This is a genomic window from Streptomyces sp. NPDC048383 (genome assembly GCF_040651775.1).
Taxonomy (GTDB): domain Bacteria; phylum Actinomycetota; class Actinomycetes; order Streptomycetales; family Streptomycetaceae; genus Streptomyces.
Map to the genome: position 1 here is coordinate 1 of NZ_JBEZKS010000062.1, position 51,163 is coordinate 51,163.

Here is a 51,163-nt window from a genome sequence, read left to right on the forward strand (position 1 = left end):
CCCCGGCCGCCAGGCCGGGGGGCTCACGCGTGGGGCGGGGCGCTACGCGTTCTTCTCGCGCCGGCGGCGGACGTACGTGGTGGTGGTGACCGAGATGAGGGTGAGGAGGGCCAGGGCGGCGGCTGCCAGGCCCGGGGTGAGGCCCTTCGGGGTGAAGGTGCAGGAGACCTTCGAGGTGCCGGGGGCGATGTCCAGGGCGACCAGGCCGTGGAAGGGGCGGATCGGGGCCGAGCACTGCCAGCCCGGGACGTTCGTCATGGCCAGGACGGCGGTGCCCGAGGCACCGCGGGGGAGGGTCGCCTCGATGGTGTGGCCGCCCGTGTCGACGGAGGTGGCGCCGGTGGCCGTCAGGTCGCGGATCCGGGCGTCCAGGGCGGTCCGGTCGAGGCAGCCGATGGGGTGCGCGCCGGCCGTGGCGTCGGCGGTCCGGGTGTCGACGGTGACCTCGACGGCGCCCGAGGCGGGTACGGGGCCCAGCGGGAGGACCCCGCTCATGCGGTCCTCCAGGGGGCGGCGGGCGGAACCGTGCGCCAGGCTGCCGTAGAGCTCGGGGGAGTACCAGAAGGCCGCGGAGCCGGGAGCGCACTGCGCGGTGTACGTCTGCGCGGTGGGGGTGCCGCCGCGGCGGACCTCGGGGACGCGGTACACCGTGGCGCCCAGGACGTTCTCCTGGTGGGCCCAGACGCTGTCCGCGGGGTTCGGGGAGGCGTACGGGGTCGAGCGGAGGGTGACCAGGGGCGGCGCCGCGAAGGTGGTGGCCGTCCAGGAGTCGGGGGCGGTGCCCGGGCGGACCCGGGCGCCGATCGAGAAGATCGCGTCGAGCACCGGGTTGTCGGCGCCGAAGAAGGTCCGGCCGTCGTTCTTCCAGCCGTAGCCCAGCGGTTCCAGGGCCTGGTACGTGGCCGCCGGGAGGTAGCTGCTGTAGTACTGCGGCCCCTCCGCCCGAAGGGCGAGCGCGTCGTTGTACGAGGTCTGCGGCGCGCCCGAATCCGTCCGGTGGGCGGGCCATCCGTCCACGCCTCGGACGGCCTCGAAGTGGTTCGCGATGGACTGGCTGGAGGTCGCGGCCGGTTTCGCCCAGCGTTCGCGGGCGCGCCGGGCGTCCGCGTTGGCCGCGGCGGCCGTGGACTCGGCGAAGACGACGGCGACCATCAGGGCGGCGGCCACCGGGACCAGGAACCGGCGCTTCTCGCCGAGCCCGAGCCTGGACCCGAGCCCGTGCCCGTGTCCCGGCCCAGGCCCCTGTCCGTGTCCCTGCCCGAGCCCCAGCAGGACCAGGGCCAGCAGCGAGAGAGAGCCGCCGCCGAGGACCGCGGGCCACGTCCAGCCGCCGAAGTCGTCGGTGCGCCGGAGCACGAAGGCGGCCACGACCAGCAGCGCGGCGGCGAGCGCCAGGTGCAGCGGGCGGGGCCGGTTGGCCAACGACAGCCAGGCCAGCACCACGACCATGCCGCTGAAGACGAACGCCTCGCGGTACGGGTTGCCGTTGGGCACGGCCAGCCCGTGCCAGACGTACTGCGTCGGCGGGAACTGGAAGGAGACGACGACGAGCAGGGTCGCGGCCGCCCACACCAGCCGGGTCCGCTTCGCGATGGCGGTGTTGAAGAGGAAGGCGCCGGCCAGGATCAGGCCGAGCGAGGCGACGTAGAGCCGGGGCCGGCCGCCCCACAGGTGCGTCGCCGGCAGCATCCCCGCCAGGAAGATCTCGATCCGCACCGGGTCGAAGGCGGCCGCCTTCGTGGGCTGCGCCGCCCCGCTGGAAAGGAACGACGGCAGCAGCAGGGGCAGCGTCAGCAGGATGCCCGTCACCGTCGCCGTGGCGGCCCGGGCCAGGGCCCGCAACCGCTGGGCGCCCGTCAGGTCGAGGGTGATCAGGCGGACGGCGAGCAGCACGCAGGCGGCCATCGTCGCCATCATCGCGGTGTAGAAGTTGCCGAACCAGGCGAGCGAGACCAGCAGCGCCACCCCCGGCCACCGGCGCCCCTCCAGGCACCACTCGACGGCGATCCCGAGCAGCGGCAGGGCCACCAGGCCCCACAGCCACATCGGGATGTACGAGGCGTCGCTCAGCGCCCAGCCGCACAGCCCGTACGTCGCCCCGAGCACGCCCCGCTGCCACCACGGGCCGCTCTGGAGCTTGCCGAGGTACACCGTCATCAGGGCGGCGGCGGTGCCCATGGTGATCGGGGTGATCGCGAAGACGGCCAGGTCCACGTGCTCGCGCGGGACGAGCACGGCCGGCCAGGAGAACGGGTTGCCGAGGTAGGTGTAGTAGTCGGACAGGAACTGTTGACCGAAGCCCCCGCGCCAGGTGAACAGCACGTCCCCGGCGGCCTGGCCGTGGACCAGGTCCCATAGCGCGCGGTGGAACGGGACGTACTGGTTGGCCTGGTCGTTGAGGGCCCGGCCGGTGTTGCCGAAGGGGAAGGTGCCGCGGGCCACCCAGGCCGCGCAGAAGGCGCCCGCGGTGACCAGGAACGCGAGGAGCGGACCGTACAGGCCGGTCGGGCGGGTGCGTCGGCGCGTGGCGGGGCCCCGGCCGTCGTCGGGGGGCGGGCTGCCGGCCGTCTTCGGCTCCGAGGTGACCGTCCCCAATGTCCTGCTCCTGGCGCTCGTACGTTTTTGGACTGACCTGCTGGGATTCGCTGGAAGTGTAGTTGGCCCGCCCTACCACGTCGGCTCGAACTCCGCGCGGCCGGGCCGCCTCGGAGGGCGTACGCCCGTGCGGCACCTGACCTGTGGAGGTGCGGAGGTCGGGGCGGCTGGGCTCATGTTTTGACCGGAGTGGATGCGGTGGGTACGCTCAGACCTTGTGCCTGGGGTGTGCCTGGGCTCCTGTGCGTGTCCACCAACCGCATGTGAGCCCGCATCGGCCACCGCGATCCATGCGTTTCCGTGCTTGCGCGGAGGTCCGCCGGATCCGACACACCCGACCGCGTGGGTCGGAGATGTTCCAGGTTAGTTTCACTACACGGCACACAGAAACCGGAGAAGTAGTGCCTACGATCCAGCAGCTGGTCCGTAAGGGCCGGCAGGACAAGGTCGAGAAGACAAAGACCCCCGCGCTTGAGGCTTCGCCCCAGCGTCGCGGCGTCTGCACGCGTGTGTTCACGACCACCCCGAAGAAGCCGAACTCGGCGCTCCGTAAGGTCGCGCGCGTGCGTCTGACCTCCGGCATCGAGGTCACCGCTTACATTCCGGGTGAGGGACACAACCTGCAGGAGCACTCGATCGTGCTCGTGCGTGGTGGCCGTGTGAAGGACCTGCCGGGTGTTCGTTACAAGATCATCCGCGGTGCGCTTGACACCCAGGCTGTCAAGAACCGCAAGCAGGCCCGCAGCCGCTACGGCGCCAAGAAGGAGAAGTAAGAATGCCTCGTAAGGGCCCCGCCCCGAAGCGCCCGGTCATCATCGACCCGGTCTACGCATCTCCTCTGGTGACGTCGCTCATCAACAAGATCCTCCTGAACGGCAAGCGCTCCACCGCCGAGCGCATCGTTTACGGCGCCATGGAAGGCCTCCGCGAGAAGACCGGCGCTGACCCGGTCATCACGCTGAAGCGCGCGCTGGAGAACGTCAAGCCGTCGCTCGAGGTCAAGTCCCGCCGTGTCGGTGGCGCGACCTACCAGGTTCCGATCGAGGTCAAGCCCGGTCGCGCGGCCACCCTCTCGCTGCGCTGGATCGTGGGTTACTCCCGCGCCCGTCGTGAGAAGACCATGACCGAGCGCCTCATGAACGAGCTCCTCGACGCCTCGAACGGCCTCGGTGCGGCCGTCAAGAAGCGTGAGGACACGCACAAGATGGCCGAGTCCAACAAGGCCTTCGCGCACTACCGCTGGTAGTCCCACCCCACATCGAGACCGAGAGAAGACCGAAGCCTTATGGCTACCACTTCGCTTGACCTGGCCAAGGTCCGCAACATCGGGATCATGGCCCACATCGACGCGGGCAAGACGACCACCACCGAGCGCATCCTGTTCTACACCGGTGTGTCTTACAAGATCGGTGAGGTCCACGACGGCGCCGCCACGATGGACTGGATGGAGCAGGAGCAGGAGCGTGGTATCACCATCACGTCTGCCGCCACCACCTGTCACTGGCCGCTCGAAGACGTCGACCACACCATCAACATCATCGACACCCCGGGTCACGTGGACTTCACCGTCGAGGTGGAGCGTTCGCTCCGCGTCCTCGACGGCGCCGTCACCGTGTTCGACGGTGTCGCCGGTGTTGAGCCGCAGTCCGAGACCGTTTGGCGTCAGGCGGACCGCTACGGCGTCCCGCGCATCTGCTTCGTCAACAAGCTGGACCGCACCGGCGCCGAGTTCCACCGCTGCGTCGACATGATCAAGGACCGCCTCGGTGCGGTTCCGATCGTCATGCAGCTCCCCATCGGTGCCGAGGCCGACTTCCAGGGTGTCGTCGACCTCGTCACGATGAAGGCGTTCGTCTGGTCCGCCGAGGCGACCAAGGGCGAGATGTACGACATCGTCGACATCCCGGCCACGCACACCGAGGCTGCTGAAGAGTGGCGCGGCAAGCTGGTCGAGACCGTCGCCGAGAACGACGACGAGATCATGGAGCTGTTCCTGGAGGGCAACGAGCCCTCCGTCGAGCAGCTGCACGCCGCCGTGCGTCGCATCATCCTCGGCTCCGGCAAGGGCAAGGGCGAGCCCACGATCACCGCGGTGTTCTGTGGTACGGCGTTCAAGAACAAGGGTGTTCAGCCCCTGCTCGACGCCGTCGTCCGCTACCTCCCGTCGCCGCTGGACATCGAGGCCATCGAAGGCCACGACGTCCGTGACGCCGAGGTCGTCGTGAAGCGCAAGCCCTCGGACGAGGAGCCCCTCGCGGCGCTCGCGTTCAAGATCATGCGTGACCCGCACCTCGGCAAGCTCACCTTCGTCCGGGTTTACTCGGGCCGCCTGGAGGCCGGCACCGCGGTGCTGAACTCCGTCAAGGGCAAGAAGGAGCGCATCGGCAAGATCTACCGCATGCACGCGAACAAGCGTGAGGAGATCGCGTCGGTGGGCGCCGGTGACATCGTCGCCGTCATGGGCCTGAAGCAGACCACCACCGGTGAGACGCTGTGTGACGACAAGGCGCCCGTGATCCTGGAGTCCATGGACTTCCCGGCTCCGGTCATCCAGGTCGCCATCGAGCCCAAGTCCAAGGGCGACCAGGAGAAGCTGGGTGTCGCCATCCAGTCCCTGGCGGAGGAGGACCCCTCCTTCCACGTCCACTCGGACGAGGAGACCGGCCAGACCATCCTCGGCGGTATGGGCGAGCTGCACCTCGAGGTGCTGGTCGACCGCATGAAGCGCGAGTTCAAGGTCGAGGCCAACGTCGGCAAGCCGCAGGTGGCCTACCGCGAGACGATCCGCAAGACCGTCGAGCGTCACGACTACACCCACAAGAAGCAGACCGGTGGTACCGGTCAGTTCGCCAAGGTGCAGATCGCGATCGAGCCCATCCTCGAGGCCGACGGTCCGGCGTACGAGTTCGTCAACAAGGTCACCGGTGGCCGCATCCCGAGGGAGTACATTCCCTCGGTCGACGCCGGTGCGCAGGAAGCCATGCAGTTCGGCATCCTGGCCGGCTACGAGATGACCGGCGTTCGCGTCATTCTTCTCGACGGTGGCTACCACGAGGTGGACTCCTCGGAGCTCGCCTTCAAGATCGCCGGTTCGCAGGCCTTCAAGGAAGCCGCTCGCAAGGCGTCTCCCGTCCTGCTCGAGCCGATGATGTCCGTTGAGGTCACCACGCCCGAGGAGTCCATGGGCGACGTCATCGGTGACATCAACTCCCGCCGTGGCCAGATCCAGGCCATGGAGGAGCGTCACGGCGCTCGTCTCGTGAAGGGCCTCGTGCCGCTTTCGGAGATGTTCGGCTACGTCGGAGACCTCCGCAGCAAGACCTCGGGTCGCGCCAGCTACTCGATGCAGTTCGACTCCTACGCCGAGGTTCCCCGGAACGTCGCTGAGGAGATCATCGCGAAGGCCAAGGGCGAGTAACTCTTCCGAGTACACGCTTTAGGCTTGTCACCGGAGCCTCTGGGGCAACAGGAGCAACCCTCCCGCTGCCCCGGGGGAACCGGCTATCCAGCAAAGATCACCTGGCGCCGACCATTCAAGGCGTACAGAACCACTCTCAGGAGGACCCCCGTGGCGAAGGCGAAGTTCGAGCGGACTAAGCCGCACGTCAACATCGGCACCATCGGTCACATTGACCACGGTAAGACGACCCTCACGGCCGCCATTACCAAGGTGCTGCACGACAAGTACCCGGACCTGAACGCGGCTTCGGCCTTCGATCAGATCGACAAGGCTCCTGAGGAGCGTCAGCGCGGTATCACCATCTCGATCGCGCACGTCGAGTACCAGACCGAGGCGCGTCACTACGCCCACGTCGACTGCCCGGGTCACGCGGACTACATCAAGAACATGATCACCGGTGCCGCGCAGATGGACGGTGCCATCCTCGTGGTCGCCGCCACCGACGGCCCGATGCCGCAGACCAAGGAGCACGTGCTCCTGGCCCGCCAGGTCGGCGTCCCGTACATCGTCGTCGCCCTGAACAAGGCCGACATGGTGGACGACGAGGAGATCCTGGAGCTCGTCGAGCTCGAGGTCCGTGAGCTGCTCTCCGAGTACGACTTCCCGGGCGACGACCTTCCGGTCGTCCAGGTCTCCGCGCTGAAGGCGCTCGAGGGCGACAAGGAGTGGGGCGACAAGCTCCTCGGCCTGATGGACGCCGTCGACGAGGCGATCCCGACCCCGCCGCGTGACACCGAGAAGCCCTTCCTCATGCCCGTCGAGGACGTCTTCACGATCACCGGTCGTGGCACCGTCGTCACCGGTCGTATCGAGCGTGGTGTCCTGAAGGTCAACGAGACCGTTGACATCATCGGCATCAAGCAGGAGAAGACCACCACCACGGTCACCGGCATCGAGATGTTCCGCAAGCTGCTCGACGAGGGCCAGGCGGGCGAGAACGTCGGTCTGCTCCTCCGTGGCATCAAGCGCGAGGACGTCGAGCGCGGCCAGGTCATCATCAAGCCCGGTTCGGTCACGCCGCACACCGAGTTCGAGGCCGCCGCGTACATCCTGTCGAAGGACGAGGGTGGCCGTCACACCCCGTTCTTCAACAACTACCGCCCGCAGTTCTACTTCCGTACCACGGACGTGACGGGCGTTGTGACCCTCCCCGAGGGCACCGAGATGGTCATGCCCGGTGACAACACCGACATGACGGTCAACCTCATCCAGCCCGTCGCGATGGAAGAGGGCCTGAAGTTCGCCATCCGTGAGGGTGGTCGTACCGTGGGCGCCGGCCAGGTCACCAAGATCACGAAGTAATTTCGTGCTCTGACCCGGTCGTCCGCGCGAGCGGACACCATGCATGACGGAAGGGCCCCTTCCCACCGCTCCGGCGGCGGGGAGGGGCCCTTCCGCATGTCCGGCGGCCCCGGGGGGAGCGGACGGGCGCCGGAAGGGCTGTCGGTGGCGTATGAGACGCTCGCACCGCAGATACAGGGGGCGCCTTCGGGCGCGGTGGAACGGTTCACGGGGTGGGGCAGGGATGGCACAGCAGGACGACGGACCGCGCATATCCGACGAGGAGTGGCAGCGGTTCGGCGAGCAGGCGGGGCAGCGGAGTTCGGACGTGCCGAAGGAACCGTCCGCGCGGGCGCGGATGGTGACCGAGCGGCTGCGGCGCGAGGACGAGGAACGGCGGAAGGCGGCGGGCCGCTTCGGGCGCGGGCGGAACGCGACCGCGACGGAGCCGCCGGGCTGGCGCACCGGGCCGACCTGGCAGGAGCGGGAGCGCCTGGGGAGGGGCAAGCGGCGACTGAAGGGCGCGGCGGCGATCCTGTTCGTGGCCGGCCTGGCGCTGATCGCCCTGCGGCCGGAGCTGCTGATCGACCGGGTCACGGGAAAGGCCGATGCGCGCCAAGAGGCGGAGCGCGTCGGCCCGTTGGCGGCGGAGTCCGGCCGCCCGACCGGGGCGCCGGAGGTCGAGCACCCCGACAGGCCGACCGTGAAGGATCCGTTCCGCGGCTCGCCGGCCCTCCAGTGGGCGGACGGCGCCGCCGCCATCGAGGTGCCGCCGGCCCGGGCCCTCAACGGCGTGGACCAGGACCGGATCGCGGACGGGCTCGCCAAGGCGAAGCAGTTCCTGGTGGCCGCCAACCTGGACCCGGCCGTACTGCGCGGCGAGCGCCCGGCGGCCGCGCTGGCGCTGCTCGATCCGAAGGACGGCGACACGCACCGGCGGATGCGGACGGCGTACGAGCGGCCGACCGAGGAGACGGACCCGCTGGAGCTGTTCACCCGGTACGACCCCGCGGAGCTGCGACCGGTCGGCGACGTGGTCAAGGTGCGCGGGCGGATGTGGCTGGAGGCGGGTCCCGAGCCCGGCCAGGCCGAGATCAAGGTGGACTACTCCTTCGTCCACCCCTTCGTGAAGGTCCGGGGGAACCCGGAGGACGTGGCCCGGACCATCGTGCGGCGCGAGATGACGTTCCAGGTCGTGGACCCGAAGGCGTGGGAGTCGACGCCGGGGACGTTGTGGATCCGCACGAACCTTCGGGACGTCGCCAACACGGCCTGTGACCGGTACGACGGCTATCTGCACCCGTCCTTCTTCTCGGACGGCGAGGCAAGCGGACCGGAACCCTCCGGCGCGGCGGTCGATCCGTACGACCGCAGCGGCGGCATCGACACCGGCCGCCAGGAGGAGTGCGGGACGCTTTCCCGCTCCTGACCAGGCAGGGACCCCGTCGGGCAAACGCGCGCCGTAGTTTGACGTGTCCGCGCGGCGGGGTATTCTCTTCCGCCCGATTGGCCAGGTACGTGTCCCGTATGGCAGACTACTCAAGTTGCTCGGTTGAGTGCCGATGCTGCGCGCCTCCCGCCGGGAGGACCGGAAGCGAGTCCCACAGTACTCGTCGTCCTTAATCTGCCTTTCGGGGCAGCAATGGGGACGGACGTACGGGAATCTTCTGGGAAGTGTCAGCAAGGTGCTTACCAGGCACTCGGTGGGTGTCTCTCCCCCGATGCGCGGTCAGGGACCGCATCCCCTTGGACGAGGGAATTTCCGTATGGGAATTTTCTGTAGAGGGTGTGCGACACGCCCGACCGCGTGGGTCGGAGGAAAGACTGCGGGAGTCATCCCGCGGCCAACCGGGAGCCAGAGCGTTCCACATACAGACAGGACTACGGAGTAGCCATGGCGGGACAGAAGATCCGCATCCGGCTCAAGGCCTACGACCACGAGGTCATCGACTCCTCGGCGAAGAAGATCGTCGAGACGGTGACCCGCACTGGTGCGTCGGTCGCAGGCCCGGTGCCGCTGCCCACTGAGAAGAACGTGTACTGCGTCATCAAGTCGCCGCACAAGTACAAGGACTCGCGCGAGCATTTCGAGATGCGCACGCACAAGCGCCTGATCGACATCCTCGACCCGACTCCCAAGACCGTTGACTCGCTGATGCGCCTGGACCTTCCGGCCGGCGTTGACATCGAGATCAAGCTCTGAGAGGCGTCGAGAAGATGGCAAAGCAGATCAAGGGCGTCCTGGGCGAGAAGCTCGGCATGACCCAGGTCTGGGACGAGAACAACCGTGTCGTCCCGGTCACCGTGGTCAAGGCCGGACCCTGCGTCGTTACCCAGGTCCGTACGAACGACATCGACGGCTACGAGTCGGTCCAGATCGCCTTCGGCGAGATCGACCCGCGCAAGGTGAACAAGCCCCTCAAGGGCCACTTCGCCAAGGCCGACGTCACCCCCCGCCGCCACCTGGTGGAGCTCCGCACCTCCGACGCCAGCGAGTACACGCTCGGCCAGGAGATCACTGCTGAGGTGTTCGAGTCCGGCGTCAAGGTTGACGTCACGGGCAACAGCAAGGGCAAGGGCTTCGCCGGTGTCATGAAGCGTCACAACTTCAAGGGCCTCGGTGCCGGTCACGGCGTCCAGCGCAAGCACCGCTCCCCCGGTTCGATCGGTGGCTGCGCCACCCCTGGGCGTGTCTTCAAGGGCATGCGCATGGCCGGTCGTATGGGTAACGAGCGCGTCACCACCCAGAACCTGACCATCCACGCGGTTGACGCGGAGAAGGGTCTGCTCCTCATCAAGGGTGCGGTCCCCGGTCCGAACGGCGGCCTCGTCCTGGTCCGTACCGCGGCCAAGGGGGCTTGAGGTAATGAGCACCATTGACATCCTTTCGCCGGCAGGCGACAAGGCCGGTACCGTCGAGCTCCCCGCGGAGATCTTCGACGCCAAGACCAGCGTTCCGCTGATCCACCAGGTCGTTGTCGCTCAGCTGGCTGCTGCCCGTCAGGGCACGCACAAGACCAAGCGTCGTGGCGAAGTCCGTGGTGGTGGCCGCAAGCCGTACCGCCAGAAGGGCACCGGCCGCGCTCGCCAGGGTTCCACCCGCGCTCCGCAGTTCGTCGGCGGTGGCGTCGTCCACGGCCCGCAGCCGCGTGACTACTCCCAGCGGACCCCGAAGAAGATGAAGGCCGCCGCTCTCCGCGGTGCCCTCTCGGACCGTGCGCGTCACTCCCGCATCCACGTCATCACCGGCGTGGTCGAGGGTGCCGCCTCCACGAAGGCCGCCAAGACGCTGTTCGGCAAGATCTCGGAGCGCAAGAACCTGCTCCTGGTCGTCGACCGCGCCGACGAGGCCGCGTGGCTGTCCGCCCGCAACCTGCCCCAGGTTCACATCCTGGAGCCGGGCCAGCTGAACACGTACGACGTGATCGTCTCTGACGACGTGGTCTTCACCAAGGCCGCTTTCGAGTCCTTCGTGTCTGGCCCCAAGGCCGACGAGACCGAAGGGAGCGACGCCTGATGTCTGAGGCGACCGTTACCAGCAAGACCTTCACTGACCCGCGCGACCTGCTGATCAAGCCGGTTGTCTCGGAGAAGAGCTACGCGCTGCTGGACGAGAACAAGTACACGTTCATCGTCGCGCCCGGCGCCAACAAGACCCAGATCAAGCAGGCCGTCGAGGCGGTCTTCTCGGTCAAGGTCACCGGGGTCAACACGATCAACCGTCAGGGTAAGCGCAAGCGCACCAAGACCGGTTTCGGCAAGCGTGCGAACACCAAGCGCGCCATCGTGACCCTCGCTGAGGGCGACCGAATCGACATCTTCGGCGGCCAGGCCTCCTAACGGAGGTCTAGTCGTCCGGAATCGGACGAGGACTGAGAAATGGGTATCCGCAAGTACAAGCCGACGACCCCGGGCCGTCGTGGCTCCAGCGTCGCCGACTTTGTCGAGATCACGCGGTCCACGCCGGAGAAGTCGCTGGTTCGCCCTCTGCACAGCAAGGGCGGCCGTAACAACACCGGTCGGATCACTGTTCGCCACCAGGGTGGCGGTCACAAGCGCGCCTACCGCGTGATCGACTTCCGTCGTCACGACAAGGACGGCGTGCCGGCGAAGGTCGCGCACATCGAGTACGACCCCAACCGCACGGCGCGCATCGCGCTGCTGCACTACGCCGACGGCGAGAAGCGCTACATCATCGCGCCGAAGAGCCTGAAGCAGGGCGACCGGATTGAGAACGGCCCCACGGCCGACATCAAGCCCGGCAACAACCTGGCACTCCGCAACATCCCGGTCGGTACCACGATCCACGCGATCGAGCTCCGTCCCGGTGGCGGCGCCAAGTTCGCCCGCTCCGCCGGTGCCTCGGTGCAGCTGCTGGCGAAGGAGGGCGTCATGGCCCACCTCCGCATGCCGTCCGGCGAGATCCGTCTCGTCGACGCGCGCTGCCGCGCCACGGTCGGCGAGGTCGGCAACGCCGAGCAGTCGAACATCAACTGGGGCAAGGCCGGCCGCATGCGCTGGAAGGGCGTTCGCCCCTCCGTCCGCGGTGTCGCGATGAACCCGGTCGACCACCCGCACGGTGGTGGTGAGGGTAAGACCAGCGGTGGTCGCCACCCGGTCTCCCCGTGGGGTCAGAAGGAGGGTCGTACTCGCTCGCCGAAGAAGGCTTCGAGCAAGTACATCGTCCGCCGCCGCAAGACGAACAAGAAGCGCTAGGAGCGGGTTTAGATGCCGCGCAGTCTCAAGAAGGGGCCCTTCGTCGACGACCACCTCGTAAAGAAGGTGGACGTCCAGAACGAAGCCGGCACCAAGAACGTCATCAAGACCTGGTCCCGTCGCTCGATGATCATCCCCAGCATGCTGGGTCACACCATCGCGGTGCACAACGGCAAGACCCACGTCCCGGTGTTCGTCACCGAGTCGATGGTCGGCCACAAGCTCGGCGAGTTCTCGCCGACTCGCACCTTCCGCGGCCACGTCAAGGACGACCGGAAGTCGAAGCGCCGCTAAAGGCGGGGTGGTTACGACTATGACTTACACCGAAGGGACAACCATGGAAGCCAGGGCCCAGGCGCGGTACATCCGCGTCACGCCCATGAAGGCCCGCCGAGTGGTGGACCTTATCCGTGGCATGGATGCCACGGAGGCTCAGGCGGTCCTGCGTTTCGCCCCGCAGGCCGCGAGCGTGCCGGTTGGCAAGGTGCTGGACAGCGCCATTGCCAACGCCGCACACAACTACAACCACCCGGACGCCTCTTCGCTGGTCATCAGCGAGGCGTACGTGGACGAGGGCCCGACCCTGAAGCGGTTCCGTCCGCGTGCCCAGGGCCGTGCCTACCGGATCCGCAAGCGGACCAGCCACATCACCGTGGTCGTCAGCAGCAAGGAAGGTTCCCGGTAATGGGCCAGAAGGTAAACCCGCACGGGTTCCGGCTCGGCATCACCACCGACTTCAAGTCGCGTTGGTACGCCGACAAGCTGTACAAGGACTACGTCAAGGAAGACGTCGCCATCCGCAGGATGATGACGTCCGGCATGGAGCGCGCCGGCATCTCGAAGGTTGAGATCGAGCGCACCCGTGACCGCGTGCGTGTGGACATCCACACCGCTCGTCCGGGCATCGTCATCGGTCGCCGTGGCGCCGAGGCCGACCGCATCCGCGGTGACCTCGAGAAGCTCACGGGCAAGCAGGTCCAGCTGAACATCCTCGAGGTCAAGAACCCCGAGCTCGATGCCCAGCTGGTCGCCCAGGCCGTTGCCGAGCAGCTCTCCTCCCGCGTCTCCTTCCGTCGCGCCATGCGTAAGAGCATGCAGGGCACGATGAAGGCCGGCGCCAAGGGCATCAAGATCCAGTGTGGCGGTCGCCTCGGCGGCGCCGAGATGTCCCGCTCCGAGTTCTACCGCGAGGGTCGTGTGCCGCTGCACACGCTGCGCGCCAACGTGGACTACGGCTTCTTCGAGGCCAAGACCACCTTCGGCCGTATCGGTGTGAAGGTCTGGATCTACAAGGGCGACGTCAAGAACATCGCCGAGGTTCGCGCCGAGAACGCTGCGGCCCGTGCGGGTAACCGCCCGGCCCGTGGTGCTCAGGGCGCTGGCGACCGTCCCGCCGGCCGTGGTGGCCGTGGTGGCGAGCGCGGCGGCCGTGGTGGCCGCAAGCCGCAGCAGGCTGCTGGTGCCGAGGCCCCCAAGGCCGACGCTCCCGCCGCCGCTCCGGCCGAGAGCACCGGAACGGAGGCCTGACCGACATGCTGATCCCTCGTAGGGTCAAGCACCGCAAGCAGCACCACCCGAAGCGCCGCGGTATGGCCAAGGGCGGTACTGAGGTCTCGTTCGGCGAGTACGGCATCCAGGCGCTGACCCCGGCGTACGTGACGAACCGCCAGATCGAGGCGGCTCGTATCGCGATGACCCGCCACATCAAGCGTGGCGGCAAGGTCTGGATCAACATTTACCCGGACCGCCCGCTCACCAAGAAGCCTGCCGAGACCCGCATGGGTTCCGGTAAGGGTTCTCCCGAGTGGTGGATCGCGAACGTGCACCCGGGCCGGGTCATGTTCGAGCTGTCCTACCCGAACGAGAAGATTGCTCGTGAGGCGCTCACCCGCGCTGCTCACAAGCTTCCGATGAAGTGCCGGATTGTTCGGCGCGAGGCAGGTGAGTCGTGATGGCGACGGGAACCAAGGCGTCCGAGCTGCGCGAGCTCGGCAACGAGGAGCTCGTTGGCAAGCTGCGCGAGGCCAAGGAGGAGCTGTTCAAGCTCCGCTTCCAGGCGGCCACGGGTCAGCTGGAGAACAACGGCCGGCTCAAGTCCGTCCGTAAGGACATCGCTCGCATCTACACCCTGATGCACGAGCGTGAGCTCGGTATCGAGACGGTGGAGAGCGCCTGATGAGCGAGAAGAACGTGACTGAGACCCCCGAGCAGCGCGGTTTCCGCAAGACCCGTGAGGGTCTGGTCGTCAGCGACAAGATGGACAAGACCGTCGTCGTCGCTGTCGAGGACCGCGTCAAGCACGCGCTGTACGGCAAGGTCATCCGCCGTACGAACAAGCTCAAGGCTCACGACGAGCAGAACGCTGCCGGCGTCGGCGACCGCGTCCTCATCATGGAGACGCGTCCGCTGTCGGCGAGCAAGCGCTGGCGCATCGTCGAGATCCTCGAGAAGGCCAAGTAATCAGTCCGGGGGGTTTCCCCCGGATTCGTTCCGCCAGGCTCGGTGGGGGCGAGCGCTCTTCGGAGCGTGAAGCCCCCGCCGGGAACCGGCAGACAAACAGGAGATACACGTGATCCAGCAGGAGTCGCGACTGCGTGTCGCCGACAACACTGGTGCCAAGGAGATCCTTTGCATCCGTGTTCTCGGTGGTTCCGGTCGCCGCTACGCGGGCGTCGGTGACGTCATCGTCGCCACCGTCAAGGACGCGATCCCCGGCGGCAACGTGAAGAAGGGTGACGTCGTCAAGGCTGTCATCGTTCGCACCGTCAAGGAGCGCCGCCGCCAGGACGGCTCGTACATCCGCTTCGACGAGAACGCCGCTGTCATTCTGAAGAACGACGGCGACCCTCGCGGCACCCGTATCTTCGGCCCGGTGGGCCGTGAGCTGCGCGAGAAGAAGTTCATGAAGATCATCTCGCTCGCGCCGGAGGTGCTGTAAGCATGAAGATCAAGAAGGGCGACCTGGTTCAGGTCATCACCGGCAAGGACAAGGGCAAGCAGGGCAAGGTCATCGTCGCCTTCCCCGCTGACAACCGCGTCCTGGTCGAGGGTGTCAACCGGGTCAAGAAGCACACCAAGGCCGCGCAGAACCAGGCCGGCGGCATCGTCATCACCGAGGCCCCGGTCCACGTGAGCAACGTTCAGCTGGTTGTGGAGAAGGACGGCAAGAAGGTCGTCACCCGCGTCGGCTACCGCTTCGACGACGAGGGCAACAAGATCCGCGTTGCCAAGCGGACGGGTGAGGACATCTGATGGCTACCACTCCGCGTCTCAAGACGAAGTACCGCGAGGACATCGCGGGCAAGCTGCGTGAGGAGTTCTCCTACGAGAACGTCATGCAGATTCCCGGCCTCGTGAAGATCGTGGTCAACATGGGTGTGGGCGACGCCGCCCGCGACTCCAAGCTGATCGACGGCGCCATCAAGGACCTGACGACGATCACCGGTCAGAAGCCGGCCGTCACGAAGGCCCGGAAGTCCATCGCGCAGTTCAAGCTGCGTGAGGGTCAGCCGATCGGCTGCCACGTCACCCTCCGTGGTGACCGCATGTGGGAGTTCCTGGACCGTACGCTGTCGCTCGCGCTGCCGCGTATCCGTGACTTCCGTGGTCTGTCGCCGAAGCAGTTCGACGGCCGTGGCAACTACACCTTCGGTCTCACGGAGCAGGTCATGTTCCACGAGATCGACCAGGACAAGATCGACCGTACCCGGGGTATGGACATCACCGTGGTCACCACGGCGACCAACGACGCTGAGGGCCGCGCGCTCCTTCGTCACCTCGGCTTCCCCTTCAAGGAGGCGTAAGCGAGATGGCGAAGAAGGCTCTCATCGCGAAGGCTGCCCGCAAGCCCAAGTTCGGTGTGCGTGCGTACACCCGCTGCCAGCGCTGCGGTCGCCCCCACTCCGTGTACCGCAAGTTCGGCCTGTGCCGCGTGTGCCTTCGTGAGATGGCTCACCGTGGCGAGCTGCCGGGCGTGACCAAGAGCTCCTGGTAACTCCCTCTCGTCCGTAAGGACTTGAGAAGTACCAGGCACTCTCGGTAAGCATCTGGACGGCGGATGCCCACCCGCGCATGCCTTAGGCTTGTGTGGTTGGGCGTCCGCCGCCCATAACGACTTACTACGCCGTAGGTCCCCGCGCCGCACCCGTCCCGCCTCTGAGTGGGGAGAGGGATGGCGCATACAGGAAACCCCGGCGAGAGAGGCCGAAGGCCACTTCATGACCATGACTGACCCGATCGCAGACATGCTCACTCGTCTGCGTAACGCTAACTCGGCGTACCACGACACCGTCGTGATGCCGCACAGCAAGATCAAGTCGCACATCGCAGAGATCCTCAAGCAGGAGGGTTTCATCACCGGCTGGAAGGTCGAGGACGCCGAGGTCGGCAAGAACCTCGTCCTCGAGCTGAAGTTCGGGCCGAACCGCGAGCGCTCCATTGCGGGCATCAAGCGGATCTCGAAGCCCGGTCTGCGCGTGTACGCGAAGTCCACCAACCTGCCGAAGGTGCTCGGCGGCCTGGGCGTGGCGATCATCTCCACGTCCCACGGTCTCCTCACCGGCCAGCAGGCAGGCAAGAAGGGCGTAGGTGGGGAAGTCCTCGCCTACGTCTGGTAGTCGGGAACGGAGGAAAAGCAATGTCGCGAATCGGCAAGCTCCCCATCCAGGTTCCCGCCGGTGTGGACGTCACCATCGACGGCCAGACGGTCGGCGTGAAGGGCCCCAAGGGCACCCTCACGCACACCGTCAAGGCGCCGATCGAGATCGTCAAGGGTGAGGACGGCGTCCTGAACGTCACCCGCCCCAACGACGAGCGTCAGAACAAGGCCCTGCACGGCCTGTCCCGCACGCTGGTGGCGAACATGATCACCGGTGTGACCACGGGATACGTCAAGGCTCTCGAGATCAGCGGTGTCGGTTACCGCGTCGCCGCGAAGGGCTCCAACCTGGAGTTCCAGCTTGGGTACAGCCACCCGATCCTGATCGAGGCGCCCGAGGGCATCTCCTTCAAGGTCGAGTCGCCCACCAAGTTCTCGGTCGAGGGCATCGACAAGCAGAAGGTCGGCGAGGTCGCCGCCAACATCCGCAAGCTGCGGAAGCCCGACCCGTACAAGGCCAAGGGTGTCAAGTACGCCGGCGAAGTCATCCGCCGCAAGGTCGGAAAGGCTGGTAAGTAGCCATGGCATACGGTGTGAAGATCGCCAAGGGCGACGCGTACAAGCGCGCTGCCAAGGCTCGCCGCCACATCCGCATTCGCAAGAACGTGTCGGGTACGGCGGAGCGTCCGCGCCTCGTCGTGACGCGTTCCAACCGCAACATCGTTGCTCAGGTCATCGACGACCTCCAGGGTCACACCCTGGCGTCCGCGTCGACCCTGGACACCTCGATCCGCGGTGGCGAAGGCGACAAGAGCGCCCAGGCCCAGGCCGTCGGCGCGCTCGTGGCCGAGCGTGCGAAGGCTGCCGGCGTGGAGACCGTTGTCTTCGACCGCGGTGGCAACCGATACGCCGGGCGCATTGCCGCTCTGGCTGACGCCGCCCGCGAAGCCGGGCTGAAGTTCTAAGCCCCGGTTCCGGGACTCACGGACGTAACAGAGAGAGGTAATCCAATGGCTGGACCCCAGCGCCGCGGAAGCGGTGCCGGTGGCGGCGAGCGGCGGGACCGGAAGGGTCGCGACGGTGGCCCTGCCGCCGAGAAGACCGCTTACGTTGAGCGCGTTGTCGCGATCAACCGCGTCGCCAAGGTTGTCAAGGGTGGTCGCCGCTTCAGCTTCACCGCGCTGGTCGTGGTGGGCGACGGTGACGGCACTGTAGGTGTCGGTTACGGCAAGGCCAAGGAAGTTCCCGCGGCCATCGCCAAGGGTGTCGAGGAAGCCAAGAAGTCCTTCTTCAAGGTTCCGCGCATCCAGGGCACCATTCCTCACCCGATCACGGGCGAGCGTGCCGCGGGCGTCGTGCTCCTGAAGCCGGCTTCCCCCGGTACCGGTGTTATCGCCGGTGGCCCGGTGCGCGCCGTTCTGGAGTGCGCCGGCGTTCACGACATCCTGTCGAAGTCGCTCGGCTCTTCGAACGCGATCAACATCGTGCACGCGACCGTGGCGGCCCTCAAGGGCCTGCAGCGTCCCGAGGAGATCGCGGCTCGCCGTGGTCTGCCCCTCGAGGACGTCGCCCCCGCGGCTCTGCTTCGTGCACGTGCCGGGGCGGGTGCGTAATGGCTCGCCTCAAGATCACGCAGACGAAGTCGTACATCGGCAGCAAGCAGAACCACCGCGACACTCTGCGTTCGCTCGGGCTCAAGCGCCTGAACGACGTGGTCGTCAAGGAGGACCGCCCCGAGTTCCGCGGAATGGTGCAGACCGTCCGCCACCTCGTGACGGTTGAGGAGGTTGACTAACATGGCTGAGAACAGCCCGCTGAAGGCCCACAACCTCCGTCCCGCCCCCGGCGCCAAGACCGCGAAGACCCGTGTCGGTCGTGGTGAGGCGTCGAAGGGTAAGACGGCCGGTCGTGGTACGAAGGGCCAGAAGGCCCGTTACCAGATCCCGCAGCGCTTCGAGGGTGGGCAGATGCCCCTCCACATGCGTCTGCCGAAGCTCAAGGGCTTCAAGAACCCGTTCCGCACCGAGTTCCAGGTCGTGAACCTGGACAAGCTCGGCGCTCTCTACCCCGAGGGTGGAGAAGTCACGGTGGCCGACCTGGTCGCCAAGGGCGCGGTTCGCAAGAACAGCCTCGTCAAGGTCCTGGGCCAGGGCGAGCTCTCCGTGGCGCTGCAGGTTTCGGTTGACGCCGTCTCCGCCTCCGCCAAGGAGAAGATCGCCGCTGCCGGCGGCACCGTCACCGAGCTCGTCTAAGACAAAACTCAGTGACAAATAGCTAGAAACCCGACCGGGGATGCCTCACATATGGGGCATCCCCGGTTGGTCGTTCCACGGGGGGTGTAGTCGCCGGTAAGGTGGCCTGCACCTTTGCTTGTACGTATTCGTCGATCCCTCAGACCGTCACCTCTGACGCAGTAGCGCGGGGGTCGCAGGAGGCACCGTGCTCACCGCGTTCGCCCGGGCGTTCAAGACGCCCGACCTGCGCAAGAAGCTGCTCTTCACGCTCGGCATCATCGTGCTGTATCGGCTCGGGTCCCACATCCCGGTACCCGGCGTGAGCTACAAGAACGTTCAGATCTGTCTGGACCAGATGGGGAATGGCAGCAACAGCCTCTTCGGTCTGGTCAACATGTTCAGCGGCGGTGCGCTGCTGCAGATCACGATCTTCGCGCTCGGCATCATGCCCTACATCACGGCGAGCATCATCCTGCAGCTGCTGACCGTGGTCATCCCGAAGCTGGAGACCCTCAAGAAAGAGGGCCAGTCCGGCACGGCGAAGATCACTCAGTACACGCGCTATTTGACGGTCGCGCTCGCGATCCTGCAGGGCACCGGTCTCGTCGCCACCGCGCGGACCGGAGCGCTGTTCGGGAACTGCTCGGTCGCCTCGCAGATCGTCCCCGACCGGTCGATCTTCACCACCGTCGTCATGGTGATCACCATGACCGCCGGTACCTGTGTCGTCATGTGGCTCGGTGAGCTCATCACCGACCGCGGCATCGGCAACGGAATGTCGATCCTGATGTTCATCTCGATCGCCGCCGGCTTCGTCGGCTCCCTCTGGACGATCAAGCTCCAGGGCAAGATCGCCGGAGGCTGGGTCGAGTTCGGCGTGGTCATGCTCGTCGGTCTCGCGATGGTCGGCCTCGTCGTCTTCGTGGAACAGGCACAGCGCCGGATTCCGGTCCAGTACGCGAAGCGCATGATCGGCCGCCGTGCCTACGGCGGTACCTCGACCTACATCCCGCTCAAGGTGAACCAGGCGGGCATCATCCCCGTCATCTTCGCCTCGTCGCTGCTGTACATCCCGGCCCTGGTGGTGCAGTTCAGCGGCTCGACCGCCGGCTGGGCCAACTGGATCCAGAAGCACTTCGTCAAGGGCGACCACCCGTACTACATCGCCGTCTACTTCCTCCTGATCGTCTTCTTCGCGTTCTTCTACGTGGCGATCTCGTTCAACCCCGAGGAAGTTGCCGACAACATGAAGAAGTATGGTGGCTTCATCCCGGGCATCCGCGCCGGCCGGCCGACCGCCGAGTACCTGAGCTACGTACTCAACCGGATCACCTGGCCCGGCTCGCTGTACCTGGGTCTCATCGCTCTTGTGCCGACAATGGCGTTGGCGGGCTTCGGGGCGAACCAGAACTTCCCGTTCGGCGGGACGAGCATCCTGATCATCGTGGGTGTGGGTCTGGAAACCGTGAAGCAGATCGAGAGCCAGCTCCAGCAGCGCAATTACGAAGGGTTCCTCCGCTGATGCGAATCGTCCTCGTCGGACCGCCCGGTGCGGGCAAGGGAACGCAGGCTGCGTACCTCGCCAAGAACCTGAACATCCCGCACATCTCCACGGGCGACCTGTTCCGGGCCAACATCAGCCAGGGCACGGACCTGGGCCTGCGCGCGAAGGCGTTCATGGACGCCGGCGACCTCGTCCCCGACGAGATCACCATCGGCATGGCCAAGGACCGCATGGAGCAGCCGGACGCCGTGAACGGTTTCCTGCTCGACGGGTTCCCGCGCAACGTCTCGCAGGCCGAGGCCCTCGACGCGATGCTCGTGTCCGGAAGCATGGAGCTGGACGCCGTCCTCGACCTGGAGGTCGAGGAGGACGAGGTCGTCAAGCGCATCGCCGGCCGTCGCGTGTGCCGCAAGGACTCCGCGCACGTCTTCCACGTCACGTACGCCGCGCCGAAGACCGAGGGTGTCTGCGACACCTGCGGTGGCGAGCTGTACCAGCGCGACGACGACTCCGAGGCCACGGTCCGCAACCGGCTGGAGGTCTACCACACGCAGACCGAGCCGATCATCGACTACTACAAGGCCCAGGGCCTGCTGGTGACCATCCCGGCCCTCGGTGAGGTCGCGGACGTCACCAAGCGCGCGATGGATGCCCTGCAGAAGTAGTCCCGCTGTAAATGCGTGCGCGTACGGCCGCGGTGTCCTTGGGGCATCGCGGCCGTACTGTTGAGAAGACCCGGTTTCGAAGGTGGAAGGCCCGTTTCATGGTTCAGATCAAGACCCCCGAGCAGATCGCGAAGATGCGCGAGGCAGGGTTGGTCGTCGCCGCGATCCACGCGGCGACCCGTGAGGCCGCGGTGCCCGGCTCCACGACCCGGGATCTGGACATGGTGGCGCGCAAGGTCATCGCGGACGCCGGCGCCAAGTCGAACTTCCTCGGCTACGGCGGTTTCCCCGCGACGATCTGCACGTCGGTGAACGAGGTCGTCGTCCACGGCATTCCGGACGACAAGACGGTCCTCAAGGACGGCGACATCATCTCCATCGACGCCGGCGCCATCATCGACGGTTGGCACGGCGACGCGGCGTACACGGCCTTCGTGGGCGACGGTCACGCCCCGGAGCTGGTCGAGCTGTCCCGGGTCACCGAGGAGTCGATGTGGGCGGGCATCGCGGCGATGAAGCTCGGCAACCGCCTGGTCGACATCTCGAAGGCGATCGAGACGTACATCAAGCGCCAGCCGCGTCCCACGACGGGTGAGCACAGCCTCGGCAAGTTCGGGATCATCGAGGACTACGGCGGCCACGGCATCGGGTCCGAGATGCACATGGACCCGCACCTGCTGAACTACGTCTCGCGCAAGCGGGGCAAGGGCATCAAGCTCGTCCCCGGCCTGTGCCTGGCGATCGAGCCGATGGTCTCGCTGGGCACCGCCCAGACGGAGGTACTGGCGGACGACTGGACGGTCATCACGACGGACGGGACCTGGTCCTCGCACTGGGAGCACTCCATCGCGCTGACCGAGGCCGGGCCCATCGTCCTGACCAGCCCGGACTGCGGGAAGGCGAAGTTGGCGGAGTACGGCGTCACGACGGCGCCGGACCCGCTCGGTTAATGATCTAGACTCTGGGGCACACTTTCCGGATTCGTCTTTCTCGGTGCCCTGACGTAGACTGACTCGTCGGCTCTCGTGCACTTCCATGTCTGCATGGCGCATGAGGTCGATCAAGGTAGCCGATTCGAAAGGCGAAGCGTGGCCAAGAAGCAAGGTGCCATCGAAATCGAGGGCACCGTGATCGAGTCCCTCCCGAACGCGATGTTCCGGGTGGAACTCCAGAACGGTCACAAGGTCCTCGCGCACATCAGCGGCAAGATGCGCATGCACTACATCCGCATCCTCCCTGATGACCGGGTCGTCGTGGAGCTCTCCCCGTACGACCTGACGCGTGGCCGGATCGTCTACCGATACAAGTAGATCTTGTCTTCACTCCCGACCGGGCATTCGTCCGGCGCGGGTGGTGGCACTGACCCGGAGAACCTCACCCAATGAAGGTCAAGCCGAGCGTCAAGAAGATCTGCGACAAGTGCAAGGTGATCCGCCGTCACGGTCGGGTCATGGTCATCTGCGACAACCTGCGCCACAAGCAGCGCCAGGGCTGACGCACGCCGACCGACCTGCCTTCCGCAGTTCTTCGCGCGACGTAAGAAAACGTACATACGCAGAATCCGCCCAGCTCCGACAGGAGCCGGCGGCACCTCCGGCGGGGGCCGGGGACCCGGACGTACCACCACCCATCAGGTGTGGTCGGCGGTCGGGGTCGATTCTGCTGAAGACCCCCGAACACACAGGAGCCATTGAATGGCACGCGTTTCCGGTGTTGACATCCCGCGCGAAAAGCGCGTGGAGATCGCACTCACCTACGTCTTCGGTGTCGGTCGCACCCGGTCCAAGGAAATCCTTGCGGCCACCGGTGTGAACCCGAACACCCGCGTTCGTGACCTGGCCGAAGAAGACCTGGTCAAGATCCGCGAGTACGTGGACGCCAACCTCCGCACCGAGGGTGACCTCCGCCGCGAGATCCAGGCCGACATCCGCCGCAAGGTCGAGATCCAGTGCTACCAGGGTATTCGCCACCGTCGTGGCCTCCCGGTGCACGGTCAGCGCACCAGCACGAACGCCCGTACCCGCAAGGGTCCGCGTCGCGCGATCGCCGGTAAGAAGAAGCCGGGCAAGAAGTAGTCCTGTTCAGCGGTCTTGCGCTGTAGGACCGACCACCTCCCGTAGGAGATTTAGATGCCCCCCAAGGGTCGTCAGGGCGCTGCCAAGAAGGTGCGCCGCAAGGAAAAGAAGAACGTCGCTCATGGGCACGCCCACATCAAGAGCACGTTCAACAACACGATCGTCTCGATCACGGACCCCGCGGGCAACGTGATCTCCTGGGCCTCCGCCGGCCACGTCGGCTTCAAGGGCTCGCGCAAGTCCACCCCCTTCGCCGCGCAGATGGCCGCCGAGTCGGCCGCCCGCCGCGCGCAGGAGCACGGCATGCGCAAGGTCGACGTCTTCGTCAAGGGTCCCGGCTCCGGCCGTGAGACCGCGATCCGCTCCCTCCAGGCCACCGGCCTCGAGGTCGGCTCGATCCAGGACGTCACCCCCACCCCGCACAACGGCTGCCGTCCGCCGAAGCGCCGCCGCGTCTGACGCGACGGACGCACCTGTGCGTCTTTGAGTGTTCGGGCGGTACGAACCCCTTCGGGGGGACGTGCCGCCCGTACCCTTGCGGTACGTAGTGCCCGTCGGACGTCAAATAGTGGGCGTCCACGAATGAAGGAACACAGACATGCTGATCGCTCAGCGTCCCTCGCTGACCGAAGAGGTCGTCGACGAGTACCGCTCGCGGTTCGTGATCGAGCCGCTGGAGCCGGGCTTCGGCTACACCCTCGGTAACTCCCTGCGCCGCACCCTGCTCTCCTCGATCCCGGGTGCCGCCGTCACGAGCATCCGCGTGGACGGCGTGCTGCACGAGTTCACCACCGTGCCGGGTGTCAAGGAAGACGTCACCGACATCATCCTCAACATCAAGCAGCTGGTCGTCTCCTCGGAGCACGACGAGCCGGTCGTGATGTACCTGCGCAAGCAGGGTCCCGGCCTGGTCACCGCCGCCGACATCGCGCCCCCGGCCGGTGTCGAGGTGCACAACCCGGACCTGGTCCTCGCCACGCTCAACGGCAAGGGCAAGCTGGAGATGGAGCTGACCGTCGAGCGCGGTCGCGGCTACGTCTCCGCCGTCCAGAACAAGCAGCTGGGCCAGGAGATCGGTCGCATCCCGATCGACTCCATCTACAGCCCGGTCCTCAAGGTCACCTACAAGGTCGAGGCGACCCGAGTCGAGCAGCGCACCGACTTCGACAAGCTGATCGTCGACGTCGAGACCAAGCAGGCCATGCGCCCGCGCGACGCCATGGCGTCCGCCGGTAAGACCCTGGTCGAGCTGTTCGGTCTGGCGCGCGAGCTCAACATCGACGCCGAGGGCATTGACATGGGCCCCTCGCCGACGGACGCGGCCTTGGCCGCCGATCTGGCGCTGCCGATCGAGGAGCTCGAGCTCACGGTCCGCTCGTACAACTGCCTCAAGCGCGAGGGCATCCACTCCGTGGGTGAGCTCGTGGCGCGTTCCGAGGCCGACCTGCTCGACATCCGCAACTTCGGTGCGAAGTCGATCGACGAGGTCAAGGCGAAGCTCGCCGGCATGGGTCTGGCCCTCAAGGACAGCCCGCCCGGATTCGACCCGACCGCCGCCGCCGACGCCTTCGGCGCCGACGACGACGCGGACGCCGGTTTCGTCGAGACCGAGCAGTACTGAGCTTCGGCTCGCAGCACAGACTTTCCCGCGGCGTCCGCCTCGGGGGAACTGACACCGGTACCTGACACGGCCGGTGCAGATATGAAGGAGTAACACCATGCCGCGTCCCGCAAAGGGTGCCCGTCTCGGCGGCAGCGCCGCGCACGAGAAGCACCTCCTCGCGAACCTCGCGAAGTCGCTCTTCGAGCACGGCCGCATCACCACCACCGAGGCCAAGGCCCGTCGCCTGCGTCCCTACGCCGAGCGTCTGGTCACCAAGGCCAAGAAGGGCGACATCCACAACCGTCGCCTGGTGCTGCAGACGATCACGGACAAGAGCATCGTGCACACGCTCTTCACCGAGATCGCCCCGCGCTACGAGAACCGCCCCGGTGGTTACACGCGCATCACCAAGATCGGCAACCGTCGTGGCGACAACGCCCCGATGGCGGTCATCGAGCTGGTCGAGGCCCTGACGGTCGCCCAGCAGGCCACTGGTGAGGCCGAGGCCGCCACCAAGCGCGCCGTGAAGGAGGCGGAGGCCACCGAGGCTCCCGCCGCCGAGGAGACCAAGGAGGCCTGATCCCCTTCCGGGATCACGCCGAACGGCTCTGAACGGGCCCGCCCCTTCCCGGGGCGGGCCCGTTCCCGCGTTCTCCCGGGTACACGGCCCGGGAACACGACCCTGGAACACGGCCCGGGAACACAACCCTGGAACACGGCCCGGGAACACGGCCCGGGAACACAGCCGGGGAACACGGCCCTGGAACACGGCCCTGGAACACCCCTGAGAGGATCGGTCACGTGAGTGACGAGGTGGAGCCCGGGCATGTCCGGGTGCGGCTGGACCTGTCGTATGACGGCAAGGACTTCTCCGGCTGGGCGAAGCAGCGCGTGCTGCGGACCGTGCAGGGCGAGCTGGAGTCGGCGCTGCGGACCGTGATGCGGCTCGCGGACCCCGTCGAGCTGACCGTCGCCGGTCGTACGGACGCGGGTGTGCACGCCCGCGGGCAGGTCGCCCAGTTCGACCTGGCCGAGGAGGTGTGGGCCGAGCACCGGGACAAGCTGCTGCGCCGGCTCGCCGGACGGCTCCCGCAGGACGTACGGGTCTGGCGGGCCGCCGAGGCCCCCGAGGGCTTCAACGCCCGGTTCTCGGCCATCTGGCGCCGCTACGCCTACCGCGTCGGCGACCACCGGGCCGGGGTGGACCCGCTGCGCCGCGGACACGTGCTGTGGCACCAGTGGCCGCTGGATGTCGACGCCATGAACGAGGCCGCCGCCGCGCTGCTCGGGGAGCACGACTTCGCCGCGTACTGCAAGAAGCGCGAGGGCGCCACGACGATCCGTACGCTCCAGCAGCTCCGCTGGGAGCGGGCCGACGACGGGATCATCACCGCGACCGTCCGCGCCGACGCCTTCTGCCACAACATGGTCCGCTCGCTGGTGGGCGCGCTGCTGCACGTCGGCGACGGGCACCGGCCGGTGACCTGGCCCGGCGAGGTGCTGGCCGCCGGCGTGCGGGACTCCTCGGTCCACGTGGTGAAGCCGCACGGGCTCACCCTGGAGGAGGTCGGCTACCCCGCCGACGAACTGCTGGCCGCCCGCAGCAAGGAAGCGCGCAACCTGCGGACCCTGCCGGGAGCCGGCTGCTGCTGATCCACCGGTCCGCCGATCCGCATGTGCGTTTGGGCGGATCGCGGGGGGACCGGGACAATGCCTGCATGGGACATCTCGAAGCCAACCACCTGGAGTACTACCTTCCCGACGGGCGGGTCCTGCTCCCCGACGTCTCCTTCCGCGTGGGGGAGGGCTCGGTGGTGGCCCTGGTGGGGGCGAACGGCGCCGGCAAGACCACCCTGCTCAAGCTGATCTCCGGCGAGCTCCAGCCGCACGGCGGCGGCGTCGCCATCAGCGGCGGGCTCGGCGTGATGTCGCAGTTCGTGGGCTCGGTCCGGGACGAGACGACCGTACGGGACCTGCTGGTCTCGGTGTCGCAGCCGCGGATCCGGGCGGCGGCCGAGGCCGTGGACCGGGCCGAGCACCTGATCCTGACCGTCGACGACGAGGCCGCGCAGATGGCCTACGCGCAGGCGCTCAGCGACTGGGCCGACGTCCAGGGTTACGAAGCGGAGACCCTGTGGGACGTCTGCACGACGGCCGCGCTGGACATCCCGTACGACAGCGCCCAGTACCGCCAGGTGCGCACGCTGTCGGGCGGTGAGCAGAAGCGGCTCGTGCTGGAGGCGCTGCTGCGCGGACCGGACGAGGTGCTGCTGCTCGACGAGCCGGACAACTACCTCGACGTCCCGGGCAAGCGGTGGCTGGAGGAGCAGCTGAGGGCCACCCGCAAGACGGTGCTCTTCGTCTCCCACGACCGGGAGCTGCTGACCCGGGCCGCGGAGAAGATCATCAGCCTGGAGGCGAGCCCGACCGGCTCCGACGTGTGGGTGCACGGCGCGGGCTTCGGCACGTACCACGACGCCCGCAAGGAGCGCTTCGCCCGTTTCGAGGAGCTGAAGCGGCGCTGGGACGAGGAGCACGCCCGGCTGCGGGCGCTGGTGCTGCGGCTGCGCAACCAGGCGGCGAGCAGCCCGGACATGGCCTCGCGGTACCGGGCGATGCAGACCCGCTTCCAGAAGTTCGAGGACGCCGGCCCGCCGCCGGAGCCGCCGCGGGAGCAGGACATCCGGATGCGGCTCAAGGGCGGTCGTACCGGGGTGCGGGCGCTGACGGTGGAGAACCTGGAGCTCACCGGGCTGATGAAGCCCTTCTCGTTGGAGGTGTTCTACGGGGAGCGGGTCGCGGTGCTCGGCTCGAACGGCTCCGGGAAGTCGCACTTCCTGCGCCTGATGGCGGGCGAGGACGTCAAGCACACCGGTACGTGGAAGCTGGGCGCCCGGGTGGTGCCGGGGCACTTCGCGCAGACCCACGCGCACCCCGAGCTGTTCGGGCGCACGCTCGTGGACATCCTGTGGACGGAGGCGGCCAAGCCGCTGGGCCAGGCGATGGGCGCGTTGCGCCGCTACGAGCTGGAGCGACAGGGCGACCAGCCCTTCGAGAAGCTTTCGGGCGGTCAGCAGGCGCGCTTCCAGATCCTGTTGCTGGAGCTGGCCGGCACCACGGCGCTGCTGCTGGACGAGCCGACGGACAACCTCGACCTGGAGTCGGCGGAGGCGCTGCAGGACGGCTTGGAGTCCTACGACGGCACCGTGTTGTGCGTCACGCACGACCGGTGGTTCGCGCGCACATTTGACCGTTACCTGGTCTTCGGTTCGGACGGTGTTGTGAGGGAGACTCAGGAACCCGTCTGGGACGAACGTCGGGTTGAGCGCAAGCGCTGAGGGGAAGCCGCGCGTTCGACGGACGCGGTCCCGCCCGGGACGAACGTCGGGTCGAGCGCGAGCGCTGAGGGGCGACCATCCCCCGCGCCGGTGAAGTGGGAGGCGTCGTGGGGCTGCGGCCTAGCACCTGGCTCATCAAGTGGGACCACCCGGAAGCGGGGGACCGGCTGACCGTCTGGCTGCTCAGGCCGGCGCCCCGGTCCCTGCGGGTGGTCTCCCTCGTGGTGCTGCTGACCGTCGCGGTGTCGACGAGCCTGCGCGCCAACTGGGGTTCGGACAACGCCTTCGTGGTCAAGGCCGCCGACGCGCTGATGGCCGGGATCTCCCCGTACGAGGACAAACGCTTCCTCTACCTGCCGAGCGCCGTGATCATGGCGGTGCCGGAGGCCCTGTTGCCGCGCGAGGTGCTGCGCTGGCTGTTGCCGGTGGGCATCTCGGGGCTGGTCGGGGTGGGGTGGTGGGCGGCGCTGCGGCTGTTCTCGGTGCCGCTGTGCTCCCGGTTCGCGGTGGGCGGCCTCGGCCTGTTGGCGCTGGCCTACGAGCCGTACGCGAACCTCGTGCTGATCGGCAACTGGACGGCGATCTCGGCGGCCGCCCTGCCGGTGGCGCTGCTGCTGGCGCACCGGCGTTCGTGGGGCGCGGCCGGGTTGGTGGTGGGGCTGGCGATCGCCTGCAAGCCGATGCTGGTGCCGATCGGGTTGCTCTTCGTGCTGGCCCGGCAGTGGCGGGGGCTCGCGCCGGCGGTGCTGGTGCCGGTGGGGATGTCGCTGGTCGGGGCGCTGCTGATGCCGAGCCCGACGTTGTTCTTCACCAAGACGCTGCCGTTCCTGTTCCAGGGGCAGGACGCCTACGCCCTGCCGTGGGACGCCTCGCCGATCGCGGTGCTGCCCCGGCTGGGGGTGCCGGCGCCGGTGGCGGTGCTGGTGGCCTTCGCGGGGGCGTCGGTCGTGCTGTGGGGGGCGTGGACGCGGTGGCGGCGGGCCGACGCGGACGCGGGGGAGCTGCGGCTGGTGGAGACGGCCTGCATGGTGATGCTCGCCGCGTTCCTGGTGTCGCGTCCGTCCTTCGACCACTACCTGCTGGTGGTGCTCCCGCTGCTGCTGGCGTCGGGGGTGCGGGAGGGCTCGATGCCGCGCACGCCTTGGTTCTGGGTGGCGCTGGTGCCGCAGACGGCGGGCATCCCGTGGCCCTCGGAGGTCGAGCGCAAGCGGCGTGCCTTTCGGGACGCGGCGACCCTGTGCGGGCTGGCCTTTCTGCTGGCGCGTCGTGTGCTGCGTCCGGGACGGGTTACTCTGGACCCTGTAACAACTGCGGGGTCCCCACCCAGGACCGAACCGGAGTGCGCCGCGACGCCAGCAGAATCGGCATCGCGGACCGCGTTTTGACCCGTCTCGGGTCTGCTGGGTATCCTGCTGGTTTGTTATGCGTATTGGCTTTCTCATTCTCACGTGAAAGGCCTTGCGCCGGTCCACCGGACCGATGACCAGCAGTTCGCGCACGGGTTGCGTCCCCGATGCGAACGAGGGCTGTCGTGATCGTCCGTGGTGACCCTGTCAGGACCTTCCCGTGGGGCTTGCGCCCTTGGGATACCACCACTGAAGAAGCGAAGGCATACGCGTGCGTACGTTCAGCCCCAAGCCCGGCGACATCTCGCGCCAGTGGCTCGTCATCGACGCCCAGGACGTTGTCCTCGGCCGTCTGGCGACCCAGGCCGCTGCCCTCCTGCGGGGTAAGCACAAGCCGACCTACGCCCCCCACATGGACATGGGCGACTTCGTCATCATCGTCAACGCCGACAAGGTTCACCTGTCCGGCAACAAGGCGACCCAGAAGATGGCGTACCGCCACTCGGGTTACCCGGGCGGTCTCCGTTCGGTGCGCTACGACGACCTCCTGGCGAACAACCCGGAGAAGGCCGTCGAGAAGGCCATCAAGGGCATGCTCCCCAAGAACACCCTGGGCCGTCAGATGCTCTCGAAGCTGAAGGTCTACTCGGGCGACCAGCACCCCCACGCTGCCCAGCAGCCGGTGCCGTTCGAGATCACCCAGGTCGCGCAGTAGTTCCGGCCACCCCCTAAGACGTAGAAAATTCTGAGGAGCATCGTGGCCGAGACCACCGCCGAGACGACCCCCGTCGAAGAGTTCGAGGGCAACGTCGAGGAGTACACCAGCGAGTCCGAGGTCGTCGTCGAGGGCGACTACACCTCCGAGTCCCTTGCCGGCCGCTTCGGCGACCCCCAGCCGGCCGCCGGCCTGGGCCGTCGCAAGAACGCCATCGCCCGCGTCCGGATCGTTCCGGGCACCGGCAAGTGGAAGATCAACGGTCGCACCCTTGAGGACTACTTCCCCAACAAGGTGCACCAGCAGGAAGTCAACGAGCCCTTCAAGCTCCTGGAGCTCGACGGCCGCTACGACGTCATCGCCCGCATCTCGGGTGGCGGCGTCTCCGGCCAGGCCGGTGCCCTGCGCCTCGGTGTCGCCCGTGCGCTGAACGAGGCGGACGTGGACAACAACCGCCCGGCGCTGAAGAAGGCCGGCTTCCTCTCCCGCGACGACCGTGCGGTCGAGCGCAAGAAGGCCGGTCTCAAGAAGGCCCGTAAGGCTCCGCAGTACAGCAAGCGTTAATCTGCGCCTGCTGTTCTGCAACGAAACCGCCCCGGCAGCACTCTCTGTGCTGCCGGGGCGGTTCGTTTACCGCCATAAGCGGCAAATAGATGTCACAAGCGGTCACAAGCGATGCGTGAACTCGGGAGGACAACAGTGGGACGACTCTTCGGGACGGACGGTGTACGAGGCGTCGCCAACGCGGATCTGACGGCCGAGCTCGCGCTCGGCCTCTCCGTTGCGGCGGCGCACGTACTGGCCGAGGCGGGCACCTTCGCGGGCCACCGGGCCACGGCGGTCGTGGGCCGCGATCCGCGCGCGTCGGGCGAGTTCCTGGAGGCCGCGGTCGTCGCGGGCCTCGCGAGCGCCGGCGTGGACGTCCTGCGCGTCGGTGTGCTGCCCACCCCGGCGGTGGCGTATCTCACCGGTGCGCTGGGCGCCGACCTCGGCGTGATGCTCTCCGCCAGCCACAACGCCATGCCCGACAACGGCATCAAGTTCTTCGCGCGCGGCGGGCACAAGCTCGCCGACGACCTGGAGGACCGGATCGAGTCCGTCTACGAGGAGCACCGCACGGGCGCGCCCTGGGACCGGCCCACCGGCTCCGGCGTCGGCCGGGTCTCCGACTACACGGAGGGCTTCGACAAGTACGTCGCCCACCTGATCGGCGTGCTGCCCAACCGTCTCGAAGGCCTCAAGGTCGTCCTGGACGAGGCGCACGGCGCGGCGGCGTACGTGTCCCCGGAGGCCTTCACCCGGGCCGGCGCGGAGATCATCACCATCGGCGCCGAGCCCGACGGGCTGAACATCAACGACGGCTGCGGCTCCACCCACCTCGACCTGCTGAAGCAGGCCGTCGTGGAGCACGGCGCCGACTTCGGCGTCGCGCACGACGGGGACGCCGACCGCTGCCTGGCGGTGGACCACACCGGAGCCGAGGTCGACGGCGACCAGATCCTCGCGGTGCTGGCCCTGGCCATGCGCGAGTCGGGTCAGCTGCGCGAGAACACCGTGGTCGGCACCGTCATGTCGAACCTGGGCTTCAAGCTGGCGATGGAGGCCGAGGGCATCCAGGTCGTGCAGACCGGGGTCGGCGACCGCTACGTGCTGGAGTCGATGAAGGAGCACGGCTACGCGCTGGGCGGCGAGCAGTCCGGCCACGTGATCATCCTCGACCACGCGACGACGGGCGACGGCACCCTGACCGGGCTGCTGCTGGCGGCGCGGATCGCGGCCACCGGGCGGACCCTGGCCGAGCTGGCCGGGGTGATGACGCGGCTGCCGCAGATCCTGATCAACGTGCCCGACGTGGACAAGTCCCGGGTGACCACCTCCGGCGAGCTGGCCGCGGCGGTCACCGAGGCCGAGCGGGAGCTCGGGACGACCGGCCGGGTGCTGCTGCGTCCGTCCGGTACGGAGCCGCTCGTACGGGTGATGGTGGAGGCCGCCGACATCGAGCAGGCCCGCGCGGTCGCCGGGCGGCTCGCGGACGTCGTGAAATCGGCGCTCGGCTAGGTCGAACTCCTGCCGCACGCGTGGGCCGGTCCGTAGGTCGGGCCGGCCCGCGCGCGTCAGCGGCCGGGGGCGCCGCCCTTGGTCAGGCGGGTCCAGCGTCCCTGCTGGGTCCGCCACAGCGCTTTCTGCCCGTACATGGTCAGGACGCCCGCCAGCATGATCCCGGCCAGGTTCAGCAGGAGCTGTTCCACCGAGCCCCACATCTGGGCGAACTCGGCGTAGGCGAGGGCCACGGCCGCGTTCGCGGCGGCCGGGACGGTGGTCACCGAGATGGCCACGCCGACCAGCGCCCCCGACTTCGCGGAGGTCAGGGAGAGCACCCCGGCCGCGCCGGCGAGCAGCGAGACCACGAAGGAGAACGGGTCGGGCTGCCAGATGAACCCGGTGTTGGGGCGGGGCCGATCCAGCATCCCCGGCTCGAACTGGCCGATCGCGTCCATGCCCAGGGTGAACAGGGTGGTGGCGGCCATCGCCGCCGCGAAGCCGATCAGCAGCGCGGACAGGGACCGCAGCGCGAGCCGGGGCTCGCGCCGTACGATCCCGACGCACACCCCGGCGAGCGGGCCGAACTCCGGTCCGACGGCCATGGCGCCCACGATGAGGACCGCGTTGTCGAGGACGACGCCGCAGGCCGCGATCATCGTCGCGAGGATCATGAACGCGCAGTAGGTGACGCTGAGCGTCGACTCCTCGTGGGTGGCCTCCGTCAGCTGCTTCCACAGCACGGCGTCGGCGGCCTCTCCCGGGGCCTCCTCCTCGGCGGAGTCGGCCCGCCGCGACAGCGACAGGTCGATGTTCTCCACGGCGATGGAGCCGTCCGCGTCGAGGCCCAGTTCCTGGAGCTCCTGGAGGAGCTCGTCACCGGCCTCGCGGGCGACGTCGCACAGGACGAGGTCGCCGGGCGGGACGCGGGCCGCGCCCTTGAGCACGACCAGATGGGTGGTTCCGACCGTCTTCTCGACGACCGCGACCACGGCGTCCGTCCGGTCCGGCGGGCTGATCATCCGCAGGTGCAGCATGCACCGCACCCTAGCGAAGCGGTCGGCGCCGCTACAGCTTGCGCAGGCTCAGCTTCTGCACCTTGTGGTCCGGCCCCTTCCGCACGACGAGGGTGGCGCGGCCGCGGGTGGGGGCCACGTTCTCCATCAGGTTGGGCTTGTTGACGGTCCGCCACATCGTCTGCGCGTACTCCAGCGCCTCCTCCTCGGAGACCTGCGTGTACTTGCGGAAGTAGGAGAACGGGTTCTGGAACGCGGTGGCGCGCAGCTTGCGGAAGCGGCCCAGGTACCAGCGCTCGATGTCCTCCGGGCGGGCGTCCACGTACACGCTGAAGTCGAAGTAGTCGGCGAGACCGACACGGGTGCGGCCGTCCTTGCCCGGCAGGGCCGGCTGGAGGACGTTGAGGCCCTCCACGATGAGGATGTCCGGGCGCCGCACCACGAGTTGCTCGTCCGGGACGATGTCGTAGATGAGGTGGGAGTAGACCGGGGCGGTCACCTCGTCCTTGCCGGCCTTGATGTCGGCGACGAACCGGGTCAGCGCCCGCCGGTCGTAGGACTCGGGGAAGCCCTTGCGGGAGGTCAGGCCGCGCCGCTGGAGCTCCTTCATCGGGTACAGGAAGCCGTCCGTGGTGACCAGTTCCACCCGGGGGTGCTCCGGCCAGCGGGCCAGCAGCGCCTGGAGCAGACGGGCCACCGTGGACTTGCCGACGGCGACGGAACCGGCGACGCCTATGACGAAGGGCGTGCCCTGCTGGGCGCCGTGGCCGTTGCCCGCGTCGCCGAGGAAGGTGTTCAGGGTGCCGCGCAGGTTGCTGGTGGCCCCGACGTACAGGTTCAGCAGCCGGGACAGCGGCAGGTAGACGTCGCGCACCTCGTCGAGGTCGATGACGTCCCCCAGCCCGCGCAGCTGCTCCACCTCGTCCGCGGTCAGGGGCAGCGGCGTGCGCTCGCGCAGCGCGCTCCACTCGGCCCGGGTGAGGTCGACGTACGGGGAGGCGTCGGGGGCCCGGCGGGGGCCGGTGCGCTCCGCCCCGCGCTCCGGCGTGCCACGCGTCGGCGATGTGATCACAGGGCCATTGTCGGGGCTCGGGGGCGTCCGTGGGTGGTGGGGTCGGTCACGTCGCCCGATGCCGGACGGATCGGGGCAGGTCAGACACGGTTTCGGGGGAAGTGCGCGGGGTTGTGCGCGAGCAGGTGTCGATCGGAGCCCCGGGACATCTCGGCAGCATCACGATTGCCGGGGCGCGCCGCGATCCCGATCGCTTGATCGACCGGCGCCCGTACATTGATCGTCATCGCGGCCTTGACGCACGCCCCGCCCGGCGGGGCGCCGCTCGGGCTGCCCTGCTGCTCGTCGTGATCCATGGGGGAGAACCATCGTGCGTACCGCACTCGTCCGTCGTACCGTCCTGACCGCTTCCGCGGTGTCCCTGGGCCTGCTGGTCACCGCCTGCGGTTCGGGTGACTCCGACGCCAAGACGGACGCCAAGCCGTCGGCGGCCGCCAGTGGCGCGGCGTCCTCGGCGCCCGCCGCGAAGGGCCGGACGGACGCCGAGGTGGCGGCCCTGGTCGTCACCCAGGCCGACCTCGCGGACCAGATCGTCTCGGCCGAGAGCGCCGCCAAGGTCGTCGCGATGCCGGCCGAGGCCGACAACGCCGCCTGCAAGCCGCTGGTCCAGATCATGGCGTCGCAGAAGCCCGGCGCGGCCAGTGGCCTCGGCCGCACCGGCTCCAAGGAGAAGCCCAAGGAGCTGCCGGCGAGCGCCACCGCCGAGGAGAAGGTCGAGGCCGCGCTGAAGGCGATCGGCGGCTCGCAGACGCTGGTGACCGTCACCTCGTACGACGGCAAGGGCGCCGAGGAGGCCCTCGCCGCGGTGAAGACCGCGGCCACCGCCTGCGCCGCCGGCTTCACCGTCACCTCGGACGGCGACAAGGTGAAGTTCGGCGCCGTCGCCCCGGGCACCGCCGTCACCGGTGGCGACGAGGCCGTGTCCTACGCCGCGCCCATGGACCTGGAGGACGGCGACAAGTCCGCCACCCACTTCGTGGTGGTGCGCAAGGGCAACACGCTGGCCACCTTCTACACCTGGGGCCTGAAGGCCGAGCAGCCGAAGACCGTCGTCGACGCGCAGGTCAAGAAGCTGGGCTGACCCGCCGGCGCCCGACCGGGCGCCCGCGTTCGAACAGGTCGTCGACCCCGTTCCGGTGGATTCACCGGAGCGGGGTTTTCGTCCTGTTCGGGTACGGGGCACGGGGCCGACATCGGCGTACGCTGCCGCCTATGTGCGGAATTGTGGGTTACGTAGGAGCGCAATCGGCGCTCGATGTGGTCATCGCCGGACTGAAGCGGCTGGAGTACCGCGGCTACGACTCGGCGGGCATCGCCGTGCTCGCCGACGGGGAACTCGCCAACGTCAAGAAGGCCGGCAAGCTCGTCAACCTGGAGAAGGAACTCGTCGGGCAGCCCCTGCCGGTCGGCTCCACCGGCCTCGGGCACACCCGGTGGGCCACCCACGGTGGGCCCACCGACGTCAACGCCCATCCCCATCTGGACAACTCCGGCCGGGTGGCCGTCGTCCACAACGGCATCATCGAGAACTTCGCCGAACTGCGCGGCGAACTGACCGAGCGCGGGCACCGGCTGGAGTCCGAGACCGACACCGAGGTCGTCGCGCACCTGCTCGCCGAGCAGTTCGCCGTCCACGGGGACCTCGCCGAATCCATGCGCCGCGTCTGTCGGCGGCTCCAGGGCGCCTTCACCCTGGTCGCGGTGCACGCCGACCAGCCGGACGTCGTCGTCGGCGCCCGCCGCAACTCCCCGCTGGTGGTGGGCGTCGGCGAGGGGGAGAACTTCCTCGCCTCGGACGTCGCCGCCTTCATCGCGCACACCCGCGCCGCGATCGAACTCGGCCAGGACCAGGTCGTCGAACTGCGCCGCGACGGGGTCGTGGTCACCGACTTCGACGGCGCGCCGGCCGAAGTGCGGGCCTACCACGTCGACTGGGACGCCTCCGCCGCCGAGAAGGGCGGCTACGACTACTTCATGCTCAAGGAGATCGCCGAGCAGCCCAAGGCGGTCGCCGACACCCTCCTCGGCCGCATCGACGGCAACGGCCTGCTGACCCTCGACGAGGTCCGCATCCCCACCTCGGTGCTCCGCGAGGTCGACAAGGTCGTCATCGTGGCCTGCGGCACGGCCTACCACGCGGGGATGATCGCCAAGCTCGCCATCGAGCACTGGACCCGCATCCCCTGCGAGACCGAACTCGCCAGCGAGTTCCGCTACCGCGACCCGATCCTCGACCAGCGGACCCTCGTCATCGCGATCTCGCAGTCCGGCGAGACCATGGACACCCTGATGGCGCTGCGGCACGCCCGCGAGCAGGGCGCCAAGGTGCTGGCCGTCTGCAACACCAACGGCTCCACGATCCCGCGCGAATCGGACGCCGTGCTCTACACGCACGCCGGCCCCGAGGTCGCCGTCGCCTCCACCAAGGCGTTCCTGACGCAGCTGGTGGCCTGTTACCTCGTCGCGCTCTACCTCGGCCAGGTCCGCGGCACCAAGTGGGGCGACGAGATCCGGGCGGTGATCCGGGAGCTGTCGGACATCGCCGCCGCCGTGGACACCGTGCTGGAGACGATGGAACCCGTACGGGCCCTCGCGCGCTCCCTCGCCGACAAGAACACCGTGCTGTTCCTCGGCCGGCACGTCGGCTACCCGGTGGCGCTGGAAGGCGCGCTCAAGCTCAAGGAACTCGCGTACATGCACGCCGAGGGCTTCGCGGCGGGCGAGCTCAAGCACGGGCCGATCGCGCTGATCGAACAGGACCTGCCGGTGGTCGTGGTCGTACCGTCCCCGCGCGGCCGGTCCGTGCTCCACGACAAGATCGTGTCGAACATCCAGGAGATCCGGGCCCGCGGGGCGCGCACCATCGTGATCGCGGAGGAGGGCGACGAGGCCGTCGTCCCGTACGCCGACCACCTGATCCGGATCCCGGCGACGCCCACGCTGCTCCAGCCGCTGGTGGCGACCGTGCCGCTCCAGGTGTTCGCCTGCGAACTGGCGACCGCGCGCGGCAACGAGGTCGACCAGCCGCGTAACCTCGCCAAGTCGGTGACCGTGGAGTGAGCGATCAGTAGGGCTGGTTCATTGCTGTGATTGTCGGTGTGGGGATCGACGTGGCCGAGATCGAGCGGTTCGGCGCCGCGCTGGAGCGCACGCCGAACATGGCGCACCGCCTCTTCCTCGAATCCGAGCTGACGCTGCCGAGCGGCGAGCGACGCGGAACCGCCTCGCTCGCCGCCCGCTTCGCCGCCAAGGAAGCCCTCGCCAAGGCCCTCGGCGCGCCCGCCGGGCTGCTGTGGACCGACGCCGAGGTGTACGTGGAGGACACGGGACAGCCCCGGCTGCGGGTGCGCGGCACGGTCGCCGCACGGGCCGCGGCCCTCGGCGTGACGTCCTGGCACATCTCGCTGAGCCACGACGCCGGTATCGCGTCTGCGGTGGTGATCGCCGAGGCCTAGCGCCTTTCCTGGGGCAGGCTGGTGGACATGCGTACTGCTTACAGCGTGGAGACCGTACGGGCCGCCGAGCGGGAGCTGATGGCCCGGTTGCCCGAAGGCGCCCTGATGGCCCGGGCGGCGGCCGGACTGGCCGTCGTCTGCGCGGGCCTGCTCACCCGCCGCCGCGGCCGGGTCTACGGGGCGAAGGTCGTGCTGCTGGTCGGCTGTGGCGACAACGGCGGCGACGCGTTGTACGCCGGCGCCCGCCTGGCCCGGCGCGGCGCCGGGGTGACGGCCGTGCCGATGGACCCGCGGCGGGTGCACCCGGGCGGGCTGGCCGCGCTGCTGGCAGCCGGCGGACGGGTCGCCGACGGCGTTCCGGCGCGGGCGGACCTCGTCGTGGACGGGCTGCTCGGCATCGGCGGCCGCGGCGGGCTGCGACCGGCCGCCGCCGCGCTCGTGGAGCGGGTGCCCGAGGGGGCGCTCGTCGTCGCCGCCGACCTGCCCAGCGGGGTCGACGCGGACACCGGGGAGACGGCCGGCCCGGCCGTCACGGCCGCCGTCACGGTCACCTTCGGGGCGTACAAGCCCGGGCTGCTCATCGACCCGGGGGCCTCGCGGGCCGGCGCCGTACGGCTCGTCGACATCGGGCTGGAGCTGCCCGACCCGGACCTGGAGGCCCTCCAACACGCCGACGTGGCCCGGCTGCTGCCCGCCCCGACGGCGTCCAGCGACAAGTACCGGCGGGGCGTCGTCGGCATCGTCGCCGGGTCCGACCGCTACCCGGGCGCGGCGGTGCTGGCCGTCGCCGGGGCCCTGCGCGGCGGCGCCGGCGCGGTGCGCTACGTGGGGCCGCCGGCCGTCGCGGAGGCCGTGCTCGCCCGGTACCCGGAGACCCTGATCGGCCGCGGCCGGGTGCAGGCGTGGGTGGTCGGGCCGGGCATCGGCGACGGGCGGGGCGCGGACGTCGCCGAGGCCCTGGCCGACCGGGACGCGGCCGTGCTCGTCGACGCCGACGGGCTGCGCGGACTGGACCCGGCCGTGGTCCGCGCCCGCCGGGCGGCGACCCTGCTGACCCCGCACGCGGGCGAGGCCGCGGCCCTGCTCGGGGTGGACCGGGCGGCGGTCGAGGCGGGCCGGCTGGGCTCCGTACGGGCCCTGGCCGCGCGGTACGGGGCGAGCGTGCTGCTGAAGGGGTCGACGACGCTGGTCGCCGCCGACGCGGCCCCCGTACGGGCCAACCCGACCGGGACCCCCTGGCTGGCCACCGCCGGGAGCGGTGACGTGCTGTCGGGGTTGGCCGGATCGCTGCTCGCGGCCGGGCTCGGCGGGGTCGACGCCGGGTCGGTGGCGGCGTACCTGCACGGCCTGGCCGGCCGGCGGGCCGCCGCCGGGGCCCCGGTGACGGCCCACGAGGTGGCGCACGCCCTGCCCGACGCCTGGCGCGACGTCCTGCGCTGACGGGTGCCCGGCCGGTGGGGCGGTGGTTTGCCCCGGAGCGCCGGATTGGCCCCCTGCCGCGGCCGGTGCGGGGCGGGCGGTACGGGGCGGTTCTGAGAGACTGACCCCGATGAACGAGACTCCGACGCGCGTGTACGCCGAGATCGACCTCGACGCAGTACGGGAGAACGTCCGCGCCCTGCGCGCGCGGGCGCCCCGTTCCCGGCTGATGGCCGTCGTCAAGGCGAACGCCTACGGGCACGGGGCCGTCCCCTGCGCCCGCGCGGCCCAGGAGGCCGGCGCCGACTGGCTCGGGACCGCCACCCCCGAGGAAGCCCTCGAACTGCGCGCCGCCGGCATCGGGGGACCCGTCCTGTGCTGGCTGTGGACCCCGGGCGGCCCCTGGCGGGAGGCCATCGAGGCCGACATCGACGTGTCCGTCAGCGCGATGTGGGCCCTGGACGAGGTGCGCGCCGCGGCCCGTGCCGCCGGCCGCCCCGCCCGCGTCCAGCTCAAGGCCGACACCGGCCTCGGCCGGGGCGGCTGCCAGCCGGCCGACTGGGCGGAACTCGTCGGCGCCGCCGTCGCCGCGCAGGCCGAGGGCACCGTCCAGGTCACCGGCGTCTGGTCGCACTTCGCCTGCGCGGACGAGCCCGGCCACCCGTCCATCCAGCTCCAGCTCACCGCCTTCCGCGACATGCTCGCGTACGCGGAGAAGGAGGGCGTGGACCCCGAGGTCCGGCACATCGCCAACTCCCCGGCCACGCTCACCCTCCCCGAGAGCCACTTCGACCTCGTGCGCCCCGGCCTCGCCGTCTACGGCGTCTCGCCCGCGCCCGAACTCGGCACCCCAGCCCAGCTGGGCCTGCGCCCCGCCATGACCGTCAGGGCGTCCGTCGCCCTGGTCAAGACGGTCCCCGCCGGGCACGGCGTCAGCTACGGCCACCACCACGTCACCGCGTCCGACACGACGCTCGCGCTGATCCCCGCCGGGTACGCCGACGGCTTCCCGCGCAACGCCTCCGACGCCGGGCCCGTCCTGGTCGGCGGCCGGATCCACCGGGCGGCCGGGCGGATCGCCATGGACCAGTTCGTCGTCGACCTCGGCTCCGACCCCGCGGCCGCCGAGGTCCGCGCCGGCGACGAGGTCGTCCTGTTCGGCGACGCCGAACGGGGCGAACCCACCGCCGAGGACTGGGCTCGAGCGGCGCATACGATCGGGTATGAGATCGTCACCCGTATCGGAGGCCGGGTCCCCCGGGTGTACCTGGGCGGCTGAGTGAGGACGGCGACGGCATGAGCGAGAACTGGCGCAAGGCCGGCTGGGCCGGCGCGGCCATCGGCGTGCTGGCGGCGGGCGCGGCGGCCGGCGTCGCCGTCGAACGGATCACCGTCGGCCGCGGCCTGCGGATGAAGGCCCGCCTCGCGCTCGACGCGGCCGGCGACTACGGCTCCCTGCGCGGCACCGAGGGCACCTGCCGGGCCGAGGACGGCACCGAGCTGTACTGGGAGAGCGACGAACTGCCCGACGGGCAGGCCCTCGACGACAAGAAGCGGCGCACCCGCCGGCCGGCCGCCCCCGGCGCCACCGTCGTCTTCTGCCACGGTTACTGCCTCGGCCAGGACTCCTGGCACTTCCAGCGCGCCGCCCTGCGCGGGGTCGTCCGCGCCGTCTACTGGGACCAGCGCAGCCACGGCCGCAGCGGGCGCGGCGTCGCCCAGGCCGAAGGCGTGCCCGTGACCATCGAGCAGCTCGGCCGGGACCTGAAGGCCGTCATCGACGCCGCCGCCCCCGAGGGCCCGCTCGTCCTCGTCGGCCACTCCATGGGCGGCATGACCGTCATGGCGCTCGCCGAGCAGTTCCCCGACCTGGTGCGCGAACGCGTCGTCGGGGTGGCGCTCGTCGGCACCTCCGGCGGCCGGCTCGACGAGGTGACGTACGGGCTGCCCGCGTACGGCCTGGGCGCCGTCCGCCGCGTGCTCCCCGGCGTGCTGCGGGCCCTCGGCACGCAGACCGAGCTGGTGGAGCGGGGCCGGCGGGCCACCGCCGACCTCTTCGCGGGCATGATCAAGATGTACTCGTTCGGCTCCCGGGACGTGGACCCCGGCGTCGCCCGGTTCGCCGAGCGGCTGATCGAGGCGACCCCGATCGACGTCGTCGCCGCGTTCTACCCGGCGTTCCAGACCCACGACAAGACGGTCGCGCTCCAGCGGTTCGCGGACGTCCCCGTCACCGTCATCGCCGCGGACCGCGACATGATCACCCCGCCCGAGCACAGCGTGGCCATCAAGGAGACGCTGCCGGCCGCCGAACTGGTGGTCCTGGAGAACACCGGGCACCTGATGATGCTGGAGCGCCCCGAGATCGTGACCGGGCTGCTGACCGACCTGCTGGCGCGCGCGGGGGCCCTGCCCGCAGCGGCTACCGTTGGGACGCATGATGGAAGAAGTACCGCGGGAAGCGCCGCGCAGCCCGGCCGCTGAGGTCCTCGCCGAAACCGCCGCCGAAGCCGTGATTACCGTCGACTCGCCCGCCTCCATGCAGGAGTTGGGCCGCAGGATCGCCGGCCTGCTGCGCCCCGGCGACCTCGTCCTGCTGACCGGCGAACTCGGCGCGGGCAAGACCACCCTGACCCGCGGCCTCGGCGAGGGGCTCGGCGTGCGCGGGGCGGTGACCTCCCCGACCTTCGTGATCGCCCGGGTGCACCCGCCCCTGGCCGACGGACCGGCGCTGGTGCACGTGGACGCGTACCGGCTCGGCGGCGGGCTCGACGAGATGGAGGACCTGGACCTCGACGTCTCGCTGCCCGAGTCCGTCGTCGTCGTCGAGTGGGGCGACGGCAAGGTGGAGGAGCTGTCCGACGACCGGCTGCACGTGGTCATCGGCCGCGCGGTCGGCCACGAGGAGGTCCTGGACGACGTACGCGAGGTCGCGGTGCGCGGCGTCGGCGCGCGCTGGGCCGGCGCGGGGCTGACGGGGCTGGCCGGGCCGCTGTAGGAGCGGCCCGCGCGGCGGGTCCCCGCACCTTCGGGGGACCCGCGCGGAAAAACGTACCGACAAGTCGTCGGGAAAAACATTGCGCCGGCGGTGGGCTGCGTGGTCACATGGTATCCAGCACTGGTTAGGTTTACCTAAGTACGGTGTCCCGGGTCCAGGAGGCAGCCATGTCGGCAACAGGAGCAGAGCGAGCGTCCGTCGTGCCCATGCGGGTCCTGCTCGCGGCGGGCGCGGCCGCCACGGCGGTCTCGACCCCGCCCTCGTGGCGCGGTCGGGCCCCGGAGGCGCCGCGGGACGGCGCCGCGCCCGCGGCGCACGCGGAACAGGCCGCCCCGGAGTCGGAAGCGGCCTGATACCCACGTACGGGTGAAAACGCGGCGGGAGCCGCCGGGAGCGCCCGGCGGCGCGGTCGGAAGGCGTCGGGTCAGGGAACGACGACGATCTTCGCGCCGATCGTCGCGAACGCCCACATCGCGTCGCCGTCGGCGCGCGCCATGCGGATGCCGCCGGTCCTCTTCCCCGCGTCCGGCGCCGGCGTCGCACCGTCCACGCGGGCGCTGAAGCCCACCGCGATGCCGTCGGTGCTGGTGAACCGCACCACGTGCTCGATCGGCACCCCGTCGGTGCCGGTGACCGAACCCGAGCGCGAGGTGACGGCGTAGCTGCCGGGCGGCGGGTTCACCGTGCTCGGCATCACCGTGAAGGTCCGCGGCTCCGCGCCGCCCTCCGTGACCAGCCAGACCCGCTTCTGGGCCAGCGAGTACACGACGCGCGCACCGGCCCCGGAGTCGGCCGGCAGGGCCCCCGGCTTCGCCGGCTGCGGGGCCTGCGCCTGGTCGGGGGCGGGCGTCGCCGGAGCGGACGGGGCTGCCTTCGGGGGGAGCGCGGGTGCGGTCGCCGAGGCCTGGTAGCCGAGGAACCCGACGGCGGCGATCGCCGCGACCGTGAGCCCGGCCACGATTCCCGAGCTGCTGCGTGCCACCTTGCTCCACCTCTCCGCGCCTGTGTGTGGACCTGCGTCCGGATCCGGGGTGCGATGACCCCGGTCGAAAGGTAGCAGCAGGACCGTCCGACGCCCCGGCCGCAAGGCCCGGGGGCCCGGGAGTCGTAGGCTGTTCGCGTGCTCTTGCTCGCTGTAGATACCGCCACGCCCGCCGTCACCGTCGCCCTGCACGACGGGGAGTCCGTCCTCGCCGAGTCGAACCAGGTCGACGCCCGCCGTCACGGGGAGCTCCTGCTGCCCTCCGTCGACAAGGTCCTCGCCGAGGCCGGGGTGAAGCTCGAAGCCGTCACCGGCATCGTCGTCGGCGTCGGCCCCGGCCCCTACACCGGGCTCCGCGTCGGCCTCGTCACCGCCTCCACCTTCGCCTCCGTCCTCGGCGTCCCGGTCCACGGCCTGTGCACGCTCGACGGACTCGCGTACGCCGCGGGCGCCGCCGGCATCGAGGGCCCCTTCACCGTCGCCACCGACGCGCGGCGCAAGGAGGTCTACTGGGCCCGGTACGAGGACCCCCGCACCCGGACCGGCGAGCCCGCCGTGGACCGCCCGGCCGACATCGCCGAGCGCGTCGCCGGACTGCCCGCCGTGGGCCAGGGCGCCCACCTCTACCCCGAGGTGTTCACGGACGCCCGCGCCCCCGAACACCAGTCGGCCGCCTCCCTCGCGGCGCTGGCCGCCGAACGGCTCGCGGCGGGCGCGGAGTTCCTCCCGCCCACCCCGCTCTACCTGCGCCGGCCCGACGCCCAGGTGCCCAAGAACTACAAGGTGGTCACCCCGAAGTGACCCCCGAGACCCCCGCGCTGCGCGAGATGCGCTGGTGGGACATCGACCCGGTGCTGGAGCTGGAACACGAGCTCTTCCCCGACGACGCCTGGTCCGCCGGCATGTTCTGGTCCGAACTCGCCCACGCGCGCGGCCCGCAGGCCACCCGCCGCTACGTCGTCGCCGAGGACCCGGCGACCGGCCGGCTCGCCGGCTACGCCGGGCTGGCCTCCGCCGGTGACCTGGCCGACGTACAGACCATCGCGGTCGCCCGCGAGCATTGGGGCACCGGCCTCGGCGCCCGGCTGCTGTCCGAACTGCTGCGCGCCGCGACCGCCTTCGAATGCGCCGAGGTGCTGCTGGAGGTCCGGGTCGACAACACCCGCGCCCAGCGGCTCTACGAGCGCTTCGGCTTCGAACCGATCGGCTTCCGCCGGGGCTACTACCAGCCCGGGAACGTCGACGCGCTCGTGATGCGACTGACCGACCCCGCACAAGCACGAACTGAGAGCAGTGAGAGCAATGGCTGACGAACCTCTCGTCCTCGGCATCGAGACCTCCTGCGACGAGACCGGCGTCGGCGTCGTCCGCGGCACGACCCTGCTCGCGGACGCGATCGCGTCGAGCGTCGACGAGCACGCCCGTTTCGGCGGCGTCGTGCCCGAGGTCGCCTCCCGGGCCCACCTGGAGGCCATGGTCCCGACCATCGAGCGCGCCCTGAAGGAGGCGGGCGTCAGCGCCCGCGACCTCGACGGCATCGCGGTCACCGCCGGACCGGGCCTCGCGGGGGCGCTGCTGGTGGGCGTCTCCGCGGCGAAGGCGTACGCCTACGCCCTCGGCAAGCCGCTCTACGGGGTCAACCACCTCGCTTCGCACATCTGCGTCGACCAGCTGGAGCACGGGCCGCTGCCCGAGCCGACCATGGCGCTGCTGGTGTCCGGCGGCCACTCCTCGCTGCTGCTGGCCCCGGACATCACCTCCGACGTCCGGCCGCTCGGCGCGACCATCGACGACGCCGCCGGCGAGGCCTTCGACAAGATCGCCCGGGTGCTCCAGCTCGGCTTCCCCGGCGGTCCGGTCATCGACCGGCTCGCCCGCGAGGGCGACCCGAAGGCGATCAACTTCCCGCGCGGTCTGACGGGGCCGCGCGACGCGGCGTACGACTTCTCCTTCTCCGGCCTCAAGACGGCCGTCGCCCGCTGGATCGAGGCGAAGCGGAAGGCGGGCGAGGAGGTGCCGGTGCGGGACGTGGCCGCCTCCTTCCAGGAAGCGGTGGTGGACGTGCTGACCCGCAAGGCGATCCGCGCCTGCAAGGACGAGGGCGTCGACCACCTGATGATCGGCGGCGGCGTCGCCGCCAACTCCCGGCTCCGCTCGCTCGCGCAGGAACGCTGCGACGACGCGGGGATCATCCTGCGCGTGCCGCGGCCCAAGCTGTGCACGGACAACGGCGCGATGGTCGCGGCGCTGGGCGCCGAGATGGTCAAGCGGAACCGACCGGCCTCGGACTGGGACCTGTCCGCCGACTCCTCGCTGCCGGTGACCGAACCGCACGTCCCGGGGGAGTCCCACGGTCACGGCCACGCGGCCGGGCACGGCCACGGCCACGATCATGACCACGTGCACGAGCTGAGCAAGGACAACCTGTACTCGTGAGCACCGTCGCGCTGATGTGGGAGGCCCGGGCCGCCGAGGGCCGGGGCAACGAGCTGCTGGAGTGGGCCCGCGCGCAGGTGCTGGCCCGGGAACCGGTGCGCCGCGAGGTGCTGCGGGCCGGCCAGGACCGGGTGCTCGTCATCACCTGGTGGGAGGCCGCCGAGGGCACGGCCGCGGACCTGCCGCAGCTGCCGGAGCCGGCCGACGACCTGATCACGCGGGCCGTGCACCGGTGGCGGTTCGAGTCGGTGGAGGTCACGGGCGGCTGAGGGCCGGCCGGTCGGGGCGGGCGGCTCGGGACGTGCGGGTCGGGGCGTGCGGGGTCGGGGCTTCCGGGCCAGGGCCGGCGCCCGGCGGCCGGCGCCCGGCGGCCGGAGCGCGGGTCGAACGGGGCTCCGCCGGGGCTGTATCGGCGGACGCTATCGTCATGTCCATGCCTCCCCGTGACCTCCCGCCCCCGCCGCCGCCCGCGCACCTGCGCGAGTGGCTGGACGAGGACGCCGTACGGGCCGACCGTGCGCGGTTCCTGGCGGACCTGAGCCGGCGCAGCCTGGGCCTGGAGCGGCTGCTGCTGCTCTGGGCCGTCGCCGCGCTGTTCGTGATCGGCTGGACCTTCGTCGGCATGGCCGTCGCCGCCTTCGCGTCCGGCGACCCGCTCTCGTGCTTCTTCGGGTTCGTCTTCGGCCTGATCGGGCTGGGCGTGCTGGTACCGGCCGGGTCCTGGTTCGTCCGCGGGTTCCGGCAGGAGCGGCAACTCAGCCGGTTGCTGTGGGCCTGGGTCGAAGCGGTACGGGACCCCGCCGCCCGCGCCGGCGGGCTGCGCGCGCCCGGGCGGAGCCTGGTGTGGCTGGCCGGCTCGCTCGCCCTGGGGGGGACCGGGCTCTGGGTGGCCTTCGGGGCCGCGGCCGCGGCGCGGCCGGGGGAGCACACGTACGGCGAGGTCGGCTACTTCATGGGCCTCGGCATGATCCTGTGGATCACCGGCCTGCTGGGGCTGGCCCGGGCGGGCGTGCACCACCACCGACTGGCCCGCTCCGGTCGCCCCGTACGGGCGGCCCGCCAGGCCCTGCCGGTGCTCCGGGACACCGCGTACTGACGGCTCCCGGCGGGGGCGGCGGTCCGCCTCAGGCGTCCGGGGGCTGGGCGGGGGAGCCGATCAGCATCGAGGGGGCTCCCGCCACCCGCGTCAGGAACACGGTCGCGGAGTTCGGCCCCTGCGGCTTCACCTTCTTGCGCAGTTCCTCCGGCTCGACGGCCGACCCGCGCTTCTTCACGGTCAGGACGCCGACCCCGCGCTCGCGCAGCAGGGCCTTCAGCTTCTTGAGGCCGAACGGCAGCACGTCGGTGATCTCGTACGCCGTCGCGTACGCCGTCGGGCGCAGCTCGTCGGCGGTGACGTAGGCGATGGTCGGGTCGATCAGCCGACCGTCCAGTTCCTCGGCCACCTCGGCGACGAGGTGGGCACGGATGACGGCCCCGTCCGGCTCGTAGAGCCAGCGCCCGACCGGGCCGGCTTCCGGGTCGGGAAGCGGGTCGGTGGTGTGCAACCGGCGCGGGCCGGGCAGCAGGGTGGCCCGTACGGTGCCGGGAGCGGTCCCGAACCACAGGACGGCCTCCTTCACGTCCCCGTGGTCGGAGATCCACTCCGCCTCGGCCTCCGCGGGCACCGCCTCGTGCGGAATGCCGGGGGCGACCTTGAGGGCCGCGTACTTCGCCGTCCGGGCCGTGGCCACGGCCCAGGACAGCGGCGGCGAGTACGACTCCGGGTCGAAGACGCGGCCGCGGCCGCCGCGGCGCGCGGGGTCGATGAACACGGCGTCGTACGCGGACACGTCCACGTCCGTCACGTCCGCCTCCCGGACCTCGATCAGGTCCGCCAGCCCCAGCGCCTCGGCATTGGCCCGCGCGACGGCCACCGTCAGCGGGTCGATGTCCACCGCCAGCACCCGGATCCCGAGCCGGGCCAGGGCGAGGGCGTCCCCGCCGATGCCGCAGCACAGGTCCGCGACGCTGCGTACGCCGAGCTCCGCGAGCCGGTTCGCGCGGTACGCGGCGACCGGCGCGCGGGTGGCCATCTCGCCGCCGCCGGGCGTGAAGTACATCCGGAACGCGTCCTCGGCCCCGAACTTCGCCACCGCCCGCTGCCGCAGCCTGGCCTGCCCCAGCGCGGCCGACACCAGGGGGGCGGGGTGCTCGCGGCGCAGCCGGGTGGCGAGGGCCAGCTCCTGGGCGGGGTCGTGGTCGCGGAGCGAGTCGAGGAGGGCGTGGCCCTCGGGGGTGAGGAGCGCGGCGAAGTCTTCGGGGGTCACCGCACCATTGTGGGCCAGTCGGTGGAAGGGGGGAGGCCGGCCGTGGTGTCGGCCGGGGTGTCGGCTCGGGCGGGCGGTTGTCCGATGTAAAGATCCGCAGCTATGCAGCTAGTACGACAAAAGGGAAAGACTGCGCACATGGGTCACCGGTCCGCGGCACGTCCGCGCGGCCGGTACGGGGTGGCCGCGGCCGCGCTGCTGGTGGCCGCCCTCGGAACGGGATGCGGCGCCGGGGAGCAGGAGACGCCCGCCAAGTCCAAGCCCGCCAAGGGAGCCGAGGCGGGGACCGGAGCGGCGGGCGCGGCCGGCAGCGTCGCCGACCGGCTCAAGGCCGCCCAACAGGCCCGGATCGCCGCCGCGAAGCGGTGGGGCCTGGCCAAGCCGCCCCTCGTCGCCCCGCCGGGGCCGAAGGAGAAGCCGGAGATCACCACCCGCGACGGCTTCGAGGTCGAGGACCAGGAGGAGCTCCCGCCCGTCTTCACGACGGTCCCGACGGAGGACAAGGTCGTCTTCCTGACGGTCGACGACGGCGCCGAGAAGGACCCCGAGTTCATCAGGATGATGAAGGAGCTGAAGATCCCGTACACGGCCTTCCTCAGCGACTACATCGTCCGCGACAACTACCCCTACTTCAAGGAGATGCAGGCCGCCGGCGTCACCTTGAACAACCACACCCTCAACCACCGCTACATGCCGGCGCTCTCGTACGAGAAGCAGCGCCAGGAGATCTGCGGCCAGCAGGACACCATCCAGAAGACGTTCGGCAAGCGGCCCACGCTCTTCCGCCCGCCGTACGGCAACTACAACCAGGACACGCTCATGGCGGCGAAGTCCTGCGGCATCAAGGCCGTTCCGCTGTGGAACGCCGAAGCCTTCCCGAACCGGATGGACTACCGGGAGTGGGACCGCGACCTGCACCCCGGTGACATCATCCTGACCCACTTCCGGGGACGGGAGGACTGGAAGGGCACGATGCCTGACATGATCCGTCATGCCATGAAGACGATCACGGACAAGGGGTACGCCGTGGCCCGCCTGGAGGACTACCTGTGATGTGCGCGCGCCGGTTGCTGGCCGGGACGCTGATGGCCGGCGCGCTCGCGCTTTCCCTGTCGGGGTGCGGGAACAGCGTGGATCCCATCGAACGGCTCGGCCGCAAGGCCACCCAGGACGGGGCGACCCCCACGGCCTCCCCGTCCGTCGGGGCCTCCCCCTCCGCGGGGGTGTCCTCGTCCACCCGTTCCTCGGACGAGGCGTACCGCAAGTGGGGGCTGACCGCCCCCGTCCAGTACGCCCCCAAGCCGGAGCGCAAGCCCCCACTGCCCAAGGCCGACCCGGGCAAGGCGGCGGTCGTCGACCGAATACCCGTCGCGCCGCACGAGAAGGTCGTCTTCCTGACCTTCGACGACGGCGCGGAGAAGGACCCCGAGTTCCTGAGGATGGCAGCCGACCTCCAGCTGCCGATCAGCATGTTCCTCACCGACAACGTGGCCGCCGCGGACTACGGACACTTCGAGAAGCTCCGCGACAACGGCTCCGGCAGCACGGTGAACAACCACACCCTGACGCACCCGAACCTGCGGACCCTGCCCTTCGCGGCGCAGAAGCGGGAGATATGCGGCCAGCAGGACCGCCTGCAGCAGCGCTTCGGCCAACGCCCGCCGCTCTTCCGCCCGCCGTTCGGCAACTACAACGACGACACGCTCAAGGCCGCGGCCGAGTGCGGCATCTCCTCGGTCGTCCTGTGGCGCGCGTCGATGCAGATCAACAACTTCCAGTACGCCGAGGGCTCCGCCCTCCGGCCGGGCGACATCGTCCTGGCCCACTTCCGCGGCCCGTCGGAACTCAAGGGCGCGACGGAAACCCAGATGACCACGCGCATGCTCCGCAGCATCCAGGAACAGGGCTACCGCATAGGGCGGTTGGAGGACTGGTTGTAGGGCGGGGGTGGGGGTGAGGGTACGGCGTCCGCGGCCGGCCATCGGCGGGCTGGACGTTGTCGATCGCTGTAGTGAACTCGCGGCCTGACGCGGCGCGGATGTAGGCCAGCTGCATCCAGTGATCGCGCAGGGGCGAGTCCGAGACGTTCTCATTTACCACGGCCATCAGCTCTCCCTCGACGCCGGAGGCGACGTCGCGTACGCGGTGGCGTAGAAGTCGATGCGCCACGTCTTCGTAGCGCTCATTCATCGGGCACTCCCTCAAAGGTGTCGAGGAAGCGCTCCCAGCCGGCCGGCGCCCGGTCAAGCAGTTCCGTGCTGGGCTCGGTCAATGCTGGAACGTCGTTGGCGTTCGGTTCGACAGGATTCGGGCGCATGCGCATCACTCCTCGATCTGAGACCACCCTCGCGAGGGTCTCTCTAGAGAGGTGACCATTGCAGCCGATCCAGCCTCCCGACGTCAATACATCTCTAGAGATGTTGCGGTGAGGGGGTCAGCGCGAGGTCCTACCCCTGGCCTTAGGGTGTCTAGAGAGGAAAGGGAGTGATCGGGGCGATGGCCAGTCAGCCGAAGTACCGGCGGATCGCCGATGCGCTGAGGGCGGGCATTGAGGCGGGCGAGTACGGGCCGGGGGACCGGCTGCCGGGTGAGAACGACCTCATGGCCGCCTACGACGTCGCTCGGATGACCGCGCGTCAGGCTCTCGGCGTACTTCAGAACGAAGGGCTCGTCGAGGCGCGGAAGGGTGCAGGCGTCTTCGTCCGCACGTTCAGGCCGCTACGACGACGTGGCGTTCAGCGGTTGGCGCAGCAGGAGTGGGGTTCGGGCCGGTCCGTCTGGTCCACCGACACCGAAGACCGCGAGCTCGTCGTCGATCGGATCGAGGTGCGGGAGGAAGAAGCCGGCAGCCGCATCGCCGAAGCTCTCGACGTGCCGGTGGGGTCCAGGGTCTGGGCTCGTGGACGCCGCTTCGTGCTCGATGGGAAACCGGTGCTGTTCGCGACGTCGTACCTGCCGTCGGACGTGGTCGCCGGCTCCGCCATCACCGGGATCGACACCGGCCCGGGCGGAACGTACGCGAGGTTGGCCGAGCTGGGGCACGGACCCGTTCGTTTCCGGGAGGAGATCCGCTCCCGCATGCCTTCGGCCGACGAGGCCGAGCGGCTCGCGCTCGCCATGGGTACGCCCGTCATCCGGATCGTCCGCACCGCGTTCGCCGAGGACGGGCGCGCGGTCGAGATCAACGAGATGACGCTGGACTCCGCGTCCTACGTCTTGGAGTACGACTTCGACGCGTAGGGCGGCGCACAGTGCGGGGGGGGGGGGCCGGACAGACAGGCGCCCCCCCCCCCCCCCCCGGGGAGAG

At 69.7% G+C, this 51,163-nt stretch carries 64 protein-coding genes and 1 pseudogene; 57 read left to right on the forward strand and 8 right to left on the reverse strand.

Going from position 1 to position 51,163, the window contains the following annotated elements:
- Positions 1–42: 42 nt before the first annotated feature.
- Positions 43–2,595: a YfhO family protein gene (locus tag AB0D46_RS31940; protein ID WP_362882657.1), complete on the reverse strand. Its 2,553-nt coding sequence runs from the start codon at positions 2,593–2,595 to the stop codon at positions 43–45.
- Between the two features lie 401 nt (positions 2,596–2,996).
- On the opposite strand from AB0D46_RS31940, the gene rpsL reads away from it, so the two are divergent.
- The 41 genes from rpsL (at position 2,997) to glmM (ending at position 32,187) form a co-directional block, all read left to right on the forward strand.
- Positions 2,997–3,368, forward strand: a complete 372-nt coding sequence (gene rpsL / locus AB0D46_RS31945) for a 30S ribosomal protein S12 (RefSeq protein WP_007265893.1) — start codon at positions 2,997–2,999, stop codon at positions 3,366–3,368.
- A gap of 2 nt (positions 3,369–3,370) precedes the next feature.
- The gene (rpsG, locus tag AB0D46_RS31950) at positions 3,371–3,841 is read left to right on the forward strand and encodes a 30S ribosomal protein S7 (RefSeq protein WP_330298073.1); all 471 of its coding nucleotides are present in this window, start codon (positions 3,371–3,373) and stop codon (positions 3,839–3,841) included.
- A gap of 39 nt (positions 3,842–3,880) precedes the next feature.
- Positions 3,881–6,013 carry an elongation factor G gene (gene fusA / locus AB0D46_RS31955; protein ID WP_362882660.1) on the forward strand — a complete coding sequence of 711 codons (2,133 nt, stop codon included), beginning with the start codon at positions 3,881–3,883 and terminating at the stop codon, positions 6,011–6,013.
- A 150-nt stretch (positions 6,014–6,163) separates the two neighbouring features.
- On the forward strand, positions 6,164–7,357 hold the full coding sequence (tuf, locus tag AB0D46_RS31960) for an elongation factor Tu (RefSeq protein WP_281204230.1): 1,194 nt from the start codon (positions 6,164–6,166) through the stop codon (positions 7,355–7,357).
- Positions 7,358–7,580: 223 nt separating this feature from the next.
- Complete coding sequence (locus AB0D46_RS31965; protein WP_362882662.1) at positions 7,581–8,765, forward strand: hypothetical protein; 1,185 nt, start codon at positions 7,581–7,583, stop codon at positions 8,763–8,765.
- 465 nt (positions 8,766–9,230) lie between these two features.
- Positions 9,231–9,539, forward strand: a complete 309-nt coding sequence (rpsJ, locus tag AB0D46_RS31970; RefSeq protein WP_003948644.1) for a 30S ribosomal protein S10 — start codon at positions 9,231–9,233, stop codon at positions 9,537–9,539.
- A 14-nt stretch (positions 9,540–9,553) separates the two neighbouring features.
- A complete protein-coding gene (gene rplC, locus AB0D46_RS31975) occupies positions 9,554–10,198 on the forward strand; it encodes a 50S ribosomal protein L3 (RefSeq protein WP_281204232.1) in 645 nt (214 codons plus the stop codon).
- Between the two features lie 4 nt (positions 10,199–10,202).
- On the forward strand, positions 10,203–10,853 hold the full coding sequence (gene rplD, locus AB0D46_RS31980) for a 50S ribosomal protein L4 (RefSeq protein WP_362882664.1): 651 nt from the start codon (positions 10,203–10,205) through the stop codon (positions 10,851–10,853).
- Positions 10,853–11,176, forward strand: coding sequence for a 50S ribosomal protein L23 (rplW, locus tag AB0D46_RS31985; protein WP_037792012.1), 324 nt, complete (start codon positions 10,853–10,855; stop codon positions 11,174–11,176). Before rplD ends, rplW begins: the two co-directional genes overlap by 1 nt.
- Positions 11,177–11,215: 39 nt before the next feature.
- Positions 11,216–12,052 (forward strand): 50S ribosomal protein L2, encoded by an 837-nt coding sequence (rplB, locus tag AB0D46_RS31990; RefSeq protein WP_031146577.1) that lies wholly within the window; start codon positions 11,216–11,218, stop codon positions 12,050–12,052.
- Between the two features lie 12 nt (positions 12,053–12,064).
- On the forward strand, positions 12,065–12,346 hold the full coding sequence (gene rpsS / locus AB0D46_RS31995; RefSeq protein WP_008739713.1) for a 30S ribosomal protein S19: 282 nt from the start codon (positions 12,065–12,067) through the stop codon (positions 12,344–12,346).
- 43 nt (positions 12,347–12,389) lie between these two features.
- The gene (rplV, locus tag AB0D46_RS32000) at positions 12,390–12,737 is read left to right on the forward strand and encodes a 50S ribosomal protein L22 (RefSeq protein WP_362882716.1); all 348 of its coding nucleotides are present in this window, start codon (positions 12,390–12,392) and stop codon (positions 12,735–12,737) included.
- Positions 12,737–13,579, forward strand: a complete 843-nt coding sequence (gene rpsC / locus AB0D46_RS32005) for a 30S ribosomal protein S3 (protein WP_008739710.1) — start codon at positions 12,737–12,739, stop codon at positions 13,577–13,579. Before rplV ends, rpsC begins: the two co-directional genes overlap by 1 nt.
- Positions 13,580–13,584: 5 nt before the next feature.
- Positions 13,585–14,004 (forward strand): 50S ribosomal protein L16, encoded by a 420-nt coding sequence (gene rplP / locus AB0D46_RS32010; protein ID WP_030026326.1) that lies wholly within the window; start codon positions 13,585–13,587, stop codon positions 14,002–14,004.
- Positions 14,004–14,228, forward strand: a complete 225-nt coding sequence (gene rpmC / locus AB0D46_RS32015) for a 50S ribosomal protein L29 (RefSeq protein ID WP_008739703.1) — start codon at positions 14,004–14,006, stop codon at positions 14,226–14,228. The genes rplP and rpmC overlap by 1 nt, the downstream gene beginning before the upstream one ends.
- Positions 14,228–14,512: a 30S ribosomal protein S17 gene (gene rpsQ, locus AB0D46_RS32020; RefSeq protein ID WP_362882666.1), complete on the forward strand. Its 285-nt coding sequence runs from the start codon at positions 14,228–14,230 to the stop codon at positions 14,510–14,512. Before rpmC ends, rpsQ begins: the two co-directional genes overlap by 1 nt.
- A gap of 109 nt (positions 14,513–14,621) precedes the next feature.
- Positions 14,622–14,990 carry a 50S ribosomal protein L14 gene (gene rplN / locus AB0D46_RS32025; protein ID WP_053682618.1) on the forward strand — a complete coding sequence of 123 codons (369 nt, stop codon included), beginning with the start codon at positions 14,622–14,624 and terminating at the stop codon, positions 14,988–14,990.
- A gap of 2 nt (positions 14,991–14,992) precedes the next feature.
- The gene (gene rplX, locus AB0D46_RS32030) at positions 14,993–15,304 is read left to right on the forward strand and encodes a 50S ribosomal protein L24 (RefSeq protein WP_030008468.1); all 312 of its coding nucleotides are present in this window, start codon (positions 14,993–14,995) and stop codon (positions 15,302–15,304) included.
- Positions 15,304–15,855: a 50S ribosomal protein L5 gene (rplE, locus tag AB0D46_RS32035; protein WP_030008469.1), complete on the forward strand. Its 552-nt coding sequence runs from the start codon at positions 15,304–15,306 to the stop codon at positions 15,853–15,855. Before rplX ends, rplE begins: the two co-directional genes overlap by 1 nt.
- Positions 15,856–15,860: 5 nt before the next feature.
- Entirely contained in the window at positions 15,861–16,046 is a 186-nt protein-coding gene (locus tag AB0D46_RS32040; RefSeq protein ID WP_003956452.1) for a type Z 30S ribosomal protein S14, read from the forward strand.
- A gap of 223 nt (positions 16,047–16,269) precedes the next feature.
- Positions 16,270–16,668: a 30S ribosomal protein S8 gene (gene rpsH, locus AB0D46_RS32045; RefSeq protein WP_007265911.1), complete on the forward strand. Its 399-nt coding sequence runs from the start codon at positions 16,270–16,272 to the stop codon at positions 16,666–16,668.
- A 20-nt stretch (positions 16,669–16,688) separates the two neighbouring features.
- The gene (rplF, locus tag AB0D46_RS32050) at positions 16,689–17,228 is read left to right on the forward strand and encodes a 50S ribosomal protein L6 (RefSeq protein ID WP_362882669.1); all 540 of its coding nucleotides are present in this window, start codon (positions 16,689–16,691) and stop codon (positions 17,226–17,228) included.
- A gap of 2 nt (positions 17,229–17,230) precedes the next feature.
- Entirely contained in the window at positions 17,231–17,614 is a 384-nt protein-coding gene (rplR, locus tag AB0D46_RS32055) for a 50S ribosomal protein L18 (RefSeq protein WP_008739696.1), read from the forward strand.
- 45 nt (positions 17,615–17,659) lie between these two features.
- Positions 17,660–18,262, forward strand: coding sequence for a 30S ribosomal protein S5 (gene rpsE, locus AB0D46_RS32060; RefSeq protein WP_073912880.1), 603 nt, complete (start codon positions 17,660–17,662; stop codon positions 18,260–18,262).
- On the forward strand, positions 18,262–18,444 hold the full coding sequence (gene rpmD, locus AB0D46_RS32065) for a 50S ribosomal protein L30 (RefSeq protein ID WP_053682614.1): 183 nt from the start codon (positions 18,262–18,264) through the stop codon (positions 18,442–18,444). The genes rpsE and rpmD overlap by 1 nt, the downstream gene beginning before the upstream one ends.
- Position 18,445: 1 nt before the next feature.
- Positions 18,446–18,901, forward strand: coding sequence for a 50S ribosomal protein L15 (gene rplO / locus AB0D46_RS32070; RefSeq protein WP_008739693.1), 456 nt, complete (start codon positions 18,446–18,448; stop codon positions 18,899–18,901).
- Between the two features lie 187 nt (positions 18,902–19,088).
- Entirely contained in the window at positions 19,089–20,405 is a 1,317-nt protein-coding gene (secY, locus tag AB0D46_RS32075) for a preprotein translocase subunit SecY (protein ID WP_362882671.1), read from the forward strand.
- On the forward strand, positions 20,405–21,052 hold the full coding sequence (locus tag AB0D46_RS32080; RefSeq protein ID WP_362882673.1) for an adenylate kinase: 648 nt from the start codon (positions 20,405–20,407) through the stop codon (positions 21,050–21,052). Before secY ends, AB0D46_RS32080 begins: the two co-directional genes overlap by 1 nt.
- Positions 21,053–21,150: 98 nt before the next feature.
- A complete protein-coding gene (gene map, locus AB0D46_RS32085; protein WP_362882674.1) occupies positions 21,151–22,002 on the forward strand; it encodes a type I methionyl aminopeptidase in 852 nt (283 codons plus the stop codon).
- A 138-nt stretch (positions 22,003–22,140) separates the two neighbouring features.
- Positions 22,141–22,362: a translation initiation factor IF-1 gene (gene infA, locus AB0D46_RS32090; protein WP_014047798.1), complete on the forward strand. Its 222-nt coding sequence runs from the start codon at positions 22,141–22,143 to the stop codon at positions 22,360–22,362.
- Between the two features lie 71 nt (positions 22,363–22,433).
- Positions 22,434–22,547: a 50S ribosomal protein L36 gene (rpmJ, locus tag AB0D46_RS32095; RefSeq protein WP_003956441.1), complete on the forward strand. Its 114-nt coding sequence runs from the start codon at positions 22,434–22,436 to the stop codon at positions 22,545–22,547.
- Positions 22,548–22,746: 199 nt separating this feature from the next.
- A complete protein-coding gene (gene rpsM / locus AB0D46_RS32100; RefSeq protein ID WP_150518306.1) occupies positions 22,747–23,127 on the forward strand; it encodes a 30S ribosomal protein S13 in 381 nt (126 codons plus the stop codon).
- 54 nt (positions 23,128–23,181) lie between these two features.
- The gene (gene rpsK / locus AB0D46_RS32105; protein WP_006376016.1) at positions 23,182–23,586 is read left to right on the forward strand and encodes a 30S ribosomal protein S11; all 405 of its coding nucleotides are present in this window, start codon (positions 23,182–23,184) and stop codon (positions 23,584–23,586) included.
- A 139-nt stretch (positions 23,587–23,725) separates the two neighbouring features.
- On the forward strand, positions 23,726–24,748 hold the full coding sequence (locus AB0D46_RS32110; protein ID WP_008739666.1) for a DNA-directed RNA polymerase subunit alpha: 1,023 nt from the start codon (positions 23,726–23,728) through the stop codon (positions 24,746–24,748).
- Between the two features lie 97 nt (positions 24,749–24,845).
- Positions 24,846–25,310, forward strand: a complete 465-nt coding sequence (rplQ, locus tag AB0D46_RS32115; RefSeq protein ID WP_281204238.1) for a 50S ribosomal protein L17 — start codon at positions 24,846–24,848, stop codon at positions 25,308–25,310.
- A 221-nt stretch (positions 25,311–25,531) separates the two neighbouring features.
- Positions 25,532–26,383, forward strand: a complete 852-nt coding sequence (truA, locus tag AB0D46_RS32120) for a tRNA pseudouridine(38-40) synthase TruA (RefSeq protein ID WP_362882676.1) — start codon at positions 25,532–25,534, stop codon at positions 26,381–26,383.
- Between the two features lie 65 nt (positions 26,384–26,448).
- Complete coding sequence (locus AB0D46_RS32125) at positions 26,449–28,068, forward strand: ATP-binding cassette domain-containing protein (protein WP_362882678.1); 1,620 nt, start codon at positions 26,449–26,451, stop codon at positions 28,066–28,068.
- A 107-nt stretch (positions 28,069–28,175) separates the two neighbouring features.
- Positions 28,176–29,453, forward strand: a complete 1,278-nt coding sequence (locus AB0D46_RS32130) for a glycosyltransferase family 87 protein (protein ID WP_362882680.1) — start codon at positions 28,176–28,178, stop codon at positions 29,451–29,453.
- 232 nt (positions 29,454–29,685) lie between these two features.
- Entirely contained in the window at positions 29,686–30,129 is a 444-nt protein-coding gene (rplM, locus tag AB0D46_RS32135; RefSeq protein WP_073912858.1) for a 50S ribosomal protein L13, read from the forward strand.
- 42 nt (positions 30,130–30,171) lie between these two features.
- Positions 30,172–30,693 carry a 30S ribosomal protein S9 gene (gene rpsI, locus AB0D46_RS32140; protein ID WP_362882682.1) on the forward strand — a complete coding sequence of 174 codons (522 nt, stop codon included), beginning with the start codon at positions 30,172–30,174 and terminating at the stop codon, positions 30,691–30,693.
- 135 nt (positions 30,694–30,828) lie between these two features.
- Complete coding sequence (gene glmM, locus AB0D46_RS32145; protein ID WP_362882684.1) at positions 30,829–32,187, forward strand: phosphoglucosamine mutase; 1,359 nt, start codon at positions 30,829–30,831, stop codon at positions 32,185–32,187.
- 56 nt (positions 32,188–32,243) lie between these two features.
- Here glmM and AB0D46_RS32150 read toward each other — a convergent pair whose 3' ends face one another.
- From AB0D46_RS32150 to AB0D46_RS32160, 3 genes are all read right to left on the reverse strand, one after another.
- On the reverse strand, positions 32,244–33,206 hold the full coding sequence (locus AB0D46_RS32150) for a DUF389 domain-containing protein (protein ID WP_362882685.1): 963 nt from the start codon (positions 33,204–33,206) through the stop codon (positions 32,244–32,246).
- Positions 33,207–33,237: 31 nt separating this feature from the next.
- The gene (gene coaA, locus AB0D46_RS32155) at positions 33,238–34,254 is read right to left on the reverse strand and encodes a type I pantothenate kinase (protein WP_362882718.1); all 1,017 of its coding nucleotides are present in this window, start codon (positions 34,252–34,254) and stop codon (positions 33,238–33,240) included.
- A gap of 83 nt (positions 34,255–34,337) precedes the next feature.
- Positions 34,338–34,553 (reverse strand): hypothetical protein, encoded by a 216-nt coding sequence (locus tag AB0D46_RS32160; RefSeq protein WP_362882687.1) that lies wholly within the window; start codon positions 34,551–34,553, stop codon positions 34,338–34,340.
- Between the two features lie 14 nt (positions 34,554–34,567).
- Here AB0D46_RS32160 and AB0D46_RS32165 point away from each other — a divergent pair, with 14 nt between their 5' ends.
- From AB0D46_RS32165 to AB0D46_RS32200, 8 genes are all read left to right on the forward strand, one after another.
- Complete coding sequence (locus tag AB0D46_RS32165; RefSeq protein ID WP_362882688.1) at positions 34,568–35,338, forward strand: hypothetical protein; 771 nt, start codon at positions 34,568–34,570, stop codon at positions 35,336–35,338.
- 131 nt (positions 35,339–35,469) lie between these two features.
- Positions 35,470–37,317: a glutamine--fructose-6-phosphate transaminase (isomerizing) gene (glmS, locus tag AB0D46_RS32170; RefSeq protein ID WP_362882690.1), complete on the forward strand. Its 1,848-nt coding sequence runs from the start codon at positions 35,470–35,472 to the stop codon at positions 37,315–37,317.
- Between the two features lie 26 nt (positions 37,318–37,343).
- Complete coding sequence (locus AB0D46_RS32175; protein ID WP_362882691.1) at positions 37,344–37,712, forward strand: holo-ACP synthase; 369 nt, start codon at positions 37,344–37,346, stop codon at positions 37,710–37,712.
- 27 nt (positions 37,713–37,739) lie between these two features.
- Positions 37,740–39,152, forward strand: coding sequence for an NAD(P)H-hydrate dehydratase (locus AB0D46_RS32180; RefSeq protein WP_362882693.1), 1,413 nt, complete (start codon positions 37,740–37,742; stop codon positions 39,150–39,152).
- Between the two features lie 109 nt (positions 39,153–39,261).
- Complete coding sequence (alr, locus tag AB0D46_RS32185) at positions 39,262–40,410, forward strand: alanine racemase (RefSeq protein ID WP_362882694.1); 1,149 nt, start codon at positions 39,262–39,264, stop codon at positions 40,408–40,410.
- A 17-nt stretch (positions 40,411–40,427) separates the two neighbouring features.
- Positions 40,428–41,615 (forward strand): alpha/beta hydrolase, encoded by a 1,188-nt coding sequence (locus AB0D46_RS32190; RefSeq protein WP_362882696.1) that lies wholly within the window; start codon positions 40,428–40,430, stop codon positions 41,613–41,615.
- Complete coding sequence (gene tsaE / locus AB0D46_RS32195; RefSeq protein WP_362882720.1) at positions 41,572–42,129, forward strand: tRNA (adenosine(37)-N6)-threonylcarbamoyltransferase complex ATPase subunit type 1 TsaE; 558 nt, start codon at positions 41,572–41,574, stop codon at positions 42,127–42,129. The genes AB0D46_RS32190 and tsaE overlap by 44 nt, the downstream gene beginning before the upstream one ends.
- 167 nt (positions 42,130–42,296) lie before the next feature.
- Entirely contained in the window at positions 42,297–42,482 is a 186-nt protein-coding gene (locus tag AB0D46_RS32200; RefSeq protein ID WP_362882698.1) for a hypothetical protein, read from the forward strand.
- Positions 42,483–42,553: 71 nt separating this feature from the next.
- Here the strand turns inward: AB0D46_RS32200 and AB0D46_RS32205 are convergent, their stop codons facing one another.
- Complete coding sequence (locus AB0D46_RS32205; protein WP_362882700.1) at positions 42,554–43,111, reverse strand: L,D-transpeptidase; 558 nt, start codon at positions 43,109–43,111, stop codon at positions 42,554–42,556.
- A 138-nt stretch (positions 43,112–43,249) separates the two neighbouring features.
- Here AB0D46_RS32205 and tsaB point away from each other — a divergent pair, with 138 nt between their 5' ends.
- The 5 genes from tsaB (at position 43,250) to AB0D46_RS32230 (ending at position 46,643) form a co-directional block, all read left to right on the forward strand.
- Positions 43,250–43,912 (forward strand): tRNA (adenosine(37)-N6)-threonylcarbamoyltransferase complex dimerization subunit type 1 TsaB, encoded by a 663-nt coding sequence (gene tsaB / locus AB0D46_RS32210; protein ID WP_362882702.1) that lies wholly within the window; start codon positions 43,250–43,252, stop codon positions 43,910–43,912.
- Between the two features lie 26 nt (positions 43,913–43,938).
- Positions 43,939–44,421: a ribosomal protein S18-alanine N-acetyltransferase gene (rimI, locus tag AB0D46_RS32215; protein ID WP_362882722.1), complete on the forward strand. Its 483-nt coding sequence runs from the start codon at positions 43,939–43,941 to the stop codon at positions 44,419–44,421.
- Positions 44,414–45,547, forward strand: coding sequence for a tRNA (adenosine(37)-N6)-threonylcarbamoyltransferase complex transferase subunit TsaD (gene tsaD / locus AB0D46_RS32220; RefSeq protein ID WP_362882704.1), 1,134 nt, complete (start codon positions 44,414–44,416; stop codon positions 45,545–45,547). Before rimI ends, tsaD begins: the two co-directional genes overlap by 8 nt.
- Positions 45,544–45,816 (forward strand): hypothetical protein, encoded by a 273-nt coding sequence (locus tag AB0D46_RS32225; protein WP_362882706.1) that lies wholly within the window; start codon positions 45,544–45,546, stop codon positions 45,814–45,816. The genes tsaD and AB0D46_RS32225 overlap by 4 nt, the downstream gene beginning before the upstream one ends.
- Before the next feature lie 158 nt (positions 45,817–45,974).
- Positions 45,975–46,643 carry a hypothetical protein gene (locus AB0D46_RS32230; RefSeq protein ID WP_362882707.1) on the forward strand — a complete coding sequence of 223 codons (669 nt, stop codon included), beginning with the start codon at positions 45,975–45,977 and terminating at the stop codon, positions 46,641–46,643.
- A 28-nt stretch (positions 46,644–46,671) separates the two neighbouring features.
- On the opposite strand, the gene AB0D46_RS32235 is transcribed toward AB0D46_RS32230, so the two are convergent.
- Positions 46,672–47,874, reverse strand: coding sequence for a methyltransferase domain-containing protein (locus AB0D46_RS32235; protein WP_362882724.1), 1,203 nt, complete (start codon positions 47,872–47,874; stop codon positions 46,672–46,674).
- 120 nt (positions 47,875–47,994) lie between these two features.
- Between AB0D46_RS32235 and AB0D46_RS32240 the strand changes: the two genes are divergently transcribed.
- Both AB0D46_RS32240 and AB0D46_RS32245 read left to right on the forward strand, forming a co-directional pair.
- On the forward strand, positions 47,995–48,909 hold the full coding sequence (locus tag AB0D46_RS32240; protein ID WP_362882709.1) for a polysaccharide deacetylase family protein: 915 nt from the start codon (positions 47,995–47,997) through the stop codon (positions 48,907–48,909).
- Positions 48,909–49,796 carry a polysaccharide deacetylase family protein gene (locus AB0D46_RS32245; RefSeq protein ID WP_362882711.1) on the forward strand — a complete coding sequence of 296 codons (888 nt, stop codon included), beginning with the start codon at positions 48,909–48,911 and terminating at the stop codon, positions 49,794–49,796. The genes AB0D46_RS32240 and AB0D46_RS32245 overlap by 1 nt, the downstream gene beginning before the upstream one ends.
- Positions 49,797–49,821: 25 nt before the next feature.
- On the opposite strand, the pseudogene AB0D46_RS32250 reads toward AB0D46_RS32245, so the two are convergent.
- Together AB0D46_RS32250 and AB0D46_RS32255 are read right to left on the reverse strand one after the other, a co-directional pair.
- A pseudogene (locus AB0D46_RS32250) lies at positions 49,822–50,046 on the reverse strand (hypothetical protein); the annotation flags it as partial.
- Positions 50,039–50,173 carry a hypothetical protein gene (locus AB0D46_RS32255; protein WP_362882713.1) on the reverse strand — a complete coding sequence of 45 codons (135 nt, stop codon included), beginning with the start codon at positions 50,171–50,173 and terminating at the stop codon, positions 50,039–50,041. The gene AB0D46_RS32255 and the pseudogene AB0D46_RS32250, both read right to left, overlap by 8 nt.
- Positions 50,174–50,352: 179 nt before the next feature.
- On the opposite strand from AB0D46_RS32255, the gene AB0D46_RS32260 reads away from it, so the two are divergent.
- On the forward strand, positions 50,353–51,096 hold the full coding sequence (locus AB0D46_RS32260; protein WP_362882715.1) for a GntR family transcriptional regulator: 744 nt from the start codon (positions 50,353–50,355) through the stop codon (positions 51,094–51,096).
- The last annotated feature ends 67 nt before the right edge of the window (positions 51,097–51,163 follow it).

What these genes read in the sequence shown, in the direction of transcription:
- rpsG (WP_330298073.1), top strand. Translation starts at nt 3,371, where the DNA reads ATGCCTCGTAAGGGCCCCGCCCCGAAGCGCCCGGTCATCATCGACCCG.
- fusA (WP_362882660.1), top strand. Translation starts at nt 3,881, where the DNA reads ATGGCTACCACTTCGCTTGACCTGGCCAAGGTCCGCAACATCGGGATC.
- AB0D46_RS31965 (WP_362882662.1), top strand. Translation starts at nt 7,581, where the DNA reads ATGGCACAGCAGGACGACGGACCGCGCATATCCGACGAGGAGTGGCAG.
- rpsJ (WP_003948644.1), top strand. Translation starts at nt 9,231, where the DNA reads ATGGCGGGACAGAAGATCCGCATCCGGCTCAAGGCCTACGACCACGAG.
- rplC (WP_281204232.1), top strand. Translation starts at nt 9,554, where the DNA reads ATGGCAAAGCAGATCAAGGGCGTCCTGGGCGAGAAGCTCGGCATGACC.
- rplD (WP_362882664.1), top strand. Translation starts at nt 10,203, where the DNA reads ATGAGCACCATTGACATCCTTTCGCCGGCAGGCGACAAGGCCGGTACC.
- rplW (WP_037792012.1), top strand. Translation starts at nt 10,853, where the DNA reads ATGTCTGAGGCGACCGTTACCAGCAAGACCTTCACTGACCCGCGCGAC.
- rplB (WP_031146577.1), top strand. Translation starts at nt 11,216, where the DNA reads ATGGGTATCCGCAAGTACAAGCCGACGACCCCGGGCCGTCGTGGCTCC.
- rpsS (WP_008739713.1), top strand. Translation starts at nt 12,065, where the DNA reads ATGCCGCGCAGTCTCAAGAAGGGGCCCTTCGTCGACGACCACCTCGTA.
- rplV (WP_362882716.1), top strand. Translation starts at nt 12,390, where the DNA reads ATGGAAGCCAGGGCCCAGGCGCGGTACATCCGCGTCACGCCCATGAAG.
- rpsC (WP_008739710.1), top strand. Translation starts at nt 12,737, where the DNA reads ATGGGCCAGAAGGTAAACCCGCACGGGTTCCGGCTCGGCATCACCACC.
- rplP (WP_030026326.1), top strand. Translation starts at nt 13,585, where the DNA reads ATGCTGATCCCTCGTAGGGTCAAGCACCGCAAGCAGCACCACCCGAAG.
- rpmC (WP_008739703.1), top strand. Translation starts at nt 14,004, where the DNA reads ATGGCGACGGGAACCAAGGCGTCCGAGCTGCGCGAGCTCGGCAACGAG.
- rpsQ (WP_362882666.1), top strand. Translation starts at nt 14,228, where the DNA reads ATGAGCGAGAAGAACGTGACTGAGACCCCCGAGCAGCGCGGTTTCCGC.
- rplX (WP_030008468.1), top strand. Translation starts at nt 14,993, where the DNA reads ATGAAGATCAAGAAGGGCGACCTGGTTCAGGTCATCACCGGCAAGGAC.
- rplE (WP_030008469.1), top strand. Translation starts at nt 15,304, where the DNA reads ATGGCTACCACTCCGCGTCTCAAGACGAAGTACCGCGAGGACATCGCG.
- AB0D46_RS32040 (WP_003956452.1), top strand. Translation starts at nt 15,861, where the DNA reads ATGGCGAAGAAGGCTCTCATCGCGAAGGCTGCCCGCAAGCCCAAGTTC.
- rpsH (WP_007265911.1), top strand. Translation starts at nt 16,270, where the DNA reads ATGACCATGACTGACCCGATCGCAGACATGCTCACTCGTCTGCGTAAC.
- rplF (WP_362882669.1), top strand. Translation starts at nt 16,689, where the DNA reads ATGTCGCGAATCGGCAAGCTCCCCATCCAGGTTCCCGCCGGTGTGGAC.
- rplR (WP_008739696.1), top strand. Translation starts at nt 17,231, where the DNA reads ATGGCATACGGTGTGAAGATCGCCAAGGGCGACGCGTACAAGCGCGCT.
- rpsE (WP_073912880.1), top strand. Translation starts at nt 17,660, where the DNA reads ATGGCTGGACCCCAGCGCCGCGGAAGCGGTGCCGGTGGCGGCGAGCGG.
- rpmD (WP_053682614.1), top strand. Translation starts at nt 18,262, where the DNA reads ATGGCTCGCCTCAAGATCACGCAGACGAAGTCGTACATCGGCAGCAAG.
- rplO (WP_008739693.1), top strand. Translation starts at nt 18,446, where the DNA reads ATGGCTGAGAACAGCCCGCTGAAGGCCCACAACCTCCGTCCCGCCCCC.
- AB0D46_RS32080 (WP_362882673.1), top strand. Translation starts at nt 20,405, where the DNA reads ATGCGAATCGTCCTCGTCGGACCGCCCGGTGCGGGCAAGGGAACGCAG.
- map (WP_362882674.1), top strand. Translation starts at nt 21,151, where the DNA reads ATGGTTCAGATCAAGACCCCCGAGCAGATCGCGAAGATGCGCGAGGCA.
- rpmJ (WP_003956441.1), top strand. Translation starts at nt 22,434, where the DNA reads ATGAAGGTCAAGCCGAGCGTCAAGAAGATCTGCGACAAGTGCAAGGTG.
- rpsM (WP_150518306.1), top strand. Translation starts at nt 22,747, where the DNA reads ATGGCACGCGTTTCCGGTGTTGACATCCCGCGCGAAAAGCGCGTGGAG.
- rpsK (WP_006376016.1), top strand. Translation starts at nt 23,182, where the DNA reads ATGCCCCCCAAGGGTCGTCAGGGCGCTGCCAAGAAGGTGCGCCGCAAG.
- AB0D46_RS32110 (WP_008739666.1), top strand. Translation starts at nt 23,726, where the DNA reads ATGCTGATCGCTCAGCGTCCCTCGCTGACCGAAGAGGTCGTCGACGAG.
- rplQ (WP_281204238.1), top strand. Translation starts at nt 24,846, where the DNA reads ATGCCGCGTCCCGCAAAGGGTGCCCGTCTCGGCGGCAGCGCCGCGCAC.
- AB0D46_RS32125 (WP_362882678.1), top strand. Translation starts at nt 26,449, where the DNA reads ATGGGACATCTCGAAGCCAACCACCTGGAGTACTACCTTCCCGACGGG.
- AB0D46_RS32150 (WP_362882685.1), bottom strand. Translation starts at nt 33,206, where the DNA reads ATGCTGCACCTGCGGATGATCAGCCCGCCGGACCGGACGGACGCCGTG.
- AB0D46_RS32160 (WP_362882687.1), bottom strand. Translation starts at nt 34,553, where the DNA reads ATGGATCACGACGAGCAGCAGGGCAGCCCGAGCGGCGCCCCGCCGGGC.
- glmS (WP_362882690.1), top strand. Translation starts at nt 35,470, where the DNA reads ATGTGCGGAATTGTGGGTTACGTAGGAGCGCAATCGGCGCTCGATGTG.
- AB0D46_RS32180 (WP_362882693.1), top strand. Translation starts at nt 37,740, where the DNA reads ATGCGTACTGCTTACAGCGTGGAGACCGTACGGGCCGCCGAGCGGGAG.
- alr (WP_362882694.1), top strand. Translation starts at nt 39,262, where the DNA reads ATGAACGAGACTCCGACGCGCGTGTACGCCGAGATCGACCTCGACGCA.
- AB0D46_RS32190 (WP_362882696.1), top strand. Translation starts at nt 40,428, where the DNA reads ATGAGCGAGAACTGGCGCAAGGCCGGCTGGGCCGGCGCGGCCATCGGC.
- tsaE (WP_362882720.1), top strand. Translation starts at nt 41,572, where the DNA reads ATGGAAGAAGTACCGCGGGAAGCGCCGCGCAGCCCGGCCGCTGAGGTC.
- AB0D46_RS32200 (WP_362882698.1), top strand. Translation starts at nt 42,297, where the DNA reads ATGTCGGCAACAGGAGCAGAGCGAGCGTCCGTCGTGCCCATGCGGGTC.
- rimI (WP_362882722.1), top strand. Translation starts at nt 43,939, where the DNA reads ATGCGCTGGTGGGACATCGACCCGGTGCTGGAGCTGGAACACGAGCTC.
- tsaD (WP_362882704.1), top strand. Translation starts at nt 44,414, where the DNA reads ATGGCTGACGAACCTCTCGTCCTCGGCATCGAGACCTCCTGCGACGAG.
- AB0D46_RS32230 (WP_362882707.1), top strand. Translation starts at nt 45,975, where the DNA reads ATGTCCATGCCTCCCCGTGACCTCCCGCCCCCGCCGCCGCCCGCGCAC.
- AB0D46_RS32240 (WP_362882709.1), top strand. Translation starts at nt 47,995, where the DNA reads ATGGGTCACCGGTCCGCGGCACGTCCGCGCGGCCGGTACGGGGTGGCC.
- AB0D46_RS32245 (WP_362882711.1), top strand. Translation starts at nt 48,909, where the DNA reads ATGTGCGCGCGCCGGTTGCTGGCCGGGACGCTGATGGCCGGCGCGCTC.
- AB0D46_RS32255 (WP_362882713.1), bottom strand. Translation starts at nt 50,173, where the DNA reads ATGCGCCCGAATCCTGTCGAACCGAACGCCAACGACGTTCCAGCATTG.
- AB0D46_RS32260 (WP_362882715.1), top strand. Translation starts at nt 50,353, where the DNA reads ATGGCCAGTCAGCCGAAGTACCGGCGGATCGCCGATGCGCTGAGGGCG.